This is a genomic window from Nonomuraea insulae (assembly GCF_042656245.1).
Genome location: NZ_JBHSPA010000088.1, coordinates 71,223 through 128,358, shown reverse-complemented (window position 1 = coordinate 128,358; position 57,136 = coordinate 71,223). Strand labels below are relative to the sequence as shown.

The following is a 57,136-nucleotide window of genomic DNA, read 5'->3' as shown; positions in this document are numbered from 1 at the left end:
GAGCACGGCCACCCGCTTGGTGAGGTCTGCCTTGATCTTGGCGGCGGTCGCCTTGCCATCGAGTTTCACTGCGCTCATGGCGTCAATCCTTCCATGCCCGGCTCGCTCCTCCACACCGGACCACTCCGGGGCGCGGCCTTCATCACCGCTGGACGGAAGTTATCCACACGCTCCAGGCAGCAGGCCCCAAGTTATCCACAGCCCAGTGATGACATCGTTGTCATCGGTCGAGATCATTCCCGTTCTGCGGCCTGCTCGGCGGCCTGGGCCTCGCGGCGTTCGATGATGCGGCGGGTGAAGGGGATGACCTCTACGACGCGGCTGCCGAGATAGGCGCCGATGAAGGCGAGGACCAGGAGGACGAAAGGACTGGTGGCCAGGCCGTTCATGGTGACGAATGCGTGCAGGACCGCGTCAAGCGCCATGGGGGAACTCCGGGGGACGGGAGAGTCGGGGAGGAGTTCAGGCTAGCGGGAGTTGATGGGTGGTCGCTGCGAAATGGGATAAAGGGCGACATTAGTGATCATGTCGCCCTTTATGTTCCGTCAGTGGAAGAAGTGGCGGGTGCCGGTGAAGTAGAGGGTGATTCCGGCCTTCTCGGCGGCCTCGATGACCAGGTCGTCCCTGATCGAGCCCCCAGGCTCCACGATCGCCCGCACGCCGGCCTCCGCCAGCACCTCCAGCCCGTCGGGGAACGGGAAGAAGGCGTCCGAGGCCGCCACCGACCCCGCGACCCGCTCCCCCGCCCTGGTGACGGCGAGGCGGCAGGAGTCGACCCGGTTGACCTGGCCCATGCCCACGCCCACCGTCGCCCCGCCACTGGCCAGGAGGATGGCGTTGGACTTCACCGAGCGGCAGGCGCGCCAGGCGAACTCCAGGTCCGCCAGCAGCTCCGCCGAGGCGGGCTCGCCGGTCTTGAGCTCCCACTGCGCGGCGGCGTCGCCGGGCGCGTCCACGCGGTCCACGGTCTGGACGAGGAGGCCGCCGTCGATCTTGCGGAACTCCGTGGGCGAGGAGGGGCCTTCGGCGCAGGACAGCAGGCGCAGGCTCTTCTTGCCGCGCAGCACCTCCAGCGCCTCGGCGTCGTAGGCGGGGGCGATGACCACCTCGGTGAACACGTCGAAGATCTGCCTGGCCAGCTCGGCCGTGACCGTGCGGTTGACGGCGATCACGCCGCCGTAGGCCGACACCGGGTCGCACGCGTGGGCCTTGCGGTGCGCGTCGGCCACGTCGGCGCCGACGGCGATGCCGCACGGGTTCTGGTGCTTGATGATGGCCACGCACGGCTCGGCGAAGTCCCAGGCCGCCCGCCAGGCGGCGTCGGCGTCGAGGTAGTTGTTGTACGACATCTCCTTGCCGTGCAACTGCTCGGCGTTGGCCAGCCCGCCGGGCCCGGCCGTGCCGCCGCCGGTGTAGAGGGCGGCGCGCTGGTGGGGGTTCTCGCCGTAGCGCAGGGTGGCCTTGCGCTGGTAGGCCGACCCGGTGAACTCGGGGAACTCATCCCCGCTCACGTACGTGCCCGCGAACCAGTTCGCCACGGCCACGTCGTAGGAGGCCGTGTGCGCGTACGCGATGCCCGCCAGCCGCCTGCGCTCGGTCAGCGTGAAACCGTCCTCGGACAGCGCGCTGAGCACGTCGCCGTAGAAGGCGGGGTCGACCACGACCGCGCAGGTGTTGTGGTTCTTGGCGGCGCCCCTGATCATGGCCGGGCCGCCGATGTCGACCTGCTCGACGCACTCCTCGTCGGAGGCCCCGGAGGCCACCGTCTCCTGGAACGGATACAGGTTCACCACGACGAGCTGGAACGGGTCGATCTCCAGCTCCTCGAGCTGGGCCACGTGGTGGGGCTTGGTGACGTCGGCCAGCAGCCCGGCGTGCACGCGCGGGTGCAACGTCTTGACCCGCCCGTCGAGGCACTCCGGGAACCCGGTGAGCTGCTCCACCTTCGTCACCGCGATCCCGTAGGACGAGATCGCGGCGGCCGTGCCGCCGGTCGAGACGATCTCCACCCCGGCATCGTCGAGGGCTCTGGCCAGCTCCTCAAGCCCGGACTTGTCGTAAACAGCGATCAACGCGCGCCGGATGGCGATGCGAGTCACGTGGATTCCCCTCTTGTGTCGTTGCCGATGCGGACGCTACGTCCGCTGACCGTCCAGCCTTCGCGAACCATCCGGCCGACGGTCTCGACGAGCAGGCGGCGTTCGACCGTCTTGATGCGCTCGTGCAGAACCTTTTCGTCGTCGCCCGCGAGCACGGGCACCGCCTGCTGGGCCACGATCGGCCCCGAGTCGACGCCCTGGTCGGCCAGTATCACCGTGCAGCCGGTCACCTTGACCCCGTGGGCCAGCGCGTCGCGCACGCCGTGGGCGCCGGGGAAGGACGGCAGCAGCGCCGGATGGGTGTTCAGCAGGGGGAAGGCGTCGAGCGTCGGCGTACCCAAAATTTTCATGAAGCCCGCGGAGACGACAAGATCGGGCTCGTACGCTGCGATCCGGGCCGCGATGGCGGTATCCCAATCAGCTCGCGTCGCATAATCGCCCAATTTTTCAACAAAAGTCGGGATGTCTGCCCTCGTCGCCCGGGAGAGTCCTTCGATGCCAGCCCTGTCGGCGCCGACCGCGACCACGCGAGCGCCGTACGACGGATCGGCGGAAGCGTCCAGCAGGGCCTGTAGGTTGGTTCCAGAGCCGGAGACGAGGACGACGAGCCGCCCAGCCTTAGACACACGCACTCCAAAAGAGGAAACAGGGTGGGGGTCACAGGGTATCTGTTCATCGCCCGGCGACGCAGAGGAGGTCAGGTGTCGACACCGGTGAAGGCACCGGCAGGCCAGCAGCCCGCGGAGTCCGCGGGCCGCCGAGCGATCTGGTTGTCCATCGCAGCGCTGGCCATGACGTTCATGTTGCCGCTGGCCGGCCTGGTCATGGCGCTGTTCGCGCTGATGGCAGGGATCCGGGCGCTGCCCCTGCTGAGGGCCGAGAGCAGGCCCACGGGCGTGGCGGTGGGCGGCATCACGGTCTCCTCGCTCGCGCTCGCCCTCTCCGCCCTGGCCACGGGGATGCAGCTCTACCTCATGGACGAATACTCCGCCTACCAGGAGTGCATGAAGGGCGCCGGCACGGTGTCGTCGCAGGGTGAGTGCTTCACCCAGTTCAGGGACGCGGCAGAACGCAAGCTCCCGGCCGACGTGCTGGAGATGCTCGGCGCCATGCAGCCCTAGTTCCTCTAGTCGCGGTCCCAGGCATACGGGTCGACGTAGATGACGTGGCCGCCGCGGTCGTCCGACTCGTCCACGATGTCCGTGCGGGGCGGCCTGGCGGCGGCCTCCGGGCTCGATTCCGACGTGCGCGGGCGGGCCTGAGCCAGGGTCTCCGCCTCCGCCGACGCGTGCTCGTCCTGCCAGTCGTCCCTGATGACCGGAATCTCCTGGGTGTCGGCCTCCGTGGCGTCCATCCAGTGGCCGGGCAGCGGGCGCGGGTCCGACTCGGCCAGGCCGACCTTGCTCGCCGCCTTGGCGATCGCGGCGCCCGCCTTGCGCACGGGAGCCGCCGCCTTGTCCAGCGGCACCCGGGCGCGCTTGTTGAGCAGCAGCAGGTTGGTCACGCCCGCCGAGATGCCCGCGGCCACGCCCACCTCCAGCGCCACCGACAGCGCCACCTCCCAGGGCGAGGGCCCCACCGTGGCCAGCCGCCCGCCGCCGATGGGCCCACCGGACAACGCCGCCAGCAGCCCGGCGACGAGCCCGGTCGAGACCCCGCTGAGGAACCCCCACAGCGGCGCCGCCTCGTAGGACGGCGACGGCGAGATCCTGGCCACCATCACGCCCGCCACGGCCCCCGCCGCGAACGGCAGCGCGATCACCGCCATCATCCACGCCGGAACAGGACCGCTCTCCGGCAACGCCCCCAGCAGCGGCAGGCTGGGCACACTGCCCAACTGCACGCCCGTGGGCGCGACCAGGGTGTCGGCGCCGATGGCGAAACCGGGGCCGGCGATGTAGGAGAAGGCCCAGACGACCGCGTTCAGCAGATAGAGAAGCTGGAGCAGCGCCAGCAGCACCCCGCCCACGAAGCCGGGCGAGAGCACGTCGGACAGCTCCTTGACCTGCCCGAAGTTCAGCACGATGGCGACCAGCACCAGCGCGAGCCCGGCCACGAGCAGCACCGCCGTGGCCATCGCGGCGCCGACCGTCAGGGCGCGCACGCGCTCGGGCAGCAGCCGCAACATCACCCGCCACGGCCCGATCATGCGCGCCGTGGCCAGCGAGCCCGCCAGGAACGCCAGCACGAAGTGGCTGAGCAGCGCCTCGCCGATGAACGGCTGCGTGACCTCGTTGCGCGTCACGAGCGCGATCAGGCCCGCCAGCAGCGCGTAGGGGGCCGCCAGCGACACCCCGGCCTGCGCCACCAGAACGAGCTGCGCCCGCCGGCGGGCCCCCGCCTGCTCCTTCGGGCTGTTCTTGGGCAGCCGGGCGGGCAGCCGCAGCCGCAGGTCGGCGTCGCGGGCCATCCACCGCCCCGCGCGGTAGAGCAGCATGGCGGGCAGGATCATCAGGCCGAGCGGCAGCAGCCCGACGCGCCCGCCGGGAATCGCGAACCCGGCGTGGTGGGCGGCCAGCCACAACTGCGCCGCCGTACGGAACACCCCGGGCAGCCCCGCTCCCAGCGCGCCGCGTGGCGCGGCGATCCACCCGACCAGAGTGAGCGTCGTGAGAGCGGCCAGACCGACGCCGAGCGTGGCGGCGGCGGCCAGCATTCCCGACACCGGCAGAGGCCGCCTCGTCTCGTCGTCGTCAGTCGACGCCCCGGGGAGCTTGCCGAGCACCGACCGGGGGGCAGTACGCAACTGGTCGAGAATCGCCGTCACCGTGTGATTTTCTCAATCTTTCCCGACCCGCGCTTGGTTGACGCGCCGCCCGGCGCCCACTTTGTGCATCCCATCGCGCCCCAACCCTTTACATTCTTTACACTTCGACGCCCCCGCCCACTCACCGTCACCCCCCACAGCTCCCCGCCCACTCACCGTAACCGGCCACAATTTCCCGCCTTACCCACCGACGTCCGCCACGGCTTCACCTGCCGCCGTCGTCTGTTGCGGCTTTCGCAGACCTACCTCACCCGCCGCTGGCCTCTCCCCCTCCATCCGTTACGGCTTCGCGGCCTTGCCCCACCCGCCGCCGTCGGCCGGCGCCTGTCCAGGGAGACGCTGTCTGACCCGATCAGTGGCGCGCCGCCGTTACGACGCCCTGCCGGCCGGGTTCCGTGGTGACATGTGGACCACCACGTCCAGGCATGCGAAAGCCCCGCGCGGGCGTACCGCACGGGGCTTTCGGGCAGGCGGCTAGCGGGCCTGCATGATTTCGCGCATGAGGCGGGCCGTCTCAGAAGGGGTCTTGCCGACGCGGACGCCGACCTTCTCCAGAGCCTCCTTCTTGGCCTGGGCGGTGCCGGCCGAGCCGGACACGATGGCGCCCGCGTGGCCCATCGTCTTGCCCTCGGGGGCGGTGAAGCCCGCGACGTACGCCACGACCGGCTTGCTGACGTGCTGCTCGATGTAGGCAGCGGCCCGCTCCTCGGCGTCTCCGCCGATCTCACCGATCATCACGATCGCGTCGGTGCCCGGGTCCTCCTGGAACGCCTGGAGGGCGTCGATGTGCGTGGTGCCGATGACCGGGTCACCGCCGATGCCCACGGCGGTCGAGAAGCCGAAGTCGCGCAGCTCGTACATGAGCTGATAGGTCAGCGTGCCGGACTTCGAGACCAGCCCGATGCGGCCGGCGGTGGTGATGTCGGCGGGGATGATGCCGGCGTTGGAGGCGCCGGGCGAGGCGATGCCGGGGCAGTTGGGCCCGATGATGCGGGTCTTGTTGCCCTTGGCCACCGCGTACGCCCAGAAGGTGGTGGAGTCGTGCACCGGCACGCCCTCGGTGATCACCACGACGAGCGGGATCTCGGCGTCGATGGCCTCGATGACCGCGTCCTTGGTGAACGCCGGCGGCACGAACACGACCGACACGTCGGCCCCGGTCTGCGCCATCGCCTCCTTGACCGTCCCGAACACGGGCAGGCCCTCGTGCGTGGTGCCGGCCTTGCGGGCGTTCACGCCGCCCACGACGCGGGCGCCGGAGGCGAGCATGCGGCGGGTGTGCTTGGTGCCCTCACCGCCGGTCATGCCCTGAACGATGATCTTGCTGTTCTCAGTCAACCAGATGGCCATGGGTCACACACCTGCCGCAGCGAGCTCGGCGGCCCGCTTGGCCGCTTCGTCCATCGTGTCTACCAGCTCGACCCGCGGGAGTGCGGCGTCGGCCAGGATCTGCCGCCCGAGCAGGGCGTTGTTGCCGTCGAGGCGGACCACCAGCGGGTGGGTCACGGCCTCGCCACGGCTCTCCAGCAGCTTGAACGCCGAGACGATGCCGTTGGCGACGGCGTCGCAGGCGGTGATGCCGCCGAAGACGTTCACGAAGATCGACTTGACGCTGGGGTCGGAGAGGATGATCTCCAGGCCCGCGGCCATGACCTCGGCAGAGGCGCCGCCGCCGATGTCGAGGAAGTTGGCGGGCGACGGCTTGCCGGGGAAGGCCTCGCCGGCGTAGGCCACGACGTCGAGGGTCGACATGACCAGGCCCGCGCCGTTGCCGATGATGCCGACGTCGCCGTCGAGCTTGACGTAGTTGAGGTCCTTCTCCTTGGCCTTGGCCTCGAGCGGGTCCTCGGCGGCCTTGTCGGCCAGGGCCTCATGGTCGGCCTGGCGGAAGGCGGCGTTCTCGTCGAGGGTGACCTTGCCGTCGAGGGCCTTCACCTGGCCGTCGGCGGACAGGATCATGGGGTTGACCTCGACGAGCGTGGCGTCCTCGTCGACGAAGCAGCACCAGAGCTTCTCGATGAGCTCGGCCGCGCCGTCGAGCGCCTTCTCCGGCAGGCCACCGGCCACCGCGATCTCGCGGCCCTTGGCGCGGTCGATGCCGGTCAGCGGGGAGACGGGCACCTTGGCGACCTTCTCCGGCGAGGTGTGGGCGACCTCTTCGATGTCCATGCCGCCGGCGGCGGAGCAGATGGCGAGGAAGGTACGGTTCGCGCGGTCGAGCAGGAAGGAGAAGTAATATTCCTCCGCGATCGCGCTGGCCTCCTCCACGAGCACCTTGTGGACCGTGTGGCCCTTGATGTCCATGCCCAGGATGGCCTCGGCCTTGGTGACGGCGTCGGCGGCGTCATCGGCCACCTTCACGCCACCGGCCTTGCCTCGGCCGCCGGTCTTGACCTGGGCCTTGACGACAACGCGGCCGGTCAGCTCTGTGGCGGCCGACCGTACCTCCTCCACGGTGTGGGCGACGATGCCGCGTGGCACCGGGATGCCGTAGTCAGCGAAGAGCTCCTTCGCTTGATGTTCGAACAGGTCCACGAGGGTCCGTCCTCTTCCATTGCGACTGTTGTTCGAAGGCCCGGGCAACTGCGCTGATGGTCGCGTCCGCTTCGCCGCTTGTCGACTTCGTTCCTCGCTGTCTCAACGGCGAGCTCCTGCGCTCAGGGGTGCGTGCCGGGCGTTTCCGCCAGTGAAGCCTAGCCCGAAGCTTGACCTGACCAGGTCATCGGGTCGCTGTTCTCCCACTATGTGACGGTGATCTCACTTCTCCAGGACGGCCTCTGCACGAAATTTGCACCGATTTTGGGTCATACAGTCCGGTTGTCGATATCCGCTTGTGATCTCCAATTGGCAGGCTGCTGCTCCCTCTTCTTTGATCAAAGGAAAACCATGAAGCGAATTCTCGCGGGCCTGGCGTTAACCACGGCCGCTGCGCTCGCGATCGGGGCGCCCGCCCAGGCCGCGCCGGTGGATCCGGTGAAGGCGCTGAAGAAGCAGTTCGTCTCGGGGCACGGGGTACGGATCTCCGAGACCTCCCGCACGGTCGCCGACGGCAAGACGCTGGCGAGTTTCAAGACCACCGGGCGCTTCGCGTTCGGCAAGTCGGGGGTCGTGGCCTCCGACATCAGGAACTCCCTTCCTGGCACCAAGTCGCTCACCCCGCCGCGGAGCATCACGATCGGCGGCCACAGCTACGTCCAGGGCGGCGCCTTCAGCGAGGACCTGCCCGAGGGCAAGAAGTGGGTGCGCTACGAGAGTCCGACGACGGGCAGCTCGTTCAACCAGGTCATCGACGTGTTCGAGCCGAAGGTGCTCAAGGCCGTCATCTCGAAGGCCAAGAGCTTCAAGGGCGGCACGTACAAGGGGTCGCTGACCTACAACGAGCTGGCCAAGGCGTACGGGACGAAGCTCGGCGGCAAGTTCGGCAAGATCAAGATCGATTACGCGCTGTCGGTCAACTCCAAGGGCCTGATCAGGGAGCTGAAGACGACCTGGGCTCTGGACTTCGGCATGCTCGGCAAGACCAGCTCGACCACCGAGACCCACTACACCGGGTGGGGCTCCACGGTCACGATCAAGGCGCCGGCCAAGAGCCAGTGGATCGACGTGAGCGACCTCGATGAGGACAGCGGAGTGCCGGAGAAGCTCTCGGAGAGCTCCATCGACTCTTTCGCCAAGTAGCGTTTTGGGCCCCCTTTCGCGTACGGCGGGAGGGGGCTTTCTCAATACCGGCGGGAAAGGCTCGGTTGCTTGCCGTAGTCGGTCAGGCCGATGACGTTGCCCCATGGATCGGGCACCTCGACCGTCCAGCCCGTGAACACCTCGAACGGCTCGATCCCCGATTCGGCGGCCACCGCGCGGGCATCGGGCACCTCCAGCCAGACGCGCATCGAGCCAGGCCGGGTGTCGTGGACCCGGACGAGCAGGCCCGGGGTCTCCTCCCCGATCGCGTACAGCACCCTCCGTCGCGAACCTCTCCGCCAGCCCCACCCCGTAGAACTCCTTCGCCCGCGCGAGATCCTCCACTCCGACCAGGAGGTTGTCGACGCCGAGGATCTTCATGGCGTCAGCCTCGGGTGGTCTGCGGCCCCTACTGCGGGGGCCCTCACCCGCCCAGACCCGCCCAGACCCGCCCAGACCCGTTCAGACCCGTTCAGGCCGGGCGATAGCCGCCAGAGCCCCCTCGCCTGGTCAGGTCAGGCGGGAGTCGCGCAGGCTCGCCCACTCCAGGGAGTGCCTGATGCCCTCGTCGATCGAGTAGCGGGCCCGCCAGTCGAGCAGGCGCTGGGCCAGGTCGCTGCGGGTGTAGGCGCCTGCCACGTCGCCGGGGCGGGCGGGGGCCTCGACGACCTCGATCGGCCGGTCCACGACCCGGTTGAACGCGTCGACCAGCTCGCGGACGGTCGTGCCCGCGCCGGTGCCCAGGTTGATCACGTCCGTGTCGAGCTCGTCGAATCGTTCCAGGGCCGCGACGTGGGCGGTGGCCAGGTCCCAGACGTGCACGTAGTCGCGGATGCCCGTGCCGTCGCTGGTCGGGTAGCCGGTGCCGGTGATCTGGAACGGGACGCGCTCCTCGTACGCCTCGATCATCTTGCCCAGGGCGTGGCTGGGGCGGCGCAGCTGCAGGCCCGTGCGCATCTTGGGGTCGGCGCCGATCGGGTTGAAGTAGCGCAAGGAGAGGATCTCGATCGGCCGGCCCGCGGCGATGTCGGCGAACATGCCCTCGCAGACCGCCTTCGTCCGCGCGTAGGGGCTCTGGGGGTCGAGCGGGGACTCCTCGGTCACCGTGTGGTCGTCGCCCGCGCGGTAGATCGACGCGGAGGAGCTGAAGATCATCCGGGTGCGGCCGTTGCGGATCAGGTGATCCACGAACTCCAGGCTCTTGGCGACGTTCGCACGGTAGTAGCCGATGGGGTCGGCCACGGAGTCGGGGACCACGATGAGCGCCGCGCAGTGAATGACGGCCTCGATATCCGGATTCTCGGCGAATATCTTGTCAATCAGCGGGCCGTCACTGATATCTCCCTCATAGAACACCCGCCCCTCGGCGAACTCCCGCCGGCCTGTCACCAGGCTGTCCAGAATCACGGGGGTTATCCCGGCGTCCAGGCAGGCCGAGGCGATCGTGCTTCCGATATAACCGGCCCCGCCGGTGATCAAAACGCGCATCCCTGCACCCTAACCATGTGCGGGTGGGTGCGTGGCTGAGGTGGCCGGGGCTGTGGATAACTCCTCCTCCTTCGCGACCGCCTGTGCCTGTACGGGGGGCGAGCGTCCGCTTCGTGCTCAGTGCGCGTGCCAGGTTCCTGCGTTGGCCGCGTACCAGGCGCTCGGGGTCGTCCGGCGTACCGGGGTGGGGGCGCGGTGCGTACCTCTCGGGGGCGTACCTCTCGGGGAGGCTCGCCCTGCGTACCGGGGAGGGGTGCGGCACGTACCGACGGAGAGTCCGGGACGTACCGAAGCGGCTTTCCCAGCACGCATCGAAGAGGCGGCCCGGCACGTACCTGGGAGACGGTCCGGCACGCACCCGAGGCAGCGCGACACGCACCCGAGAGACGGCCCGACACGCACCCGAGAGACGGCCCGGCGCGTACCCGAGAGACGGCCCGGCGCGTACCCAAGAGGCGGCCCGGCGCGTACCCAAGAGGCGGTGCGGACAAGAAGACACGGTCCCGTTGGCGATGTGATCCTCTGCTTCGGGCAGAAAGTCTGGTTGTGGGTCGTTGGTGGTCTGGCCTAGTCGGCTTTGGCGTGCGACATTTCCTGATATGGGCAGGGACGTGCCAGTCGTCGTGTTCAGCAGGGACGATCGCCGGAAATATCGGGAAAAGGTGCGTCGATGTCTCGACGTCTTCGCCCAGATGTTGCGTGAATCCCGTTTCGAGTTCGAACGCCCGCTCGCCGGACTGGAGATCGAGCTCAACATCGTGGACGCGCGCGGCGAGGCGGCCATGCGCAACGCCCAGGTGCTGGCCGCGATCGCGCAGCCGGACTGGGCGACGGAGCTGGGCCAGTTCAACGTCGAGATCAACATCGAGCCCCAGGACCTGGCCGGTGACGGAGCCATCCACCTGGAGGACGACGTCAGGGCCCGGCTCAACCACGCCGAGGAGCGCGCCCGCTCCGAGGGCGGCCACCTGGTCCTGATCGGCATCCTGCCCACGCTGCGCGAGCAGGACCTCGGCGAGGGCACGCTCTCCGCGAATCCACGCTACCGGCTGCTCAACGAGCAGATCTTCGCGGCCCGCGGCGAGGACCTGCACCTGGCCATCGACGGTGTCGAACGCCTCGACACGCATGCCGACAGCGTCGCCCCCGAGGGCGCCTGCACCAGCGTGCAACTGCACCTCCAGGTCAGCCCGGAGACGTTCGCCGCCAACTGGAACGCGGCCCAGGCCATCGCGGGTCCGCAGGTCGCGGTGGCGGCCAATTCGCCGTACCTCTTCGGCAGGGAACTGCACAGGGAGACCAGGATCGCGCTGTTCGAGCAGGCCACGGACACGCGTCCGGCGGAGTTGAAGGCTCAGGGCGTACGACCACGGGTGTGGTTCGGGGAGCGGTGGATCACGAGCGTGTTCGACCTTTTCGAGGAGAACGTCAGCTATTACCCGGCTCTGCTGCCCCTCTGCGAGGACGAGGACCCGCGCGCCGAACTCGATCAGGGCCGCATACCCCAGCTGCACGAACTGACCCTGCACAACGGCACGATCTACCGGTGGAACCGGCCGGTGTACGCGGTGGTGAACGGGGTACCGCATCTACGCGTGGAGAACCGGGTGCTGCCCGCTGGGCCCACCGTGGCCGACGTCGCGGCCAACGCCGCCTTCTACTACGGGTTGATGCGGGTGCTGCCGTACGACGAGCGTCCGATCTGGAGCCGGATGTCGTTCCGGGCGGCCCAGGACAACCTCGCCGCCGCGGCCCGGCACGGAATGGACGCGCGCCTCTACTGGCCCGGGATGGGCGAGGTCCCCGCGGCCGAGCTGATCCTGCGGCTGCTGCTGCCCATGGCGCGAGAGGGGCTGGCCAAGTGGGGCGTGAGCGCTCCAGCCGCCGACCGGCTGCTGTCCATCGTCGAGGGCCGCTGCCTGACCGGGCGTACGGGGGCGAACTGGCAGGTGGAGCGGGTACGAGCACAGGGGGGCGATCGGCATGAGGCGTTGCGGGCCATGACTTTGGAGTACATCGAGCGCATGCACACCAACGAACCCGCACACACTTGGGACGTGTAACCGTGACCCGCACACACCTGGGACGCGCAACCGCGACCCGCACACACCTGGAACGCGTGACCATGACCCGCACACACCTGGGACGCGTGATCCGGTGAGCCGTCCCCCGCTCTCCCGCTCCCTCATTCCGTACCCCACCTCTGCCCGCCCCACCTCCGCCACCTCAACCTCTGCCCGCCCCATCTCCGCTACATCGACCTCTGATTGCTCCAGTTCCCCCACCTCCGCCATCTTGATCGCCGCTCTCCTCATCCTGCTGGCCACCGCCTGTGGCATCGCCAGGCCACCATCCATGGACAGTCAGGGCGCCGATTCGTTCGAGGACGACATCCGGGCGGCGCGCACGCTCACGGAGGAGTTCTGGAAACAGCAGTTCCAACGGCTGGGCCAGACTTATCGCCCCGTCACCGACTTCATCCCGTACTCGGGAAACTCCGGCCCGGCCTGCGGAGGCGAGCCCTCCGTACCGAACAACGCCTTCTACTGCCCGCTCGGCCACTTCATCGCCTACGACCAGGGCTGGATGGAGTCGCTGTGGAACGAGATGGGGGACGGCTCCGTCTACGTGATCATCCCGCATGAGTTCGGGCACGCCATCCAGGCCCAGCTCCAGACCGGCTTCGAGCTGAACGTCCAAGCGGAGCTCCAGGCCGACTGCTACGCGGGCGGCACCTTGTCCGCCCTGGTCAGCTCGGGCGCGCTGACGACGGAGGAAGGTGACGAGAACGAACTGTTCGTGAGCCTGGAGGCGGCGGGCGACCCGACGGACGACTGGCTCAACCCGGCAGCCCATGGGACGGCGGAGCAGCGGCAGGCGTCGTTCGTGAGCGGGTACAGGAGCGGGGTGGGAGCCTGCTGAGGGCGTACGCGACGGCCCCCATAGAACCCAGGGATGTATCTACAGGTCAACCCAGAGAATGATGTGGTCGATCATGACCACGCTCTACCTTTATCCCATGCCTTTGCGGGAGATCAGCTGGCTGCGCCGGGGCGCGTGCAGATCCAGCGACCCTGACCTCTTCTTCCCCCTCGCGCCCACACCCTTGCAGGAGGCCCGAGCCAAGGCGATCTGCGCCACCTGCCAGGTCATGCAGGAGTGCCGCTCCTACGCCTTAAGAGCCGGCGAGTCGGAGGGCATCTGGGGCGGCCTCACCCCACAGGAACGCCGCCGCACCCGCTTCCCCGAAGGCTGGCGCCGCCCAGCCGCCTCCTGACCCCGATCGAAGCACGCCCACCCGAGGCTCACCGACGCTCGACCAACAAGCCACCACAGGCACGGACGCACGACTGACAAGCCGAGACGAGCGCGAGCGCACGACCAACGAGCTGGCACGGGCGCGAGCGCACGACCGACGAGCTGGCACGGGCGCGAGCGCAGACAGTCGGATTGAGGCCAACGGTGGACGTCGGCCAGGACGGCGCGAGCATGGGCACACAACCGACAAGCCGAGGCGGGCACGGACGCACGACCAACGAGCTGCGGCGGGCACGGACGCACGACCGACACCGACAAGCTGGCGCGGGCGCAGGCAGTCGTGCTGCGGCCAACAGTGGACGTCGGCCAGGGCGGGTGGCCGAAGCGCGGGTGGCCGAAGCGCGGGTGGCCGAAGCGCGGGTGGCCGAAGCGCGGGTGGGGGAACGCGGGTGGGAGGGGTCGGACGTAGGCTGCGAGGGTGTTGCTCCGCTCGATCGCCGTCCTCGCCGCCGCCAACATTCTGAACAACAAGGTCGCTCCTCGGTTGGGGCCGCTGACCTCGACCGTTGCGACGGCTGCTCTGGTCGTGATGGCGCGCAGGTCTGGGCTGTCGTGGCAGGAGATCGGTTTCGAGCACGGTCGTCGTGGGGCCGTGGCGGGCGGTGCCTTGGCGGGCGCGGTGGCCGCCGTTTACGCGGTCGGAATCGCCTCACCCCGTACGAGGCCGCTCTTCCGTGACGAGCGTGCCCTGTCGCTCTCGCGCGCCCGCGTCGTCGAAGAGGCGCTGCTTCAGGTGCCCCTGGGCACGGTCCTGCTGGAGGAGGTGGGGTTTCGGGGGGCTCTGTACGCCATGGTGCGCCGTCGCCGGGGTACGGTCGCCGCCACGGCGGTGTCCTCCTCGTTGTTCGGGCTCTGGCACATCCTTCCGGCCATCGACATGGCGCGGGCCAACCCTGCCCTCGGGGGGTTGACGGCGGGGGAGTCGCCTGCTCACCTGGACACCGCTCGGGTGGTGGCGGGCAGTGTCGTGTCCACGGCGGCGGCCGGGGTGCTCTTCTGCGAGCTACGTCGCCACCGTGGCCTCCTGACCCCGGCCATGCTGCACCTGGCCACCAACTCCCTCGGCTACCTCTTCGCCCGGATCGCGGCCAAGCGGTTCACCACCTCGGCGCCCTCCGCCACTTCGGCGCCCTCCACCACCCAGCCCTCGAACGCCCCATCCCCCACACCCTCCGGCGCTCCATCACCGCCCACGCCCTGACCTCCCAGCTCCGCCCCCCGTTCCGGCCTTCTGCCCCGACCTTCCCAACCCCGCCCTCGCTCGGGCCTTCCGCCCCACGCCCTGACCCCCAGCTCCGCCGCACGCCCGCCCAACGGCGGTCCCGGAAGGGGCGGCTCACCCCGACCGACAGCGGTCCCGGAAGAGGTGGCTCACCCGCCCACCCCACCCGACGGCGGTCCCGGAAGGGGCGGCCCACCCCGACCGACGGCGGTGCCGGAAGAGGTGGCTTATTCCGGTCGATGGCGGTCCTCTAAGTGGTGGGTTGCTCCCGTCGGGGCTTCGGATCCCCCGTGTCTGGGATGGGTTGTTCGCACCGGCCCGGACCGAAATGAGGCCACGGAAAGTGAGCGGGGAGAGGGTCAGGGGTGGATCATCCGCTTGCGCAGGATGAAGGTTTTCGCCCGCCGGCAGGGTTTTCTCCCCCGCCCACCCGCTTCCCCCGCACCCCGCGCCTGTCCAGGCCTTAACGTCTGCGAGACGCCACATCTCGAAGGCCGCGTCTACTTGAGATGTGCGCGCCTATCCAAGATCACGAAATCACTTAAAGCCGGAGGTACGGAGGTGGCGTTGCATGCGTACAGTAATCGACATCGACAAGGAGCTCTTGGAAGCGGCCCAGCAGAAGCTAGGTACGCCGACCATGAGAGAAACGGTCCACGCCGCGCTGCGAGCAGTCGTCGACAGGGACGCGGAAAGGCTGGGTGCGATCAGGGCGTTCGAGTTCTGGCGCACGGAGGGGAGCAGGGACCTACTGGATCCCGAGGTCACGAAGCACACGTGGCGACGACAGGACTGATGTATCTCCTCGACAAGAGCGCGCTGGCCCGCATCCGGGTCAGTGACGTGGTCGCCAAGGCCATCCAGCCGCTCTACGCGGCGCGGGCGGTGGCGACCTGCAGTGTCATCGATCTGGAGGTGCTCTACAGCGCCCGGGACCTCCCCCACTACCAGCGCATCCTGCACGCGCAGCGTCAGTGCGTGCTGCTCCCCGTGGACCAGGAGGTGCAGACGCGGGCGTTGGTCGTACAGCGGCAGCTCGTCGAGATCTCCCAGCACCGTGGAATCGGCCCGAACGAGCTGCTGATCGCCGCCTGTGCCGAGGTGCACGGGGCGACGATCCTGCACTACGGGCACGCCTTCGACATCATTTCGGAGGTGACCGGGCAACCGTCATTGTGGGTGGTGCCGCCTGGTTCGGTCCCTTAAGCCGGTGGCGTCCACCTGGGAGCCGGTGCCGCCTGGTTCGGTCCCCTAAGCCGGTGGTGACCACCTGGGAGCCGGTGCCACCTAGTCGGCCCCCTAAGCCGGTGGTGACCACACGGGAGCCGGTGCCACCTGGTTCGGTCCCCTAAGCCGTGGTGACCACCTGGAAGCCTTCCGCGTAGCGGTCCTCGCCGAAGCCGGCCTGCTTGGCCCAGGAGGCGAAGCGGCTCTTGACGAAGTCGGCGAATCCCTCCACGTGTGCAACCTGGCTCACATGCGACTGCAAGGCCGCGAGCTTGCGGTCCATGGCCTCGGTGATGTCCACCCAGTGGTTGGGAGTGGAGCCGCCGTTCAGCCACACCTCACGGACGGTCCACGCCTCCAGCCCCTCCTCCTTGATCAGCTCCGGGAACGCGTACGGATTGCGCGCGTCCGGATAGACCGCGTCCAGGGCGGCGCCGCCCACGGCGCGGTGGTCGGGATGGCTGGGGGCGATGAACTGGTAGTTGCGGTCCGGATGGTGGGTGATGACCAGGTCCGGCCTGACCTGCCGGATCACTCTGGCGATGGCGCGCCTGAGCTCCAGCGAGGGCACCACCTGGCCGTCGGAGTAGCCGAGGAAGCGCACGTCCGTAACCCCGACGGCCTTGGCGGCGGCGAGTTGCTCGGTTCTGCGCAGCTCCGCCATGCCGGAATTGTCCAAGGTACGCTCGTTGCCCCCCGCGTCACCATCGGTGGCCAGCAGGTAGGTGACCTCCACGCCCCTGTCCACGAACAGTGCCACGCTTCCCGCCGAGCCGAAGTCGGCGTCGTCTGGGTGGGCGGTCACGACGAGCACCCTGTTGATCTCGTTCTCCGGCAGCATGACTCCCCTTTTCTGGACCTTCCATGGAGGACAACCGGGACCCCGGCGATGGCATTCCGGGCGCCGATTGTCGGTGGCGCGCCTTAACCTGGGTACGTGCCGACCCAAGCCTCTGTTGACCAGCCCTTGCTCGACGGCCTCAACCCGCAACAGCGCGAGGCCGTGATCCATCACGGCAGTCCGCTGCTCATCGTGGCCGGGGCGGGGTCCGGAAAGACGCGGGTGCTCACGCACCGCATCGCCTATCTGCTGGCCGAGCGTGACGTGCATCCGGGCGAGATCCTGGCGATCACGTTCACCAACAAGGCCGCCAAGGAGATGAAGGAGCGGATCGACAAGCTGGTCGGTCCGCGCGCCAGGGCGATGTGGGTGATGACGTTCCACAGCGCCTGCATGCGGATCCTGCGGCGCGAGGCCAAGCGGCTGGGCTTCCCCTCCAGTTTCTCGATCTACGACCAGGCCGACTCGCAGCGGCTGATGGCCATGGTCTGCAGGGAGATGGAGCTCGACCCGAAGCGTTACCCGCCGCGTTCGTTCTCGGCGCAGGTCAGCAACTTCAAGAATGAGCTGGTCGACTACGAGACGGCGCTGGATCGGGCGGGCTCGCACCTGGAGAAGACGCTCGCGCAGGCGTACAAGGCCTATCAGCTCAAGCTGACCGAGGCCGGGGCGATGGACTTCGACGACATCATCATGAACACGGTGACGTTGTTCCAGCTCTTCCCCGACGTGGCCGAGCACTACCGGATGCGGTTCAGGCACGTGCTGGTCGACGAATACCAGGACACCAACCACGCCCAATACATCCTGATCAGGGAGCTGGTGGGGCATCCCGAGCTGCGCACGACCGACGGGGATCTCGTGCGCTCGGGCGCCGACATGTCGGAGTTGTGCGTGGTGGGCGACGCCGACCAGTCCATCTACGCCTTCCGGGGCGCGACGATCCGCAACATCCTGGAGTTCGAGCGCGACTACCCCGACGCCCGGACGATCCTGCTGGAGCAGAACTACCGCTCGACACAGAACATTTTGGCCGCCGCCAACGCCGTGATCTCGCGCAACGAGTCGCGCAAGCCCAAGAACCTCTGGTCCGACCAGGGCGACGGGGCCCAGATCGTGGGTTATGTGGCCGACAACGAGCACGACGAGGCCATGTTCGTGGCCCAGGAGGTCGACCGGCTCAGCGACGAGGAGGACGTGAGGCCGGGCGACGTCGCGGTCTTCTACCGGACCAACGCGGCCTCCCGGGTGTTCGAGGAGATCTTCATTCGCACCGGGCTGCCGTACAAGGTGGTCGGGGGTGTGCGCTTCTACGAGCGCAAGGAGGTCAAGGACCTGCTGGCCTACCTGCGGGTGCTGGCCAACCCGGCCGACGTGGTGTCCCTGCGGCGCATTCTCAACGTGCCCAAGCGCGGCATCGGCGACCGGGCCGAGGCCATGATCGAGGCGCTGTCCACGCGCGAGCGCATCTCGTTCTGGGACGCGCTGCACCGGGCCGACGAGGCGTACGGCATGGCCACGCGCTCACTCAACGCCGTACGCGAGTTCGTCGCGCTGATCGACGAGCTGATCGCCAAGGGTGAGGGCATGCCGCCGTCGGCGCTGGCCGAGGAGATCCTGGTCTCCACCGGCTACCGCGCCGAGCTGGAAGCCTCGGAGGACCCGCAGGACGAGTCCCGCCTGGAAAACCTCAACGAGCTGATCTCCGTGGCCTCCGAGTTCGAGGACGCCAACCCGGAGGGCACGCTGGTGGAGTTCCTGGAGCAGGTGTCGCTGGTGGCCGACGCCGACCAGATCCCCGACGCCGACGGCGGGCAGGGGGTGGTCACGTTGATGACCCTGCACACCGCCAAGGGGCTGGAGTTCCCGGTCGTGTTCCTGACCGCCATGGAGGACGGCGTGTTCCCGCACGTGCGGTCACTGGGCGAGCCCAAGGAGCTGGAGGAGGAGCGGCGGCTGGCCTACGTGGGCATCACCCGGGCGCAGCAGCGGCTCTACATCACCCGGGCGGCCGTGCGCAGCTCCTGGGGTGCGCCGGCGTTCAATCCGGCCTCGCGCTTCGTCAACGAGGTGCCGGGTAAGCTGATGGACTGGCGTACCGACCCGGAGAAGTCCGCCTGGAGCGCCGCCACCCGCCGCGAGCCGGCGCGCCCGGCTGCCCCGGCCAAGAGCGGCGGGCGGAAGGTGCCTTCGCTGACGCCCGGCGATCGGGTGTCGCATGACGCGTTCGGGCTGGGCACGGTGGTGTCCGTGGACGGGGTGGCGGAGAAGACCAAGGTCAAGATCGACTTCGGGAGCAGCGGGGAGAAGACGCTGCTGCTGGCGTACGCGCCGCTGGAGAAGCTGTAACACCCCCGAAGCACGTGGACGGGTAGCAAGTGGACGGGGCCGCCCCCTGCTGGGAGCGGCCCCGGCTCTGGGAGGGGCCGGTAACGGCCCCTGTTCGGGAAGGGAAGGTCAGCTCTTCAGGGCGCTGCCCTTCTTCCACTGGGTCCAGTTGAGCTGCCAGTAGCTCCAGCCGTTGTTCCACTGGAGCTTGCGCTTGGTCCCGGTGATCTTGACGACGTCACCGCGCTGGGCGATGGTGTAGAACCACTTGGCCCCGGCCGGAGTGGCGCGGACACAGCCGTGGCTCTGGTTGGAGCGGCCGAGGTACTGGTAGTAGCCGGCGCTCTGGTGCACGTACTCGCCGCTGTCGGAGATGCGCACCGCCCACGGGATCTCCTCCTTGTAGTAGCGAGGGTCCTTGGGGTCCGTCACGCCCATCCAGGAGGAGGTCATGGTCTCGACGGCCTTCTTGCCCATGGTGAGGTGCGTGCCGCTGGTGGTGAGGTAGACGTCCACGCCGTTCTGGGGCAGCCCGCCCCGGCCGGCGCTGATCGGGATCTTCTTGGCCAGCTTGCCGTTGCGGTAGACCTTCATCACGTGCTTGCGCGTGTCGACCACGGAGATGTTCTGCGCGCCGACGGCGAACCGGCGGGAGGTGTCCTTGGCCTCGCTGTTGCCGGGCAGTTCGGACAGCCGCGCGGTGAAGAGCACCTTCTGGTTCGGCTTCCAGTACGTCTTCGTCCGGTAGATGACCTTGCGCGGGGACACCCAGCGCCACGCCCCATCGACCGGTTTGTCGGCCTCGACGTCCAGCAGCGCTTCGACGGCCGCCTTGTCTTTGACGTCGCGGTCGAAGGTGACGATGATCGGGAACCCGACGCCGACCTTCTCGCTCTTCTCGCTCATGGGCGTGATGTCGGCGATGTCGAGCTTGACCTTCTTCGCCGGAGCGGTGGCGGCGGTCGCGGTCGCGGAGAACGCGCAGCTCGTCGCGACGACGAGGGCGACCAATGCCGGAAGCATCCGGGTGACGCGCTTCAAAGGGGTTACTCCTGGGCTTAGTGCTTTGACTACCTCCTTGTGAGACAAATGAGACGGGCATTTGGTCTACAAATGCCGATAACTATCCCGTAACGGTCAAAATCGACCAGGAAACCGGGCAAGGTGGGCTCGCGTAGCGGCGGGCCACCGGTGAAGGGTCAGAGGGCGTTTCCTGGAAGGCCGTCAGCCGGAGTGCGGCGGGTGGGTGGCCACGGCAGCGCGTGAAGGATGGAAAGATCTTCAAACGAGCCGGCGAGCGGTCGCCCAGCGGGAGAGCTCGTGGCGGTTGGAGAGCTGGAGCTTGCGCAGCACAGAAGAGACATGCGTCTCGACGGTCTTGACCGAGATGAACAGCTCTTTGGCGATCTCCTTGTACGCGTACCCCCGCGCGATCAACCGCAGCACCTCCCGCTCCCGCTGCGTCAGCGAGTCGAGCTCCGGATCGATCGACGGCGCCTCGGAGTTGGCGAACGCGTCCAGCACGAACCCCGCCAGCCGTGGCGAGAACACCGCGTCCCCGTCGGCCACCCGGCGGATGGCGTCGGTCAGTTCCTTGCCGCTGATGTTCTTGGTCACGTAGCCGCGGGCCCCGCCCCTGATCACGCCGATGACGTCCTCGGCCGCGTCGGACACCGACAGCGCCAGGAAGCGGACCTGGGAGCCGGCGCCCAGGACCCGGCGCAGCACCTCCTGCCCGCCGCCTCCGGGCATGTGCACGTCCAGCAGCACCACGTCGGGCTGGTGCTCGGCGATCGCCTTGACCGCCGTGTCGACGTCCTCGGCCTCGCCGACCACCTCGATGGAGTCGCCCAGTTCGGCGCGCACACCCGATCGGAACAAGCGATGATCATCGACGATCAGTACGCGCGTCATGCCTTCTCCACCTTCATCGTCAGCATCACTTCGGTGCCCTCACCCGGCTCGGTACGTATGCGGGCCGTGCCTCCGTGACGTTCCATTCTGCCGATGATGGACTCCCTGATGCCCATCCGGTCGAGCGGTATCGCCTCAAGGTCGAACCCCTTGCCCCGATCCTTCACGAAAATCGTGACCTCTTCACCCTCTACTTCCGCGTAGACGGAAATAGAAGGACTCTCAGAGTATTTGGCCGAGTTGACCATCGCCTGCCGGGACGCCTTCAACATGGCCGCGAGCTTGCCGGCCGAGTCGAAGGGGATGTCGCCGACGCAGACGACTTCGATGGGCACGCCGTGCGCGTCCTCCTCCTCCGCCGCGATCCTGCGCACGCCCGCCGCCACGGTCGCGTCGGCGTCCTGGGCGGGCTGGTAGAGCCAGTTGCGCAGCTCGCGCTCCTGCGAACGGGCCAGGCGGGAGACCTCGCGCTGGTCGTGGGCGACGCGCTGGATCAGCGTGAGCGTGTGCAGCACCGAGTCGTGCACCATGGCAGCCACCTCGGCCCGCTCCTCCTGCCTGATGCGCTCGCGCCGCTCCAGTTGCAGCTCTTTCCACAGGCCGGCCAGCCAGGGCGTGGCGATGACCGCCAGGCCGCCGACCACCACGACGGTGAACAGCAGGCTGTCCCTGACCTGGGGCAGCTCGCCCTCCGCGGCCAGGAAGCCGGCCCCGCCGATCACGACCAGGGCGATGCCGACCAGCGTGCGTACCCGGTTCTTCCTGATGCTGAGCGCCGCGCCGCTCACCCAGCCCTTGCGGCGTTCCGGATCGGCCTGTTGCCAGAGGATCAGCGCGCCGATTCCGCCCACAGCGAACGGCAGCATGCCGATGCCTCCTTGCGAGGCACCCGTCAGCCAGCCGAACGCCAGCAAAGCCACCCCGATCGCGCTGAACGCGGCGAGCTGGCTCCAGTCCCGCTGCGGCTGGGCCCCCTGGTACGGCTGCCGCGGGGTGACCATCCACAACACCGCGTACGCCACCGCGCCGACCCCCTGCACAACGGTGAGCAGCACGAACATGAGCCTGACCACCACCGGGTCAAGCTTGAGCTGCGCCGCGAGCCCCTGGGCGACGCCGCCGAGCAGGCGGCCCTCCATGGGGCGCAACATCCGGCGGTAGGGCGTGTCGCCGCTCTGCTCGGCGAGAGTCTTCTGGTCAGCCATAACATGGCCATAGTCACATGTCGGGGGCCAAACCGGCATCAGGGAACAACCCCCGGGTCGGGTCAGGGGTGTCCCGGATGCGGGCACACCGCCCTTAGGTCCACGATGGTAGGCATGACAGAAGCTCCGCCCAGGCACCCCGCCGCCCACCGAGAGCTGCGACGCAGCGGCGAGGGGCGCTTCCTCATGGGCGTGTGCGCGGGCCTCGGGCGGCACACCGGCATCGACCCGGTGGTGTTCCGCGCGGGCTTCGCGGTGCTCCTGCTCGGCTCCGGCATCGGGCTGTTTCTCTACCTCGCGGCGTTCCTGCTGATGAAGGAGCCGAACGGCAAGCCGGGGATCATCGAGCAGTGGACGCGGCGCGACTTCGACGCCGAGGCCGTGATGGCGCTGCTGACGGCGGTGCTGGCGTTCGGTTTCGCGCTCAACCTGGCGACCGTGTGGCTCGACACGGGCACGCTGGTGGTGGCGGTGTTCCTGGCTGTGGCGCTGCTGGCCGCGCACTCCAGCGGGGTGGATCTCCTGGGGCTGGCGCGGTCGATGCCGGAGCGGCTGAGCAGGCGCAGGGGCGCGGCGCCCGCGGCGGCCTCCTATCGCAGCACGGAACAGGCCCCTCCGGTCCGAGCCCCCGAGCCCGCCCCGCCGACCACCGCGGTGCCACGCCCCCAAGAGCCCGCCGTGGCTCCGGCGCGCGAAGAGTCACGCGAAGAGTCGCGCGAAGCGTCACCGGTGAGCGGCAAGACCCCGTACGAGACGCCGGTGAGCGAAACGACCTCGTACGCGACGCCGGCGGACGAAAAACCCTCGTACCAGACGCCAGTGGGCGAAAAAGCCGAGACGCCGGAAGAGCCCCAGGTCAGGGATCTGCGCGAGGCCGCGGAGAGCGTACGTGACGCGGCCATCCGCTCCCGTCAGGCCCAGCAGCAGGATGAGGAGCAGCGGCAGATGTCGGCGGAGGCGGTGACCGCGCAGCACGCGGTGCCGCCGTACCAGAAGCCCTCCTACCGCCCCAGCCCCCCGACCGCGGTCGACTACGCCAGCTACGGCGAGCCCTACGCCCCGAACGGCCCCTACCAGCCCCTCGACCCGGCCAAACGGCCCGGCGGCTACTCGCCGTACGACCCCGTCCTGTACGGCGCCCCGGTGCCCAAGCGGGAACGCCGGCCGAGATCGTTCATCGGCGCCATCACCATCTTGCTGGCAATCATCATTGGAGGGATCGTCGTGGCCGTCCAAGCCAGGTCGGCCGCCGGAGTGAGCCCGACCATCGTCGGCGGCGCCATGCTCATCACCCTCGGCGCCGGCCTGCTGGTCGCCGCCTGGTGGGGTCGCGGCGCGGGCCTGGTGGCCGCGGGCACCGCGGTGGCGCTGATCGTGGGCGTGGGGCTGATGCTCGGCGGTATGCCCAGGAACATCGGCCCGTCGGAATGGGCCCCGACCAGTGTGGCGGAGGCCGCCCGGCTCTACGACGTGGGGGTGGGCGACGGCCGGCTGGACCTGTCGGAGTTGAAGCTGCCGCCGGGCACGGAGGTGACGTTCAACGCCGCGGTCTCGGCGGGCGAACTCGTCGTGATCGTGCCATCGACGGCCAGGGTGGAGGTGCACGCCACCAACAAGATCGGCGACATCGTGCTCGACCAGACGCTCAAGGGCGGCCTGGACGTGCGCCTGGACAAGGTGCTGCAGCCCGAGGTCAAGCCGGAGGGCAAGCTCTCCACCATCGTGCTGAACCTGAAGGGTGGCGTCGGCGACATGGAGGTGCGGCGTGCCGCGTGACGTCGAGCGCCGTAGGCGCCTGCACAGGACCGACTGGATGGCCCTGCTGAGCGGCGCGCTCTTCGTCGTTCTGGGCATTTTGGTAGTGACACGCGCGATCACGGACCCGCTGGTCCTGGTCGGGGTCATGGTGCTGGGATTGGCCTTCGCAGGGCTGGTGGCGATCGTCGCGCGGGTGGTCCGGGGCAAGTGAGTCCGTAAATCAACCCTTGACCGGGAAAAACACCGGCGTAGGTTCGGAGTGTCCGCCTTTCCCCCTGCTCCTGAGGGAGGACGTATGCCCCGAATCACCGTCACTGTCGACGGGATCAAGTATGAGGAGGACGTCGAGCCGCGACTCCTGCTCGTTCACCTGCTACGAGAACGACTGGGCAAGACCGGCACGCCGATCGGCTGCGACACCAGCAACTGCGGCGCGTGCACGGTCATGCTCGACGGCAAGACCGCCAAGAGCTGCTCGGTGCTCGCGGTCCAGGCCGATGGTTGCGACGTGGTCACCATCGAGGGCCTGGGCGCCAACGGCTCGATGCACCCGATGCAGCGGGCCTTCCACGAAGAGCACGCCCTGCAGTGCGGCTACTGCACGCCCGGCATGGTCATGGCCGCGATAGACCTGCTCAGGGAGGACCCCGAGCCGTCGGAGGAGACGATCCGCGAGGGCCTGGAGGGCAACCTCTGCCGCTGCACCGGATACTGCAACATCGTGAGCGCCGTACGCAGGGGCGCCCAGGAGATGGGTCAGGCGGTGAGCACGCCATGACCGTCCAGGAAGTAGGGCGACCGCGTAAGCGCAAGGAGGATGCCCGGCTGCTGACGGGGCGCACCCAGTGGACGGACAACCTCACGCGCCCGGGCATGCTGCACGTGACGTTCCTGCGCAGCCCGATGGCGCACGCCAGGATCACCCGGGTCGACGTGTCGGGGGCACGCGGGATGCCGGGGGTGGTGGCGGCCTTCAGCGGCTCGGATCTCGCCGCGGAGCAGGGCAGCCTGCCGTGCGCGTGGCCGGTCACCGAGGACATCGTCATCCCGGATCACCCGCCGATGGCGCACTCCGAGGTGCGCTACGTCGGCGAGGCCGTGGCCTGTGTGATCGCGACCGACCGCTACCGCGCGGCCGACGCGCTGGAGGCGATCGAGGTCGACTACGAGCCGTTGCCGGCCGTGGTCGACATGACGCGGGCGCTCGAAGCGGACAGCCCGAAGGTGCACGAGGCGGGCAACAAGGCGTACGAGATGCAGGTCAACTTCGGTGACATCGAGGCCGCGTTCAGGGACGCGCCCGTCGTCATCGACCGGACCTTCGTCCAGCAGCGGCTCATCCCGAGCGCGATGGAGCCGCGGGCGATCCTGGCCGACACCGACGGCGAGTCGTTCACCCTGTGGACCTCCACGCAGATCCCGCACGTGTTGCGGGTCATGCTGGCCGTGGTCACCGGCATTCCGGAGCACCGGATCCGCGTGATCGCGCCCGACGTGGGCGGCGGGTTCGGCTCGAAGTTGCAGGTCACCGCGGAGGAGGTGCTCTGCCTGCTGCTGGCCCGCAGGCTGGGCAAGCCGGTCAAGTGGACCGAGTCCCGCTCCGAGGGCAACCTGACCGTGCACCACGGCCGGGACCAGCTCCAGCACGTCCGGGTGGCCGCCGACGCCGACGGGCGGCTGCGGGGGCTGCAGGTGCGCCTGCTGGCCGACATGGGCGCGTACCTGATGTTGCTCACGCCGGGCGTCCCGCTGCTGGGCGCGACCATGTGCAACGCGATCTACAAGATGGACGCGTACGAGTTCTCCTGCGCGGGCGTGTTCACCACCAAGATGCCCACGGACGCCTACCGGGGCGCGGGGCGTCCCGAGGCCACGTTCCTCATCGAGCGGATGATGGACGAGCTGGCGGCGGCGGTGCGGATGGACCCGCTGGAGGTGCGCAAGCGCAACTGGATCAGGCACGAGGAGTTCCCGTTCACCACGATCTCGGGCCTGACCTACGACTCGGGCAACTACGAGGCGGCCACGGACCGGGCGATGTCGATGTTCGGCTACGACAAGCTCCGGGCCGAGCAGGCCGACCGGCGTGACAGGGGCGACCCTGTGCAGCTCGGGATCGGCGTCAGCACGTACACGGAGATGTGCGGCCTGGCCCCCTCCCGGCTGCTCGCGGCGGCGAACTTCGGCGCCGGCGGCTGGGAGCACGGCTCGGTGCGCATGCTGGCCACCGGCAAGGTCGAGGTCATCACCGGCAGCTCGCCGCACGGGCAGGGCCATGTGACGTCGTGGAGCCAGATCGTGGCCGACGCGCTCGGCGTGCCGTTCGAGGACGTCGCGGTGCTGCATGGAGACACGGCGATCGCCCCCAAGGGCATGGACACCTACGGCTCGCGCTCCCTGGTCATCGGCGGTGTGGCGGTGCTCAAGGCGGCCGAGAAGGTCAGGGAGAAGGCTCGCAAGCTGGCCGCGTACATGCTGGAGTGCTCGCCCGACGACCTGGAGTTCGAGGACGGGGCGTTCAAGGTGCGGGGCACCGAGTCGAGCAAGACCATCCAGGAGCTGGCGTACGCGGCGTTCACCGCGCACGACCTGCCGGAAGGGGTGGAGGCGAGGCTCGACTCCGATGCCACGTTCGACCCGGAGAACTACTCCTTCCCGCACGGCACCCACCTGTGCGCGGTGGAGGTGGACACCGAGACGGGCAAGGCGCACATCCGCTCGTACGTGGCGGTGGACGACATCGGCAAGGTCGTCAACCCCATGATCGTCAACGGCCAGTTGCACGGCGGCATCGCGCAGGGCATCGCGCAGGCGCTGTTCGAGGAGGGCGTGTACGACTCCGAGGGCAACCTGGTGACCACCACCATGGCCGACTACCTGCTGCCGTCGGCCTCCGACCTGCCGAACTTCACCCTCGACAGGACCGAGTCCCCGGCGACCAGCAACCCGCTGGGCGCCAAGGGCGTCGGCGAGGCGGGCACGATCGCCTCGACCCCGGCCGTGGTGAACGCGATCGTGGACGCCCTGCGCCCGCGCGGCGTCCAGGACGTGCGGATGCCGTGCACGCCGGAACGCGTCTGGCGGGCCATCCAGTCCGCGGAAGGAGGGGGGCGATGATCCCCGCGCAGTTCGACTACGTACGCCCGGACTCGCTCGCGCAGGCGTGCCGGGAGCTCGAATCCGACGAGGACGCCAAGGTCCTGGCCGGCGGACAGTCGTTGCTGCCGCTGCTCCGGCTGCGGCTGGCCTACCCGTCGAAGCTGGTGGACGTCGGCCGGCTGGACGGGCTGAAGGGCGTGTCCGACCGCGGCGACCATGTCTTCATCGGCGCCATGACCACGCACGACGAGGTCATGCGCTCCCCCGTGGTGGACGCGGGCTGCCCCCTGCTGGCGCTGGCCACGGCCCAGGTGGCCGATCCGGCGATCAGGCACCGGGGCACGTTCGGCGGTTCGCTGGCCCACGCGGACCCGGCCGGTGACCTGCCGGCCGTGGTGCTGGCGCTGGAGGGGGTGTTCGTGGCCGCCTCGGCCCAGGGTGAGCGGGAGATCCCGGCCGCCGAGTTCTTCGTCGACTACCTGGAGTCGTCGCTGCGGCAGGGCGAGATCCTGGCCGGGGTGAAGATCCCGAAGCTGGGCGCGGGGTGGGGCTTCCACTACGAGAAGTTCCACACGACCGCGCAGGCGTGGGCGGTGGTCGGCGTGGCCGCGGCCGTCAGGCGCTCCAACGGTTCGATCGCCGAGGCCAGGATCGGGCTGACCTGCATGGGGCCGACGCCCCTGCGCGCCCGCGCCACCGAGGCGGCCCTGCAGGGCGCCGAGCTGGGAGACCAGGTACGCCAGGCTTGCCAGGAGGCGGCGGCCGGCACCTCCCCGCAGGCCGATCTGCATGCTCAGGCGGACTACCGCCGGCATCTGGCCAGGGTCCTGACCCATCGCGCGGTACGGGTGGCGGCCGGATCGCCCTGACTCTGTGACGGGGGCACCTCTTCCGAGGGGCCCCCGTCGCGGCATATGGTCACAGGCATCGGACAAGGAGCGAATCGATGGCGATGCGGTTCGAGCACGAGTTCACTGTTCCCGTAGCGATCGAGCAGGCCTGGGCCGTGCTGCTCGACGTCGAACGGGTCGCGCCGTGTCTACCCGGGGCGACGCTGGACATCTTCGAGGGCGATGAGTTCACCGGCAGGATGAAGGTCAAGGTCGGCCCGATCACGGTCACCTACCGGGGCTCTGCCAGGTTCGAGGACGTGGACAAGGACTCCTACTCGCTCAGCATCCAGGCGACGGGCAAGGAGGCCAGGGGTTCCGGCACGGCCGCCGCCACGGTCAAGGCGCGCATGCAGGAGCGTGACGAGGCCACGCTGGTGACCGTGGAGACGACGTTCAACGTGACGGGACGGCCCGCCCAGTTCGGGCGGGGGGTCATGGCCGAGGTCGGCGGCAAGCTGATCGAGAGGTTCGCCACCAACCTGGCCGCGTTGCTCTCCGAGTCCACGGTCGAGCCCACCCCCGTGCAGGGGCAGGGGCAGGAGGAGGAGCGGCATCTGAGCGCGGTGCCGGTGCCCGAGCAGCAGGACGCGCGCCCGGCGGGCACGCTGCGCACCTCGCGCACGCCCGACGAGGAGGCGCTCGACCTGCTGGAGATCGCCGGGCAACCGCTGCTGAAGCGGCTGGCGCCGATCGCGGGCATACTCGTGGGGCTGCTGATTCTCGCCTGGGTAATCCGTCGTCTTATGCGCTGATTTTCGGCAAATACTCCCTCAAGTCCGGACACTTCCCCCCTCGTGGGGGAAGTGCCATTCCCGCAGGCAGGACTATCTGGGGGGACGTGGGATGCCGGACTGCACCGTGGTCGTCATCACCTACAACGACGCGGACCGCCTGCCCAGGGCCGTGCGTTCCGTGCTCCGGCAGTCGTTGCGCGACCTCGAAGTGATCATCGCCGACGACGCGAGCACGGACGGCACGCCTCGGGTGGCACGACGGCTCGCGCAGGCCGATCCCCGGGTGCGCTATCTGCGCAGGCCGGTCAACAGCGGCGGATGCGGGGCGCCGCGCAACGACGGGATCGACGCGGCGACCTCCCCGTACGTCATGTTCCTCGACAGCGACGACGAGTTGCCCAGGCACGCGTGCAAGAGCCTGCTCGGCGAGATCGAGCGGACCGGGGCCGACTTCGTGGCGGGGCAGATCTCGCGGCTGCACGAGTCGAGCGGGCGGCTGCGGCCGTACTATCCGTCGTTGTTCGCCCGGCGGCGGGTGGTCGAGGACATCCGGGAGGAGCCCGAGCTGTTTCTCGACTCCTTCAGCACCAACAAGCTCTACGACGTCAGCCGGCTACGGGACAACAACCTGCGCTTCCCCGAGGACATCCACTACGAGGACCACGTCTTCGCGGCCGAGCTCTACGCGGTGGCGCGCAGGTTCGCGATCGTGCCCTGGGTGGTCTACCACTGGCACCGGGCGGAAGCGAACGACTCGATCTCGCTGCGCATCGACGACCTGGACAACGTGCGGCAGCGGGTGATCGCGGCGCGGCTGAGCGACGACCTGCTGCGCGAGCGCGGGGCCGCCGATCTGGTGCCGCACAGGCAGCACCGGTTCCTGCGCCAGGACCTGCGGGTCTACCTCAACCCGCTGCCCGAGCGGGACCTGGTGTGGGTCAAGGAGTTCGCCTCGGTGGTGCGGCCGTACCTGGAGGAGATCCCCGACGAGGTGTTCGAGCGCCTCGATCCGCTGGAACGGGTCTGCTGCCGGTTCATCCTGGACGACCGGATCGAGGACCTGCGGATGGCGGCCGGCTCGCTCACCGGGCAGCGGGCCGCGCCGCGGGCGGCCGTGCAGCTCGGCGGGCGGACCTACTGGGGCACGTCGGCCTCCCCCGACCTCGACATCACCAGGCTGCGCCTGGCGGAGCTGCCCTTCTCGGACTCCCGGCTGCGGCACGAGGTGGCGGCCCTGTCCACCGACGGCGGGCGGGTGCGGATGACCGTGCGCACCTACGACCCGTTCGGCGTGCTGCCGCCCGACTGGACGGCGTTCCTGAAACTCGGCAAGAAGCGGATCCCGATCGAGCCGGAGCCGTCGGACGAGGGCGGGTACGTCAGCCGGGTCACCTTCACGCCCTCGGGCAAGTGCGACCCGCGCATCGGGTTCACCAGGACCTCCGACGGACACACCACGACCGACCGGATCATCGCCGATCCGCGCACCGAGCCGATCGAGCTGCCCGGGGGCACGATCAGGACCGAGGGGTACGCCGCCTACCTGTGCGTGCGGTCCGGCTCCGCCGCCAAGTCGCGGTGGCGGCGGATGGTGAAGCGGCTCAGCACGCAGAAGACCAAGTTGCGGGCGTACAAGGTGCTGATCAGAGTGCTGCCGCGCCGGAGAAACCTGGCGCTGTTCGAGTCGGACGTCGGCAAGGGCTACAGCGGCAGCCCGCGGGCCATCTACGAGGAGCTGCGGCGGCGTGGGCTGCCGATCGAGGTGGTCTGGTCGGTGGCCAAGGGGCGCAAGAACTTCCCCTCCGGCGTACGCCTCGTGCGCAGGGGGAGCTGGCGTTACGTCTACACGATGGCCAGGGCCGGGATCTGGGTGGACAGCCACGGGTTCCCGCTGGACTATCCCAAGCCCCGGGGCACCCGCTACCTGCAGACGTGGCACGGGCAGGGGATCAAGTCGATCGGCTTCGACGCGCCCGACCTGCGTGGCGACTTCGACGAACCGAGGGCGCGGTGGCGGGCGGCCGTCGCGCGGTGGGACGCGCTGGTGTCGCCGAGCGCGGAGTTCTCGCGGGTGTTCCTGCCGTCGAACGGGTACTCGGGCAAGGTGTACCGGTGCGGGACGCCCCGGTGCGACGCGCTCGTCCGGGCTGAGCCGTCTCGTGAGGTGTTGCGGCGGCTGGAGGTGCCACCCGGGCGACAGGTCCTGCTTTATGCGCCTACTTATCGGGATAGCGCGAAGAAGAGCGGCAGGTCCATCCGGGTGGATCTGGAGCTCCTGGCCGAGGAGCTGGCCGACGACTGGGTGGTGCTGCTGCGTACGCATCCGGTCGAGCGCTACACCCCGCCCGAGCACCTCAGGCACTTCGTCCGAGCCGCCGGGTCGTACCCGGAGATCAACGACCTGATGCTGGCCTCCGATGCGCTGCTGACCGACTACTCCTCCGTCATGTGCGACTACGCGCTGACCGGCAAGCCGATGATCTTCTTCATCGACGACTGGGACGACTACCGGCTCTCCGAGCGCGGCGTCTACCACGACCTGCCGGCCATCGCCCCCGGGCCGTGCGTCACGACGACCGAGGACCTGGTGACCGTCCTGCGTGACCTGCCCGCCCTGCACGAGTCCCACGCCCAGCGGTACGCGGCCTTCCACGACCTGTGGTGCGCCGACGAACACGGCGACGCCTCAGCCATGATCGTGACGGACTTCTTCGAGGAGGCCCGATGAGCGTCGTCTTCACCTGCCTGGACGCCGACACGCTCGGAGGCATCCAGCAGGTCACCCACACCCTCGCCCAGGGACTGGCCGGGCGCGGGCACGAGGTGCACGTGATCGGCCTGCGCCGCTCCCCCGCGCCGTTCCGGTACGTGCAGCGGCCCCTCTACCACCAGCACGTGATCGGCCGCCCGGCGGAGAACGCCCTGGCCCGCAGGCTCGCCAACGGGCGGCTGAAGCGGCTGTTCGCCGACGTCAGGCCCGGCTACGCGATCATGACGTCGCCGTCCGTGGTGGCCCGCGTGTCGGCGCTGCTGCCGGCCGCGTTCCGGCCGATCGGGCAGTACCACGGCTCCTACGACCACGCCCGCGGCTGCTGGCACCTGGCCTCGATCCGGCGCCACTACCCCGCGCTGGACCAGGCGATCTTCCTCAGCGAGGACGACGCCTGGCAGTTCTCCGAGCACGCGCTGCTGCCCAACGCCCGCGCGCTACCGAACCCGCTGGCGGAGTGGCCCGCGGAGATGTCGGTGCTGGAGACGCCGCGGGTGCTCGGGGTGGGCCGGTTGGAAGGGGTCAAGCGGTTCGACCGGCTGATCAGCGCGTTCGCCCGCTCGGACGCGCCGCCCCCGTGGGAACTGCACCTCATCGGGGACGGCGCCGAACTGGACCGGCTCCGCGCGCACGCCTCGCATGAAGGCGTGGCCGACCGCGTGGTGTTCAGGGGGCTGGTGCCGGCCGCGGCGATGCCCGCCGAATACCTCGCCGCCTCGATCCTGGGCCTGACCAGCGAACACGAGGGCCTGCCCGTCGTGCTGCTGGAGTCGGGGGCGCACGGGGTGCCGTCGGTGGCCTTCGACGTGTCGGGCGGCGTGCGCTCGACGGGTCCTGTGCTGGTGCCGCCCGGCGACGTGGACGCCTTCGCCGCCGAACTGGGGCGGCTGATGGGCGACGAGGAGGAGCGCCGCCGCCTCGGCGCGGACGCCCGCGCCCGCACCGAGGCCTTCCGTCTGGATCACGTCCTGGACCGCTGGGAGCAGATGTTCGCCCACCTGGACCGCTGAGCCCTTCCCCAGAGGGTTCAGACGGGCTCGGTGAGTTCCTTGCGCTGTTGCGGCACCCCAGCGAGGGAGCGCTGGCGGGTGGTGAGCAGGGCGCCCACCGGACTGGGCTCGCGCAGCCGGTTGAGGCGGTCGCGCATGCTCTTGCGCATGCGGCTGGCCTTACGCTTCTGCATCGTCTTCTGGCAGGCGATGACGTGCTCCTTGGTCGGCTTGGGAGCGCCCGTCAGCTCGTACCCCATGGACTCCAGCCGATCGCCGAGCATGTGCTCGCACAGCGCGATCTCCCAGTCGTCCAGCCGGTTCGCCCAGCTCCCGACGCGGCTGCGGGTGACCTCGCGGTGGGTGTTGCTGTGCCAGACCTTGTGCTGCGGCACCGCCATGCTGGCCGCCTCGCGCGGCGAGATCATGGACGGCGAGAACTCCTCGTCCAGGAAGTGGCAGAGCTTCTTCAGCTCGGTCATCGGATCGTCGGTGAGGTCCTCGTAACGCAGTTCGAAGTACGTCTCCGCGTCCAGCGTGCGCTTGAGCCGCCCGCCCGCGTCAATGGCCTCGGCCCAGGTGGAGACCGCGTGGAAGGAGTCCAGGGTGTACCAGGGCATCTCCTTCAGCGAGGCCACGCAGTCGCGGCCGTCCCTGATGAGGTGGACGAACTGGGCGTCGGGAAAGAGCCGCAGCAGCAGGTCCACCTGCTTGACGTAGCTGGGCCGCTTGTCGCCCCAGCGGGCCTTGTCGAAGCGGTCGGCGTACATGCGGAAGGCCGTCCCGATCACCGAGCCCAGCGAGCCGGGCCCCTCGACGGCCTGCCGGACGAACTCGTCCTTGTCGATCTTGAGCTCGCGGAACTTCGTGCTGCGGTCGGTCGCGATCCACTGCGCCAGAGCGTGGCGGCGCTGGTCGATCCGCAGGTCGCCCCACGTGCGACGGCGGTAATAAGCGGGAACGAGGAAGCGCGTCTCCGGAGGCACCGCCATGTGGGGGTGCGAGTGGAGCATGAGCTGGAGCATCGTGGTGCCGGACCGCGGGCATCCGATGACGAAGACTGGTCGGTCTGACATGTCGTACTAACCCCCGAAAACTTAGACGAGAACGTGCTCTCGGCTCTCCTGAGAGGAGCCCACGCCGTGCCTGCGTGTGAAGAGCCACATCCGGTAGACCAGGAAGACCTCGTTGAGGAGCAGCAGAGCTCCCGACGACACGGCGAGCGGGATCAGCGCCCATGCCCCCGCAAGGGGCGCGATCACGAACACCGCCGCGTGGAACTCGATACCGCTCACCAGGTGCGAGCGCACCCGGCGGCGGGCCAGGAACCTGTTGAGCCGCCTGAAGAAGCGGAAGACGCGTGACCGGGGCGCCCGCCCCAGCGACTCCGGCTCCAGCGGGCCCGCCAGCAGCGGGTCCACCTCCTCCGGCTCCGGGTCCTGCCGCTCCTCCCTGACGGCGTCGCGCACACGCTTCATCTGCGGGGCGTTGACGTACCTGAACAGGTCCAGGACGGCGACCGCCGCGCCGAGCACGATGTAGCGCACATCGCCGGTCAGCGTGTACTGCCCGTACGCCAGTCCCCCGGCGCACAGGACCACCCTGATCCGGTCCCCCACGTAGTCGAGCCAGAGGCCGAAGGGCGTGCCTGTGCCCTTGAGCCTGGCTATTTTGCCGTCCACGCAGTCGATCATGAAGCTCAGATAGAAGAAGCCGGCGCCCGCTATGAGCTGGTTCAGTCCGAAACAGACGGCCGACACCAGGCCGAGGACCAGCGAGAACACGGTGAGCCCATTGGGCGTCAGCCGGGTGTGGTTGGCGACGGGAAGGGCGACCCGGCAGGCGACCGGGTCCACGAAATACACGGTCCACCAGGAGTCTCTCCGCTTGCGTGTCTCGTGGACGTCATCGAGCGAATAGGTCCTCATGGATCCCAGCATGACCACGCGCCGCGCCCGAACGATTACTGTCTGGAACTACTGGGTGATGTCCATGCCGCTTCTTGACCAACGCTCCACCGAAAACCGCCACGCGCCGTTGGCGTCCCCGTCCCGGCACCAGCCCTTGAACACCAGGCCGCGCAGCTCGGCCCGGATCCCGAGCCGCCAGGGCCCTTCTCCGTCGAGGAGGGCGGGGTCGATGGTCGCCACCACGCCGTGCCTGCCCTTGCGCCGCGTCTCCAGGGGGATGCGGCGGCGGCCGTCGCTGAGCCAGAGGCCGACCTTGGGGACCTTGCGGTCGACGCGGTGGATGGCCACGTGCGCGCGCAGGCGGTACGCGGCGCCGGTCCACTCGCACTCGTCCACCTTGGCGATCAGTTTGAGCTCGTCGCGGGCGTCGAACACCTCGTCGGGGATGCGCAGGCGTCGGTCGCGGAAGAAGGGGTAGTCGCCGTACCAGTTGGTGGTACGCCAGCCGCGCGGCACCACGCGGGTCACGTCCTCGCGGCCGCGCCGGAACTCGCGCACGCTCCGCAGCTCCTCGGTCAGGCCGCGCCTGAGCAGGTGCACCTCCAGGCGGCGCAGTGACGACGCGGCGGCCAGCACGTGCGGCCCCAGCTCGGCCAGCCAGGAGCGGCCCAGCTCCAGCAGCGGCTCCCGCTCATCGGCGCGCTCCTCCGCGCAGCGCTCCAGCGCCTGGAACAGGAACAGGGTGTCCTTCTCCAGCACGAGGGCGTCGAACCCGTCGAGCAACTCCGGCGCCCGCTCGTCGAGGAACCCGCGCACCGCCCGGATGGCCGCCAGCCGTTCCCGCAGGTTGGGCAGCTCGGAGCGGCGCTGCGTGATCGAGGTCTCCCCCTCCTCGCGCTTGCGCCAGTGGTAGACCACCTCGCCCAGCATGTCCACGCCGGTGGCCAGCACGTGGGCCTGCATGGCGACGGGCACGTCCTCGTAGATGCCGGCGGGGAAGCGCAGCCCCGCGCGCTCCCAGAAGTCGCGCCGGTAGACCTTGTTCCACACGGTGCGGTCCCTGATCAGCACCTGCTTGTCGGTGATGTGGGTGCACAACTGCGGCCGCCTGAACACCTTCTCGTGCAGGATCGACTCCTCCAGCTCGCCGTCCACCAGCCGCCGTACCGCGCCGCACGCGAGCTCGGAGCCGGTCTCGGCGAGCTTGCCGACGAGCAGCTCGTACGCCTCAGGCGGCACCACGTCATCGCTGTCCGCGAAGGCCAGGTAGGTGCCGCGGGCCTGCCTGATCCCCTGGTTGCGGGCGGGCCCCGGCCCCAGGTTGCGCTGGCCGATCAGCACGAAACGGCCGTCCCTGGCGGCGAAGTCCTCGGCGACGCGCCGGCTGCCGTCCACGGAGCCGTCGTCCACCAGGATCACCTCGATGTCCTCCAGCGTCTGGGCGGCCAGCGATTTCAGGCACTCGGTGATGTACGGCTCCACGTTGTAGAACGGGACGACGACGCTGAGCAGGGGGATCATGCCGGTTTCGCTCCTTGGCTAGGTACGGGCTTCGAGGGCAGCATGCCTGGGCCGCCAGATGGATTCCCCGTCCGATGGCTGTCCCTGATGAGCTCTTTACCGGACGCGTAATCCGCTACGTTGTGAAATGGATCGCGCACGCATAGTAGGGAGAGCCGGTGCTCAGAGACGTCCGCGACGATGATCTGCCCGTTATGCGCCAGTGGCGCAACCACCCGCGCGTGCGCGGCGTCAGCTTCACCACGCACGAGATCGGGGCCGACGAGCACGCCCGCTGGTGGGCGGCCACCAGCGCCGACGCGAGCAGGCGGGTGCTGATCTACGACCACGACGGGACCGCCGCCGGGGTGGTGACCTACGCCGACCTGTCGCCGGAGAGCGCCCTCTGGGGCTACTACCTCGACCTGGACGGCCTGGAACGGTCGGGGACGCTGCTGCGGGCCTGGGCCGGGCTGGAGCGGGCGGCCATCGAGCACGCCTTCGGGCCGCTCGGGCTGTCGGTCCTGCGCGGTGAGCTGCTGGCCGCCAACGTCCCGGTCATGCTGCTGCACCGGCGCTTCGGGTTCGTGGAGGTGGGGGTGCACCGGCGCGACGTGGACGGGATGCCGCGCGACGTCGTGACCATCGAGCTGAGGAGGGAACACACGTGATCATCATCGGGGGGCGGGCGATCGGGCCCGGCCATCCGCCGTTCGTCGTCGCCGAGTTGTCCGGCAACCACAACGGCAGCCTGGAGCGGGCGCTGGCCATCGTGGACGCGGTGGCCGAGGCCGGGGCGCACGCGCTCAAACTGCAGACCTACACGCCCGACACGCTGACCGTCGACTGCGACGGGCCCGGGTTCCGGCTGGGCGACGAGCACGAGTTGTGGGGCGGGGAGACCCTCTACCGGCTCTTCCAGCGTGCCCACACGCCGTGGGAGTGGCACGAGCCGATCTTCGAGCGGGCCCGCGAGCGGGGGCTGGTCGCCTTCTCGGCGCCGTTCGACCCGACGGCGGTGGAGTTGCTGGAGAAGCTGGGCGTGCCCGCGTACAAGATCGCCTCTTCGGAGATCGTGGACCTGCCCCTGATCCGGCTCGCCGCCGCCACCGGCAAGCCGGTGATCATCTCCACCGGCATGGCCACGATCTCGGAGATCGAGGCCGCCGTGTCGGCCGCCCGCGAGGCCGGGTGCACGCAGCTCGCCGTGTTGTCCTGCACGGCCTCCTATCCCGCCGACCCCTCGGAGAGCAACCTGCGTTCGCTGCCGCTGCTGGCCGCGCTCACGGGCGAGGTCGTGGGCCTGTCCGACCACACGCCGGGGCTCGGGGCCGCGCTGGCGTCCGTGGCGCTGGGGGCCTGCCTGATCGAGAAGCACGTCACCCTGTCCCGCGCCGACGGCGGCGTCGACGCGGCCTTCTCGCTGGAGCCCGCCGAGCTGGCGGCGCTGGTGGTGGAGAGCGAGCGGGCCTGGCGCTCGCTGGGCAATGTGGCGATCGGGCCGCGGCCGTCGGAGCAGGAGGGGCTGCGCTTCCGTCGCTCCCTCTACGTGGTGCGCGAGGTGAAGGCGGGCGACCCGGTCACGCCGGGCAACGTCCGCTCGATCCGCCCTTCGGGTGGCCTGTCCCCCGACGCCGCCGGTGAGGTGATGGGGCGGCGCTTCGCCAAGGACGTGCCCTTCGGCACCCCGCTCACCTGGGACCTGATCTAGCGGAGCAGGGCGTCGGCGACCCGTTCCCTGCCCTTGCCGTCCACCAGCCCGCCGCCCCGCCTCCCGTGCTCCTCGCGGGCGGCGGGGTCGGCGAGCAGCCTGGCCAGCACGCCGACCGCCTCCTCGTCGGCCGCCCGCCCGAGCCCGGCCGCCACCCCCCGCCCCACCAGCTCCTCGTACCCGATGAGCTGGTTGTCCGCCACCCAGCTCAACGCCGTCGGCACACCGAGGTAGAGAAGTTCCCAGATCGCCGAACCGGCCGCGGTGACCACCAGATCGGCCCGCGCCATCAACTCGGGCAGCCGATCCGTCGGCGGGATCACCGTGATCGACCCACCGGCCTCGAACCGCGCCGGACTGACGACCGTGCCCCGGAAGGGCCGCCCGGTGGCGCTGAGCGCTCGCGCCCAGGCGGGGGCGACGCCGGCGCTGTCCGTACCGCCGAAGAAGCACAACACGTGCGGCACCGCACCCCCGCGCGGGGCCCGCCGGCGATCGCGCACGCTGTCGCGCAGCAGCACGTAGCGGGCGCCCGCCAGCCACCGCGGCCCCCTGCCCCGCGCGCCGAGGTTCTGGTCGAGGTAGAGGTTGGCCTCCTGGCCCAGCGGGTCGCCGTCCACGATCGCCAGCACCCTCAGCCCGGCCTCCCTGAGCACCGCCCCGGTCTCCGGCGGCAGCTCGTAGGAGTCCAGCACCACGGCGTCCAGCCGCAGCTCACCCGCCAGCGCCGCCAGCCGGCCCGGCGCCACGGGCGCGGGCACCAGCCGGAACCCGCGCTCGCGAAGCTGCGCCCGCGCCCACGGCGAGCCGCGCACCTCACCGAGGAAGACCACCTCGACGCCCCGCGCGCACAACTCCTCCGCCAGGGCCACGCATCGCACCAGATGCCCGACCCCGCTCTTCGCCCCGGCATCGCAACGCAAGCCCACCCTGCCGGTCACGCGTCCTGGAGGGCCTTCTGCCGCACGTGGGCGTTGAGCCCGCAGACCTCGGGCCGCTCACGCAGCCAGCCCACCAGCGTCGCGAACGGCAGGCACCGGTCGCCCAGGGAGCCGACGACGGCGGAGAGCAGCCGCCAGTCGTCCTCGGTGTCGAGCGTGACCCGCAGGTCGTCGGCCGCGGGCCGGTAGGCCAGCCCGAGCAGCCGCGCGTCACCCGGGTGCTCATAGACGTAGGAGGTCACGTGGGTGCGGTGGAACCCGGTCGCCTCCTCGTCGGCCCGGACGAGCGCGGCCCGCCCGGCGATCTCCACGTCGAGCCCGCGCGGCAGCGTACGCGCCAGGCTCGTGCTCAGGTAGCCGAGCCCGGGCACGGCGCGGAAGACCAGCGCCGCCTCCCTGATCACGGCCGGGTCCAGCAGCGGGCAGTCGGCCGTGAACCGCATGACCGCGTCCCACCGCCGCCCCGCCAGCGCCTGCGTGAACCGGGTCAGCACGTCGTCCACCGGCCCCCGGTGCCAGGCCACGCCGAGCCGGCGGCATTCGTCCACCACCGCGTCGTCGATCCGCTCGGCCGTGGTGGCCACGATGAGGTCGTCGAGCGCCCCCGCCTCCCGCGCGGCACGCACCACCCACCCCAGCACGGAGCGCCCGCCCAGCTCTCTCAGCACCTTTCCCGGCAGACGCGTTGAGCCCATGCGAGCCTGAACAATTCCGACAATACGCACCGAAGCCCCATTCCCCCGTGTGACTCTGAGTCGTCGTGCGATCGCGCTATGCTACAGCCTGCCACGACGACTACAGCGCGTAAGCGCGATTCAGGGGGCCACGTGAGCATTCTCAGTGGATCGTCGATTCTGATCACCGGAGGAACGGGGTCCTTCGGCAAGGCGTTCATCCGCCACGCGCTCGACTCGCTCGGGGTCCGCCGCCTGGTGGTCTTCTCCCGCGACGAGCTCAAGCAGTACGAGACGAGGCAGCTCTTCAACGACGACGAGCGGCTGCGCTGGTTCATCGGCGACGTACGCGACCGCGACCGCCTGACCCGCGCCATGCACGCCATCGACTACGTGGTCCACGCGGCGGCGCTCAAGCAGGTCGACACCGCCGAGTACAACCCGTTCGAGTACGTCCGCACCAACGTCGCCGGCTCCCAGAACGTCGTGGAGGCCGCCATCGACTGCGGCGTGCGCAAGGTCGTCGCGCTCTCCACGGACAAGGCGTCGAGCCCGATCAACCTGTACGGCGCCACGAAACTGGTCGCCGACAAGCTGTTCGTCTCGGCCAACCACTACGCCGCCGCCCACGAGACCCGCTTCTCCGTCGTCCGCTACGGCAACGTCGTCGGCAGCAGGGGCTCGGTCATCCCGCTGTTCCAGCGCCTGGCCGAGCAGGGCGGCAGCCTGCCGATCACCGACAAGCGCATGACCAGGTTCTGGATCACGCTGGAGCAGGCGGTCAGGTTCGTGGTGGACTCCTTCGACCTGATGCAGGGCGGCGAGCTCTACGTGCCGCGCATCCCCAGCATGCGCATCACCGACCTGGCCGAGGCCCTGGCCCCGGACAGCTCGATCTACGAGATCGGCGTCCGGCCGGGCGAGAAGCTGCACGAGGAGATGATCGGCCCCGACGACGGCCGCAGGGCGCTGCGCCTCGAAGACCGCTACGTGGTCCAGCCGACGATCGCGACCTGGGGCTACGCGCCGCCGGGCACCGGCGAGCAACTGCCCGAGGGCTTCTCCTACCGCTCCGACACCAACGACAAGTGGCTCTCGGTCGACGACCTGCGCGCCATGGTGACCAGCTGATGCTCCCCTACGGGCGTCAGTCGATCGAGGAGTCCGACGTCGAGGCGGTCGCCGACGTGCTGCGCGGCGACTGGCTGACGACCGGGCCCGCGGTCGGCCTGTTCGAGGCCGAGCTGGCCAGGTGGACGGGCGGCGTGCCCTGCGTGTCGGTCACGTCGGGCACCGCCGCGCTGCACGTCGCCTACGTGGCGGCCGAGATCGGGGCGGGCGACGAGGTGATCACCTCGCCGCTCACGTTCGTGGCCACGGCCGCCACGGCGGTGCTGCTCGGCGCGCGGGTGGTCTTCGCCGACGTGCAGCCCGACACCGGCAACCTCGACCCCGACGCCGCCGCCGCGCTGGTCAACGGCAGGACGCGGGCGGTCACGGCGGTGGACTACGCGGGCCATCCGGCCGACTACGACGAACTGCGCGAGGTCGCGGAGCGGGCCGGGGCGGTGCTGGTGGCCGACGCGGCGCACTCGATCGGGGCGGCGTACAAGGACCGGCCGGTGGGGGCGCTGGCCGACCTGACCACGTTCTCGTTCTTCCCGACCAAGACCGTGACGACGGCGGAGGGCGGCGCGGTGGCGGCGGCCGACCCCGAGCGGTTCAGGCGGGCCGCCCGCTTCATGAACCACGGCCTGGTCAGGAACCCCGCCGAGCAGCGCAGCCCGTTCGAGGGCGGCTGGCACCAGGAGGTGCACGAGTTCGGGCTCAACTACCGGCTGCCCGACGTGTTGTGCGCGCTCGGCGTCAGCCAGCTCCGGCGGCTCGGGGGCTTCCGCGAGCGGCGCGCCGAGCTGGTGGCCCGCTACCACACGCTGCTGCGCGACGTGCCGGGGCTGACGCTGCCGGCCCAGCGCGCCTACGTGCGGCCGAGCTGGCACCTCTACCCCGTCAGGGTCCACGACGGGCGCCGGCGCGAGGTCTACGAACGCATGCGGGCGGCCGGCATCGGCGTGCAGGTCAACTACCTGCCCGCCTACTGGCACCCGGCGTTCGAGGACCTCGGCTACCGGCGTGGCCTCTGCCCCAGGGCAGAGGCCTACTACGCCGAGGAGTTGTCGCTGCCGTTGTTCCCCGGCCTGACCGACAGGCAGCAGGAGCAGGTCGTGGAGACGCTGACAGGGATCATGGGCTGAGGCCCCTCAGCGCTCCGCGAGCAGCAGGCAGCCGTCCTCACCCCGGTCGATGAGGAAGCGCCGCTCGGCCACGGTCGCGACCTCCCGCTGCCTCGTGCGTACCAAGGGGCGGATGGCCGTGCCCTGGTCGATGACCACCTCCCACCACGACTCGTGGCCGACGCACTCGTCGATGTCGGCCAGCGGCACGCGCACACGGAAGTCCTGGCCGGCCAGCTCCACCGGGAAGTACATCTCCTCGCCGTCGTTCCTGCGGCGCAGCCTGAGCACCGGCTCGCCGTCGCCGACGTCGTCGATCTCCCCCGAGAACACCAGGTCGCCGCCGTCCACGCGGTACTCGCCGATGATCGCCTGGGCCGTGCGTACGCGCAGGCCCCAGGCGCCCTTCGAGCTGCGTACCGGCACCAGCCACACTCCTGACCTGCGGCGCGGCGCCGGGATCAGCGGCGGCAACCAGCGCGGCCCCGCGACCCTGCCGTCCAGCCGCAGCCCGTGGCCGCGCAACCGCACGCACAGGTCCCAGTGGCCGTGCCTGGCCAGCCGCGCCCGCGACAGAGCGCCGGGGTCGAACGCGAACCTGAACGGGAACGCGTGCTCAGGCAGCCGCCCGCCGTCCTCCTGCTCGACGCTCTCCCACGTCGGCGTGCTCTCCTCCTCCGACAGGTGCACGGTCTCGCCGGTCCCGCGCTCCTCCAGCCAGATCCGCACGCGCACGCGCCGCAGCTCACCCACGTCGAACGTGCCCACGCCCACCCGCCCCGAGCCGTGCAACACGCCGTCGCGCCAGTCGAGGCTCACCAGCCGCGCCTGCAGGGTCAGCTCGCCGGAGACCTCCGACAGGTGGCCGGGCAGCGACGGGTGCCGGCCGTACCAACGCTTGCGCAGCAGCCCGGCGGAGCCCACCTTGGGGCGCAGGTGCCCCTCCCTGGCCTGGGCGAAGACGCCCGCCAGCTCCTCCAGCCTGCGCTGGTGCAGCAGGTGGACCAGGACGCGGTGCTCGAACGGGATGCTCTGCCAGGCCTCGCGCGACACGCCGTCGAGGTAGCGCACGGCCAGATCCACCAGGCTCGGGTCCGCCGCGGGACCCATGGCGGACATGGCCTCGACGGCGACGCCCATGTCGATGTCGAGGGTGTCGCGGTCGAAGTCGGGCTTGAGCTTCGGAGCGCCGCGGGCGAGCAGGTCGGCGGTCTGGAGCACCGACAGCAGGCGGTCGCGCAGGTTGCCCGGCTCCAGGCGGCGCTGGGTGATCGACTCGCCCGGCTCGTCGCGCTGCCGCCAGTGGTAGACCACCCTGGCCAGCACGTCCACAGAACCCGCGTCCACGTGGGCGGCCATGGCGACGGGCTGGTCCTCGTACATGCGCTCGGGGAAACTCAGGCCGAGGTCGTCCCAGAAGGAACGGCGGTAGACCTTGTTCCACAACATGCGGTCGCGGATCAGCAGCGGGTGCCTGGTGATGTGGGTACGTTTGGCCGGCCTGGCGAACGCCTCCCGGTGCGCCCACGAAGGGATGAGCAGGTTGCGGTAGAGCCGCATGACGTTTCCGCAGGCCAGGTCGGAGCCGGTGGCCTCCAGCGAGGTCACCAGCCGCTTGAACGCGTCGGGCGGCACCGTGTCGTCGCCGTCCACGAAGGCCAGGTAGTCGCCGCCCGCGAGACCCACTCCGACGTTGCGGGCGTGGCCCACCCCGTGATTGTCCTGCCTGACGAGGGTGATGCGCGGGTCTCCCCTCGACTCCACGACGGCGGCGCCCTCGTCGCCGCTGCCGTCGTCCACGCAGATCACCTCCAGGTCCGCCAGCGACTGGGCGGAGATGGAGTCAAGGCAGGGTCCGATGTACTTCTCGACGTTGTGGAACGGGACGATCACCGAAAGAACCGGCACGTGCACTCCTCATCGTTTCGTCAGCCGGACAGCAGACGTATGACGCGGCGGGCCACCTTGCGGGGGCGGGCCAACCGGCGGGAGAGGCGATATCCGAGCGTCCTGCGGTAGGCGGTGGCCTTGCGCTGCGTCCTGCGCAACTTCGCCTTGGCCCGCACCAGCTCGCGCTCGCGGTAGGACAACTTGGTCTCCAGGCGGGAGATCCTGGCCAGCGCCGCCGTGAGCTGGTCGGCCAGCCGGTCGCGGGCCCCCAGCAGGTCGCGGTACGTCGGGGCGTGCTCCGCCAGCTCGGCGGGCTGGCCCAGCTCGGCGTCGAGCTTGCGGGCCCGGTCGAGGTCGCCAGGGTCGCACGCCCGCCCGGCCATGCCGCACAGGGTCAGCGTGAGCTGGTCGGCCTCCAGCGGCCACGGCCACGGGTGATGATGGCCGGCCGCCAGCAGCCTGACCGCGAAACGCCACAGGATCCGGCAGAGCACGACATGGGGCTCGGGTTGCGTGGCCGGGCCCCATGGAGGGTTGACCGCGGCGAACCGCTCACCGTCGAAGACCAGGCTGTCGGTCGCGGCCGACACATCCCCGCCCGTCTCCAGCCAGTCGGCCAGGTCGGAGAGCAGATCGCGGACCGTCATGACGTCCTCGCGGGCGCACGCCTCGACGAGGATCTCCTCCACCACCCGGCCCGCCGGGATCGGGTGTTCCTCGCCTCCCGGCAGGCGCCTGGTGCCCGCGGGGGTGAGCTCGTACAGGGCCGGGCCCTCCTCGATGAGGCCCAGCGGCAGCTCCACCGCGGGTACGGAGTCCGTCGCGCGCGGCGCGCGGGTCGCCACCGCCAGCCACATCGGGGCCAGCTCCTCGCCCAGGCGGTGCCGGAACACCAGCCGGGTCAGCCGCAGCGGGTCGGCCACCAGCATCCGGTCGCCGCCCTTCGCGCTCAGCGGGAACGTCAGCGCCTCCGGCAGGTCGAACGTCAGCGCCTCCCTGGACAACAACGACCGCGGCGCCTGCCTGTCGGGGTAGGCCGCGTAGCAACGCTGCACGCTCAGCCCCGCCGACTCCAGCCCGAGGTCGAGCGCCTCCGGGCCGCCGGGGTAGCTCGGGTCGAAGCCGTGCGGGGCCCACTGGTCGTCGGCGCATTCCCGGTCCGCGGGCCTGGCCTCGATGAACCGGTCCACGCCCAGGTCGTTGCGTACGCCGAGGACCAGCCGGCCACCGGGCGCGACCAGGTCGCCCAGCGCTCCCAGCGACTCGCTCCAGGCCGCCGCAGGGGCCTCAGCGGAGTGTGTGCGCAGCAGCCCGTCGAGCGCCAGCACCAGGTCGTACGGCTCGTCCGCGTCGAGCATCTCCAGCCGCCCGCAGAACACCGCGAGCCCCGGATGCCGCTCCCCCAGCGCGCAGGCGTCAGGGTAGGAGCGCAGCAGCACGGCGGCCGACGGGGCCCGCATGACCACCTCGTCCACCAGCACCCGCGGATGCGGCCCGACCAGCAGCACCCTGCCGCTCTCCGGGATCATCCTCCTGACCAGCTCCAGCGCCGCCCCGCGCCAGTCCGTGACGCCGCCCATGCCGGACGCGTCGGACCACAACAACATCTCCCCGCCGATCAACCGAACGTTCTCGGGCGCCTCATCACTCACGCGCATGTTCATGGCCTCACTTCGCGAGGCTGGCTCGGTCGCCATATGCCGCCGCCTTCCCCCGCTCTGGTCGCTTCGCTCCCGCCGCTCCTCCAGGCGACGGCACTCCCTCACGCACCCGCTTCCATCCGAACATTCGCCGTAGCTCCTCCGGTGTCGCCTGATAGTCGAATCCCAGCTCACGATGCGCCGCCTCGGCCGCCAGGTCGGGATCCACGCGCGTGCCGTGCAGCTCGGGCCAGAGCCGCAGGCGGCGTGCCGTGCCGCCGTACTCGGGGCGTTCGTCCTCGTACTGCATCGGGTCCCCGTAGACCGCCAGCTCGCACCCCACCGAGGCGCCGTAGAACAGCGCGCTGCCGAGCCTGTTGGAGGCCACCCTGCGGTGGCGCCGCAACTCGACCAGCTGCTTGCGCAGGAAGTCGCGGCCCTTGCCCTCCCAGCGGGATCCGCGATCGCCATGACAGATGACCCGGAATCCCCTCGATTCATACGCTTGCCGAATGTCCGGATTTGCGAATTCCAGCCAATAAAGGCAGACCGTGACCGGACCAGTCTCGACATTTCGGATTTCGTCGGCGAGTCGGGCGTGGTCGCCACTGACGGAGAACTTTTCCCAGCCATGAAAGGGATACCAGATCGTACCCTCGCGATCCGGTCTGACGCCCAGCTCAGGCTCAAGGTAAAGAAGGTAGATCCACGGGGCGCCGACCAGGTAATGACCCCTGCGGCCCATCGACCAACCCCGGCGGCGCAGCACGTCCGACCAGACGAAACGGGGGTAACCGGGGCTGCACCAGTGGTCGTTCGGGGGAAATCCGTGGAGATAGTTCCATCCGTGCTGGAGGAAACCTTGAATGCGCTTTGGCGCCTCGTCAGGAAGGCCGCAGTATCGGCCGAGTATGCGGGAGTGCCCGTACCAGTGATTGGATTCGTCCATCATTCCCCCCGTACGGTTGGCGTGTCCCATCCGACATTCCCAGCCCCCCACACGGGTCACGCCTCGTTATACGCTTCCATTACTCAGGACGGGGCCTTGATTTCTCCTGCCGCGCGATTGCCGCTACACTTCGTCATGGCTTGAGGACAGAGAGTGAGTGATCATGAGTCATCTCGATCGCCTGCGGGCCGTCTTCCGCATGGCGCTCAACCTGCCGCCCGACGCCGATGTCGACGGTCTCGAATACCGTGCCATCCCGCAGTGGGACTCCCTGGCCCACATGGCGCTGATCGCGGCGATGGAGGACGAGTTCTCCGTCATGATCGACACCGACGAAATGATCGACATGAGCTCGTTCGCCAAGGCGGCCGCGCTGCTGGAGAAGCATGGCATCGGCGCTGCCGCCATCTGACCGCGAAGATCCCGCCGCCGACGACCTGGCCTGCCTCCCCGAGCCCAGGGTCGCGCTGGTCACCGGCTCGACCAGGGGCATCGGCCGGGCCGTGGCCGGCACGCTGGCCGCGCCCGGCCCACATGGCGGCTACGTCGCCGTGCTGCACGGCCGCGACGAGGAGCGGGCCGCGAAGGCGGCGGCCGAGGTCGCGGCCGAGACCGGCGGCACGACCGACTCGGTCCACGGCGACGTGAGCGACCACGGGCAGGTCTCGGCCATGATGCGGCGGATCTACCAGCGGCACGGCCGGCTCGACGCGCTCGTGGTCAACGCCGGCATCCACGAGGCCGGCCTGCTCGGCATGACGAGCCTCGACACGATCAAGCGCCTGTTCGGCGTCAACGCCATCGGCGCCGTCTACACCCTGCAGGCCGCGCTCAGGCTGCTGCGCCGGGGCGCCTGCCCGTCGGTGGTGCTGGTCTCCTCGGTGATGGGCCGCACGGGCGCGCCCGGTCAGACGGTCTACTCCGCGACCAAGGCCGCGATCCTGGGCCTCACGCGGGCCACGTCCAAGGAGCTCGGTCCCACCGGGATCAGGGTCAACGCCGTGGCGCCCGGCTACATCCAGACCGACCTGCTCGCCACGCTCGACGAGCGCGCCCTCACGGCCACGGTCGAGGCGACCCCGCTCGGCCGCCTCGGCACGCCCGGCGACGTCGCCGCCGCCGTGGCGTTCCTGCTGTCGCCCGACTCCGGCTTCATCACCGGACAGGTGCTCGGCGTGGACGGCGGGCTGATCCGGTGAAGTCCCCGCACCTGGAGGCCGTGATCGCAGGCGACGTGAAAGGCGGGCTGGTCCGGTGATGTTTCCGCATCCGGAGGCCCGGCTCGTCACCGCGGGCGACATGGAAGGGGTCCGCGGCGACGAGCTGGCCGCGTGCGTCAAGCGCGCGGCGGACAACCTCGGCAAGCTGCGGCCAGGGCCGCTGTTCTGCGCGATGCGCAACACGCTCGCCTCGGTGTTCTGCTACCTCGGCGCCTGGCACGCGGGCCGGCCGATCGCGCTGCTCGACCCCGAGTTGCCCGCCGCCACACTGGCCGACCTGGCGGAGCGGTTCAGGCCGGCCGCGCTGCTCGGGTTCGCACACACGCTCGACGGCCCGCCGCCGCCCCGCGGCGACGTCCCCGATCCCCATCCCGACCTGGGTCTGCTCCTGGCCACCTCGGGCTCGACGGGCAACCCGAAGCTCGTGCGCCTCTCGCGCCAGGCCGTGCTGGCCAACGCCACCGCCATCGCGAGCACCCTGTCACTCGGGCCCGGCGAGATCGCGCCCACGAGCCTGCCGCTGCACTACAGCTACGGCCTGTCGGTGCTCAACAGCCATCTGATGGCGGGTGGCACCGTGGTGCTGACCGAGGCGGGGCTGCTGGAGCGCTCGTTCTGGGCGGACCTGCACGCCTACGGCTGCACGTCCCTGGCCGCAGTCCCCTACCAGTACACGATGTTGCGCCGCATGCGCTTCGACCACTCGAAGTTCCCCGCGCTCACCACGCTCACCCAGGCCGGCGGGCGGCTCGCCCCCGAGCTGGTCGAGGAGTTCTCCGGGAAGGCCGAGCGCTTCTACGTGATGTACGGCCAGACCGAGGCCACGGCCCGCATCGCCGTCCTGCCGCACGACAGGCTCGCCGACAAGCCCGGCTCGGTCGGGGTCGCCGTTCCCGGGGGGCGGCTGGAGATCGACGACGAAGGAGAGGTCCTCTACCACGGGCCCAACGTCATGATGGGCTACGCGGACAGCGCCGCCGACCTGGCCAGGGGCGACGACCTGGGCGGGGTGCTGCGCACGGGCGACCTGGGGCGGCTCGACCCCGACGGGTTCCTGCACGTCACCGGGCGGCTCAAGCGCATCGCCAAGGTCTTCGGCACCCGCGTCAACCTCGACGACGTCGAGCGCATGTCGCGCGGCTCCGGCCCGGTGGCGGCGACCAGCGGCGACGACCGGGTGACGATCTGGACCGAGACGCTCGACGCCACGTCGCGGGTGCGGCTCGCCCGGCGGCTGGCGAGCGAGCTGCGGCTGCACTGGAGCGGGTTCGACGTGCGCGGCATCGACCACCTGCCACTCCTGGCGACGGGCAAGGTGGACTACCGAGCTCTGGAGTCCCTCACATGACCGGCCGACGCGATGCCGTTGACGCGGGCCTCTCCGGCGCCCTTGCCCCACCGGCGGGGCGTCCGGCGCGATGAGCGTGTTCACCCTCAGCGGGCCCGAGCGGGAAGCCGTGCTGCTGCCTGAGCTGGCGGCCCTGACCGAGCGGCACCGCGCGGCGTGCGTCCCGTACCGCAGGATTCTCGACGCCATCGGCGCGGCGCCGCCCTACGAGCGGGTGTGCGACCTGCCGTGGCTGCCGGTGCGGCTGTTCAAGACGCATGAGCTGCGCAGCGTGCCGGAGGAGCAGGTGTTCAGGGTGCTGACCTCCAGCGGGACGACCGGGCAGTCGCCGAGCCGGGTCTATCTCGACCGGGAGGCGGCGGCGGCGCAGCCGCGCATGCTGGCCGCCACGCTCAGGGAGGTCCTGGGCGAGCGGCGGCTGCCGATGCTGATCGCCGACACCCGCTCCGTCGTACGCGACCCGACCCTGAGCGCCCGCGGCGCCGGCGTGCTCGGCATGATGAACTTCGGCAGGGACCACACCTTCGTGCTCGACGAGCAAGGACAGGTGGACGCGGAGGCGGTCAAGGGGTTCCTGGCGCGACACGGGGGCGAGCGGTTCCTGGTCTTCGGGTTCACGTACATGATCTGGCTGCATCTGCGCGGCCTGGGCGCGGACCTGTCGAACGCGGTGCTGATCCACTCCGGCGGGTGGAAGCGGCTGGCCGAGCAGGCGGTGGACAACGCCGAGTTCCGGCGGCGGCTGGCGGAGGAGTGCGGGCTGAGCCGGGTGCACAACTTCTACGGCATGGTCGAGCAGATCGGGACGATCTTCCTGGAGGGGCCGGACGGGGACGGGCTCTACTGTCCCGACTTCGCCGACGTCGTGATCCGCGATCCGGAGACCTGGCAGGAGGCGCCGACCGGGGTGCCGGGGCTGATCGAGGTGGTCAGCACGCTGCCCACGTCCTATCCGGGCCACGTGCTGCTGACCGAGGACCTGGGGGTGGTGCGCGGCGTGGACGACGGGAGCCTGCCGGGCAAACGGTTCGAGGTCCTCGGCAGGCTGCCGCGGGCCGAGGCGCGGGGCTGTAGCGACACCTATGGGCAGGGCTGATGCTGGACGACCGCACCACTCTCGACGCGCCCGCCGCGGACGCCACCGCATCTGACGCGCCCGCCACGAACGCCACCGCACCCGACACGCCCGCCACGGACGCCACGGACGCCACGCCCGCCACGGACGCCACCGCACCCGATGCTGACGGAACCGCGCCCGGCGCGCCTGTCGTGGACGTCAGGTTCCCCGCCGCCGCGTCCGTGCCGGTCGAGGCGTTGCTCGGACAGTTCGGCCGGTTCGGCGGCGCGCTGCAGGTCGGTGACGAGCGGGTCAGGGAGTTCCTGGCGGCCTTCGGCAAGCGGCTGCTGCGGCCCGCGCTGGCGCGCCACCATCCCGAGTTGGGCTCGCTCGGCTTCTTCCTGCGGCCCAGCGAGCTGGCCCGCACGGTCGAAGGGCTCGGGCACGAGCACGTACGCGTCCCGCGCGGCCTGGTCTTCCACATCCCGCCCGCGAACGTCGACACGGTCTTCGTCTACTCCTGGGCCCTGTCGGCCCTGATGGGCAACCGTAACGTCGTACGCCTCTCGCCCAGATCGGGCCCGGTCGCCGAGACCATCGTGGAGACCCTGCACGAGGCGCTGAGCGGCGCCGACCCCGTCATCGCGGCCACGCAGCGCATCGTCTCCTACGACCGCTCCGACGCGATCACCGCCGCCCTCTCGGCCGCCTGCGACCTGCGGGTGGTGTGGGGCGGCGACCACACCGTACGCGAGATCCGCCGCCACCCCCTGGCCCCGCACGCCCGCGACCTGACCTTCCCCGACCGCTCCTCGTTCGCCGTGGTGCGGGCGGCGGCGTGGTTGTGCGCGCCGCGCGCCGCGCGGGTCACCGTCGCCGAGGGCTTCGTCAACGACACCTACTGGTTCGACCAGGCCGCCTGCTCATCCCCGAGAACCGTGTTCTGGGTCGGGGACGAGAAGGACTGCGACGCGGCGCGGGCCGACTTCACCGACCACGTCTCGCGGGTGGTGACCGTGCGCGGGTGGGGGGTCGACGCGGCGATGGCCGTGGAGAAGCGGGTGTCCGCCTACGGCCTGGCCGCCGACGGGCTGGCGGAGAGCGTGGAGTTCCGGGGCAACGCGCTGACCTGCGTACACCTGTCGGCCGCCGCCGCGGCGCCGAGGCGGTGGCTGGGAGCGGGGACGTTCGCGCACGCCAGGCTGGAGTCGTTGCCCGAGCTGGTGGGGCTGGTCGAGCGGCGGGACCAGACGATGACCCACTTCGGGTTCGGCCAGGCGGAGCTGGAGGAGCTGGCCAGAGGGCTGGCGGGGCGCGGGGTGGATCGCATGGTCCCGGTGGGCAGCGCGCTGAGCTTCCATCGTGTGTGGGACGGGGTGGACCTGCCGGCCGAGTTCACGCGACTGGTGACCGTGATCAAATGACGCTGGCCCCGCCCGAGAGCACACTCGTCCGCCTGTCGATGTCTCCCGGGTTGCGGCTCGGCGGGGTGCCGGCCGCTCTCGTGTGCGCCGGGGCCGCAGGCGTCTTCCTGTGGTGCGGGGTCTCCGGGCGCGATCTGGCCGTCTTCGCCGCCTATCTCGGGATCGGCGTGCTGCTCCCCGGCCTGTTGTTGTGGCGGGCGCTGACCGGGGGCGGGCGGTCACTGGCCGAGGATCTCGCGGCCGGGCTGACCTTCGGCTATGCGGTCGAGGTGCTGGCCTACATCCCCGCCAGGGCCGCCGGGTTTCCGCTGCTCGCGCTGGTCCCGCCCGCCGCCGTGTTGTGCGCGTTCGCGGGGGTGCCGGGGTTGCGGCGGCACTGGCGGGGGCCGGAGCTCAGGGAGCGCATGCCGGTGTGGTGTGCGTGGGCGCTCGCGGGGATCGTGGCGTACCTGATCGTGTGGAGCACGATGTTCCTGTACCGGGTGCCACTGGCCGCCGCGTACGTGGACATGCCCTACCACCTGGCCATGGTCGGCGAGGCCAGGCACCACTTCCCGCTCGCCCTGCCGTTCGTGCTGGGAGAGGGACTGTCCTACCACTGGTTCGTCTACGCCGAGATGGCCGCGACGAGCTGGGTCACCGGGATCGAGCCCGTGACGCTGCTCTACCGGCTGTCCACGCTGCCGATGGCGGCGGCCACGGTCGTGCTGGTGGCGGTGATCGGGCGGCGGCTGGGCGGGCGGTGGGGAGCCGGGGTCGCGGCGGCCGGGGTGACGTATTTCCTGTTCGGGCCCGTGCTGGTGGACGGGGTGGTGTTCACCTCGCGGTCGATGTTCACCGTCTGGGCCAGTCCGACGCAGACGTTCGGGGCGTTGTTGTTCGCCCCCGTGGTGCTGCTGCTCATCGGGCCTCGGGTGCGGTGGGTGGCGCTGGGGGTGTTGCTGCTGGCGCTCACCGGGGCGAAGGCCACGTACCTGCCCCTGCTGCTGGCGGGGTTGCTGCTCGTCATCGTGGTGCGGCGGGTGCGGGGAGCATGGCTGGGGGCGGCGGCGCTCACGCTGGGGTGTCTGGTGTTCGCGCAGGTGGTGGTGTTCGGGCAGGGGGCCCAGGGGACGGAGTTCTCGCCGTTCGCGACCATGCGTGCCCTGTGGGGGACCGTGGCGGGGATCGAGATGCCGGAGCTGGCCTCCGTGCCGCTGCTGCCGCTGGTGGTGCTGACCTGCGTGCACCTGTTCTGCCTGGCCTGCGTGTGGGGCGGGGCGGCGGGGCTGGGGCGGCGAGCGCTGGAGGCGCCCATGCTGCTGTTGCTCGGGATCGGGGCGGCGGGGATCGGCGCGGTCGTGTTGCTGGGGCATCCGTCGCATTCGCAGCTCTACTTCCTCGAAGCGGCCAGGCCGTACCTGTCGATCGCCGCCGTGTGCGGGGTGCTGGCGGCGCCGCGGGTGCCGAAGGCGCTGGTCGCGGGCCTGGTGACGGTGGGGGCGGTGGCGGCGCTGGTCGTGCTGGCGCCGGGGTGGTCCGACGATCCGCTGCGGCGGATCGCGCTGCCGTACCTGGTGGCGGCGGCCGGGGCGCTGCTGTTGTGGCGGCGCGGGTACGCGCTGGCCGTGGTGGCGCTGCTCACCGGGTACGCCGTGCCGTGGTCCGTACGGGAGGTGGCCGTGCACGTCATGCCCGACGAGCCGCCGGAACTGCTGATCCCCGGCGGGGCGCGGGAGGCGGGGCGGTGGTTGCGCGAGCACTCCTCGCCCGATGACGTGGTGGCCACCGATCTGCACTGCCGCTCCTGGCTGGGGCCGGTGTGCGACAGCAGGCACTTCTGGGTGTCGGGGTTCAGCGAGCGGCGGGTGCTGGTCGAGGGGTGGGCGTACGCCGAGAGCACGTTGTCGCGGGCCCGGCCGTTCGTGACGTCGTATCTGGAGGTCCCGTTCGCGGATCAGGCGCGGCTGGCGGCGAACGACGCGGTGTTCCGGGCGCCGACGGCGGAGAATGTCCGGCACCTCGCCCAGCAATATGGCGTCAAATGGCTTTTCACCGGGATAAATCCGAAATTGGGGAAATTTGCCCGGCTGCGATTTCAGAACACGACCTCTTCGATCTACAAGCTCTCCTGAAGGTAAAGATATAGCCGTCTCAAGGAATGGCGAGGAGAAATCGCCCGCGGCCCTCTGGACGTCTCCAGCACCATTTCGGTGGACCCACGGCCACGAGCAAGATCAGGGGAGTCTATGGACACGCGTGCCGCCATGGAGCCGAGCCCCCGCCTCCTCGACCCGGCGACCCGGCTCGCGAGCGTCGACATCGTCATCCCCGTGCTCAACGAGGAACGCGCCCTGCCCGGCTGCGTACGCACACTGACGAAATTCCTCGACGACGGATTCCCGCTGCCGTGGCGCATCACGATCGTGGACAACGGCAGCACCGACGCCACCTGGCCGCTCGCCGCCGCACTGGCCGGGGAGTTCGAGCACGTGCACGCGCTGCGGCTGGACATCAGGGGCCGGGGCGCGGCGCTGCGGCAGGCCTGGCAGGCCAGCCCCGCCGACATCGTGGCGTACATGGACGTCGATCTGTCCACCGACCTCGACGCCCTGTTCCCGCTGGTCGCCTCGGTCGCCAGCGGCCACTCCGAGATCGCGATCGGCACCCGGCTGGCGCACGGCGCGCGCACCCGCCGCTCGCTGCGCCGCGAGGTGGTGTCGCGGGGGTACAACGCCCTGCTCAGGTACGGTTTCGGGGTCCGGTTCAGCGACGCCCAGTGCGGTTTCAAGGCGGCCAGGACCGACGTGGTCAGGCCGCTGATGGGCAAGGTCGAGGACGACTCCTGGTTCTTCGACACCGAGTTGCTGCTGCTGGCCGAGCACAACGGGCTGCGGGTGCACGAGGTGCCGGTCGACTGGATCGAGGACGCCGACTCCCGCGTACGCGTGGTCAGGACGGCCATCGACGACCTCAAGGGGCTGACCAGGGTCGCCTGGTCGATGTCGACGGGCCGGGCGGACGTCGAGGTGGCCAGGGCCGAGCCGACGCCCACCCACCCGGACGCGGTGCTCGCCAGGCCGCGGGCGGTGACGGTGGCGAAGTTCGCCTCGTTCGCCGCCATAGGGATCGTGTCCGGCATTCTTTATGCGCTGATTTATCTCCCACTTCGTGAATTCTGGTCACCGGCGATGACGAATCTTGCCGCGCTCGTACTGACCGGAATCGTCAATATCGCGGCCAATCGGCGGTGGACGTTCGGGCGGCGCACCACGGCGCTCTTTCGCGCGGCGGTGCTCTTCGTGGCCAACTACGTCCTCACCACCGCGGCCGTGCTCTCCGTGCCCGCCGGGGCCGGGCGGATGGCGGAGGTGGGTGCGGTCGTGGCCACGTACGGCCTGCTCACTCTCGTCCGGTTCGCCGCCCTGGACCGCTGGGTCTTCTCCCGTACAAGGAAATGATCGATGGAAACCTCTGAGATCCGCCGGCTGATCGCGCTGGAGGACACCCACTGGTGGTACCGCGAGCGCCGGGCCATCCTGCGCAGGGAACTGCGCGGGCTGGGCCGTCCAGGGCGGGCGCTGGACATCGGCGCCGCGGGCGGCGGGAACACCCGGGTGCTGGTCGAGGCCGGCTGGGACGCGACCGCGACGGACTCCTGCGAGTCGGCGGTGGAGACGGCCAGGCGGCGCGGGCTCAAGGCGGTCCACGCGGACGCGCGGGCGCTGCCGTTCGAGCAGGGCAGCGTGGACCTGGTGACCGCGTTCGACGTGCTGGAGCACATCCGCGAGGACGACCTGGTCACCACGGAGATCGCCAGGGTGCTGGCGCCGGGCGGGCGCGCGCTGATCGCGGTGCCGTGCGACATGGCGCTGTGGTCGGAGCACGACGACGCCGTCGGCCACATACGCCGCTACGGCCGCGACTCGCTCACGGTCGTCGTCGAGCAGGCCGGGCTGAGCGTCGATCGGCTCTGGAGCTGGAACGTGCTCCTGCGGCCCCTCGTGGCCCGGCACCGGCGCAGCTCCAAGGGCAGCGACCTGCGCAGGACGCCCTTCCTCGTCAACGCGGGCCTGTCGGTGGTCGTCCGCGCCGAGCGGTATCTGCCGGTCAGGTCGCTCAAGGGTGTGAGCCTGTTCCTGTGGGCGCGGCTTGGACGGTGACGGTGCCCAGAACGAGACCTCGGCCGTAACATGGCCGGGGTTCATTGGCTCTAGGCTGTTCTCTGTGGTGATTCACGCCCTCCTCGCGGCTTCTCTAGCTCTTACCTCCATGCCTGCCCAGGCCGCCGCCGTCGACTGCGCCCGGGTCAAATGCCTGGCGCTGACCTTCGACGACGGGCCAGGGGTCCACACGCCCGAGCTGCTCAAGACGTTGTCCAAGGCAGGCGCCAAGGCCACGTTCTTCCTGGTCGGCAAGCGGGTGGAGGATCGGCCGCAGATCGCGAAGCAGATCGCCGCGCACGGGCACGCGATCGGCAACCACACCTACTCGCACGCCTCGCTCCCCGCGCACAACGACAACGAGATCCTCAACGAGCTCAAGGTCACCCAGGAGATCCTCGAGAAGGTCACGGGACGGCGGCCGACGATGTACCGCCCGCCGTACGGGCAGACCGACGAGCGCGTGCTCGGGCTCGCGGCCCAGACGGAGCTCGCGGAGATCCTGTGGACGGACACCACGCTCGACTGGAGTCTCGTCGACAGCAAGAAGATCAAGGCGGCCGTGCTCAAGCTGGCCAAGCGCAACGGCGTCATCCTGATGCACGACGTGGTGCCGGAGACCGTGAAGGTCATGCCGGAAATTCTCACTGAGCTCAAGAAGCGCGGCTACCACTTCGTCACCGTGCCGACGCTGCTGCATGGCAAGGGGCCGACCCCAGGGGTGAGCTACTTCTAGCACTTCCCCTGCTCGGGATTGGGAATCATGGGGAGTGACACCAGGCCCAGGCCGTGGGTCGCGCTGGCGACCTTCCTCGTCGCCCAGGCGGTGCTCGGCTGCTGGTGGGCGGCGCTCTACCCTGGCCTGTTCAGCCGCGACTCGGTCCTCTACCTCAGCCACACCGTCGTCGGCCCCTGGGTGAGCGATCACTCGGTGCTCTACGACTCACTGGTGTGGCTGAGCTTCACCAAGACAGGTGATCTGGGGGCCGTCACGTTCGCGCAGACGACGGCCATGGCCGGGGCGCTGACCTACCTGGCGCAGTCGCTACACAGACTGGGCGCGCCGCGCCTGCTCACCACCGTGGTGGCGATGCTGCTGCCGGTGGCGCCGCCGGTGGGCGCGTTCACGGTGACGTTGTGGAAGGACGTGCCGTTCACGATCTGCGCGCTGGCGATCGCGGGAGTCTGCGCGCGGATCGCCGCCAGGCGTGCCCTCACCTGGCCGGCGCTGGCCGGGCTCGCGGTGTTGTGCACTCTGCTCGGGCTCTTCAGGGCGAACGGCTTCCTCGTCGTGGGCGTGGCCGTCCTGGCGCTGGTGGTGATCGTCAGGACCATGCGCGTACGGCTGCTGCTCACCGGCACCCTCGCCGCGGCCCTCCCGCTACTGCTCACCAACCTGCTCTTCCCGCAGTTCGGCATCGTGGCCCCGTCCAAGACGTACGTCTACCACACGGCCTTCGGCGACATCGCGGTCGCCTACCGGGAGCGGCCCGAGCTGTTCACCTCCCAGGACATCAGCCTCATGACGACGGTGGCGCCGCTGAAGCGGTGGTGGGAGGGCGGCACCTGCTACACGATCAACCCGCTCATCTGGCGGCGCGACTTCAGCTGGTGGCAGGCGGACGCGCACGCCACCGAACTGCTGGAGCTGTGGCGGCACCTGCTGGTCACCGAGCCGCGGATGGTGATCGACACGCGGCTGTGCAGGGGGGCGATCGCGTGGCGGCCGGTGCAGGATTCGACGACGGCCGGGGGGATGACGTACCGGCTCTCGCGGCGGCCGTACGCCGACACCTACGTGGGGCCGTACGAGGTGGCGGACTTCCCCGGGCGGTGGGTGTTCTCGTTGCGGCCGCTGTCCATGGAGCTGAACCGGGTGGCCGACCCGTGGCTGACCGGGTCGCTGGCGCCCGAGTACGACTGGGTGTTGTGGCGGGGGGCGTCGTGGGCGTACCTGTCGTACGTGGCCGTGGGGCTGGCGGCGTGGGCGCTGCGCAACCGCTATGTCCTGGGCGTGGCGGCGATCGTGGCCGCGTTGCAGCTCACCGTCCTGGCCAACATCTCGGCGCAGGACTTCCGGTACATGGCGGCGCCCATCATCGTCGGGGCACTGCTGGTGCCGCTGCTGCTGGGCAGCCTGTGGCGGCTGGCATGGTCCTGGCGGAC

The 57,136-nt window shown here is 70.1% G+C and carries 52 protein-coding genes (1 of these 52 running past the window's edge); 31 read left to right on the top strand and 21 right to left on the bottom strand.

The window, feature by feature from the left end; genetic code table 11:
• The 4 genes from ACFPZ3_RS55325 to purN form a co-directional block, all read right to left on the bottom strand.
• Positions 1-78: the start of a bifunctional methylenetetrahydrofolate dehydrogenase/methenyltetrahydrofolate cyclohydrolase gene (locus ACFPZ3_RS55325; RefSeq protein WP_379522505.1), read on the bottom strand. 774 nt of this gene lie to the left of the window's left edge; 78 of the gene's 852 nt are visible here — the first part of the coding sequence; the start codon lies at positions 76-78; the stop codon falls past the left edge of the window.
• Between the two features lie 155 nt (positions 79-233).
• Positions 234-425 (bottom strand): hypothetical protein, encoded by a 192-nt coding sequence (locus ACFPZ3_RS55320; RefSeq protein ID WP_379522504.1) that lies wholly within the window; start codon positions 423-425, stop codon positions 234-236.
• Positions 426-545: 120 nt separating this feature from the next.
• A complete protein-coding gene (purH, locus tag ACFPZ3_RS55315; RefSeq protein WP_379522503.1) occupies positions 546-2,099 on the bottom strand; it encodes a bifunctional phosphoribosylaminoimidazolecarboxamide formyltransferase/IMP cyclohydrolase in 1,554 nt (517 codons plus the stop codon).
• Positions 2,096-2,725, bottom strand: a complete 630-nt coding sequence (gene purN / locus ACFPZ3_RS55310) for a phosphoribosylglycinamide formyltransferase (protein WP_379522502.1) — start codon at positions 2,723-2,725, stop codon at positions 2,096-2,098. The genes purH and purN overlap by 4 nt, the downstream gene beginning before the upstream one ends.
• Positions 2,726-2,800: 75 nt before the next feature.
• Here purN and ACFPZ3_RS55305 point away from each other — a divergent pair, with 75 nt between their 5' ends.
• Positions 2,801-3,220, top strand: a complete 420-nt coding sequence (locus tag ACFPZ3_RS55305) for a hypothetical protein (protein WP_379522501.1) — start codon at positions 2,801-2,803, stop codon at positions 3,218-3,220.
• A 5-nt stretch (positions 3,221-3,225) separates the two neighbouring features.
• On the opposite strand, the gene ACFPZ3_RS55300 is transcribed toward ACFPZ3_RS55305, so the two are convergent.
• The 3 genes from ACFPZ3_RS55300 to sucC form a co-directional block, all read right to left on the bottom strand.
• Entirely contained in the window at positions 3,226-4,866 is a 1,641-nt protein-coding gene (locus tag ACFPZ3_RS55300; protein WP_379522500.1) for a cell division protein PerM, read from the bottom strand.
• A 474-nt stretch (positions 4,867-5,340) separates the two neighbouring features.
• Complete coding sequence (gene sucD / locus ACFPZ3_RS55295) at positions 5,341-6,216, bottom strand: succinate--CoA ligase subunit alpha (RefSeq protein ID WP_379522499.1); 876 nt, start codon at positions 6,214-6,216, stop codon at positions 5,341-5,343.
• 3 nt (positions 6,217-6,219) lie between these two features.
• Positions 6,220-7,401 (bottom strand): ADP-forming succinate--CoA ligase subunit beta, encoded by a 1,182-nt coding sequence (gene sucC, locus ACFPZ3_RS55290; protein ID WP_379522498.1) that lies wholly within the window; start codon positions 7,399-7,401, stop codon positions 6,220-6,222.
• Positions 7,402-7,752: 351 nt separating this feature from the next.
• Here sucC and ACFPZ3_RS55285 point away from each other — a divergent pair, with 351 nt between their 5' ends.
• Positions 7,753-8,544, top strand: a complete 792-nt coding sequence (locus ACFPZ3_RS55285; protein WP_379522497.1) for a hypothetical protein — start codon at positions 7,753-7,755, stop codon at positions 8,542-8,544.
• A gap of 41 nt (positions 8,545-8,585) precedes the next feature.
• On the opposite strand, the gene ACFPZ3_RS55280 is transcribed toward ACFPZ3_RS55285, so the two are convergent.
• Both ACFPZ3_RS55280 and galE read right to left on the bottom strand, forming a co-directional pair.
• Positions 8,586-8,822, bottom strand: a complete 237-nt coding sequence (locus tag ACFPZ3_RS55280; RefSeq protein WP_379522496.1) for a VOC family protein — start codon at positions 8,820-8,822, stop codon at positions 8,586-8,588.
• Positions 8,823-9,054: 232 nt separating this feature from the next.
• Positions 9,055-10,032: a UDP-glucose 4-epimerase GalE gene (gene galE / locus ACFPZ3_RS55275; protein ID WP_379522495.1), complete on the bottom strand. Its 978-nt coding sequence runs from the start codon at positions 10,030-10,032 to the stop codon at positions 9,055-9,057.
• A 611-nt stretch (positions 10,033-10,643) separates the two neighbouring features.
• Here galE and ACFPZ3_RS55270 point away from each other — a divergent pair.
• The 6 genes from ACFPZ3_RS55270 (at position 10,644) to ACFPZ3_RS55245 (ending at position 15,778) form a co-directional block, all read left to right on the top strand.
• A complete protein-coding gene (locus ACFPZ3_RS55270) occupies positions 10,644-12,095 on the top strand; it encodes a glutamate-cysteine ligase family protein (RefSeq protein WP_379522494.1) in 1,452 nt (483 codons plus the stop codon).
• Between the two features lie 232 nt (positions 12,096-12,327).
• Entirely contained in the window at positions 12,328-12,954 is a 627-nt protein-coding gene (locus ACFPZ3_RS55265; RefSeq protein WP_379522493.1) for a neutral zinc metallopeptidase, read from the top strand.
• A gap of 73 nt (positions 12,955-13,027) precedes the next feature.
• Complete coding sequence (locus ACFPZ3_RS55260) at positions 13,028-13,309, top strand: WhiB family transcriptional regulator (protein WP_379522492.1); 282 nt, start codon at positions 13,028-13,030, stop codon at positions 13,307-13,309.
• 459 nt (positions 13,310-13,768) lie between these two features.
• Positions 13,769-14,551, top strand: a complete 783-nt coding sequence (locus ACFPZ3_RS55255; protein ID WP_379522491.1) for a CPBP family intramembrane glutamic endopeptidase — start codon at positions 13,769-13,771, stop codon at positions 14,549-14,551.
• A gap of 592 nt (positions 14,552-15,143) precedes the next feature.
• Complete coding sequence (locus ACFPZ3_RS55250; RefSeq protein ID WP_379522490.1) at positions 15,144-15,368, top strand: type II toxin-antitoxin system VapB family antitoxin; 225 nt, start codon at positions 15,144-15,146, stop codon at positions 15,366-15,368.
• A complete protein-coding gene (locus tag ACFPZ3_RS55245) occupies positions 15,350-15,778 on the top strand; it encodes a PIN domain-containing protein (RefSeq protein WP_379522489.1) in 429 nt (142 codons plus the stop codon). Before ACFPZ3_RS55250 ends, ACFPZ3_RS55245 begins: the two co-directional genes overlap by 19 nt.
• Positions 15,779-15,920: 142 nt before the next feature.
• Here the strand turns inward: ACFPZ3_RS55245 and ACFPZ3_RS55240 are convergent, their stop codons facing one another.
• Positions 15,921-16,640 carry a PIG-L deacetylase family protein gene (locus ACFPZ3_RS55240; RefSeq protein ID WP_379522488.1) on the bottom strand — a complete coding sequence of 240 codons (720 nt, stop codon included), beginning with the start codon at positions 16,638-16,640 and terminating at the stop codon, positions 15,921-15,923.
• A 96-nt stretch (positions 16,641-16,736) separates the two neighbouring features.
• On the opposite strand from ACFPZ3_RS55240, the gene pcrA reads away from it, so the two are divergent.
• Positions 16,737-18,989: a DNA helicase PcrA gene (pcrA, locus tag ACFPZ3_RS55235; RefSeq protein WP_465263595.1), complete on the top strand. Its 2,253-nt coding sequence runs from the start codon at positions 16,737-16,739 to the stop codon at positions 18,987-18,989.
• A gap of 108 nt (positions 18,990-19,097) precedes the next feature.
• On the opposite strand, the gene ACFPZ3_RS55230 is transcribed toward pcrA, so the two are convergent.
• The 3 genes from ACFPZ3_RS55230 to ACFPZ3_RS55220 all read right to left on the bottom strand — a co-directional run bounded on the left by ACFPZ3_RS55230 (position 19,098) and on the right by ACFPZ3_RS55220 (position 22,087).
• Positions 19,098-20,009, bottom strand: a complete 912-nt coding sequence (locus tag ACFPZ3_RS55230) for a L,D-transpeptidase (protein ID WP_379522487.1) — start codon at positions 20,007-20,009, stop codon at positions 19,098-19,100.
• A 240-nt stretch (positions 20,010-20,249) separates the two neighbouring features.
• The gene (locus tag ACFPZ3_RS55225) at positions 20,250-20,882 is read right to left on the bottom strand and encodes a response regulator (RefSeq protein ID WP_379522486.1); all 633 of its coding nucleotides are present in this window, start codon (positions 20,880-20,882) and stop codon (positions 20,250-20,252) included.
• Positions 20,879-22,087 carry an ATP-binding protein gene (locus tag ACFPZ3_RS55220; RefSeq protein WP_379522485.1) on the bottom strand — a complete coding sequence of 403 codons (1,209 nt, stop codon included), beginning with the start codon at positions 22,085-22,087 and terminating at the stop codon, positions 20,879-20,881. The genes ACFPZ3_RS55225 and ACFPZ3_RS55220 overlap by 4 nt, the downstream gene beginning before the upstream one ends.
• Positions 22,088-22,201: 114 nt before the next feature.
• Between ACFPZ3_RS55220 and ACFPZ3_RS55215 the strand changes: the two genes are divergently transcribed.
• From ACFPZ3_RS55215 to ACFPZ3_RS55180, 8 genes are all read left to right on the top strand, one after another.
• Positions 22,202-23,863, top strand: a complete 1,662-nt coding sequence (locus ACFPZ3_RS55215; RefSeq protein WP_379522484.1) for a PspC domain-containing protein — start codon at positions 22,202-22,204, stop codon at positions 23,861-23,863.
• On the top strand, positions 23,853-24,056 hold the full coding sequence (locus ACFPZ3_RS55210; RefSeq protein WP_379522483.1) for a hypothetical protein: 204 nt from the start codon (positions 23,853-23,855) through the stop codon (positions 24,054-24,056). Before ACFPZ3_RS55215 ends, ACFPZ3_RS55210 begins: the two co-directional genes overlap by 11 nt.
• An 84-nt stretch (positions 24,057-24,140) precedes the next feature.
• Entirely contained in the window at positions 24,141-24,623 is a 483-nt protein-coding gene (locus ACFPZ3_RS55205) for a (2Fe-2S)-binding protein (protein ID WP_379522482.1), read from the top strand.
• Positions 24,620-26,962 (top strand): xanthine dehydrogenase family protein molybdopterin-binding subunit, encoded by a 2,343-nt coding sequence (locus ACFPZ3_RS55200; RefSeq protein ID WP_379522481.1) that lies wholly within the window; start codon positions 24,620-24,622, stop codon positions 26,960-26,962. Before ACFPZ3_RS55205 ends, ACFPZ3_RS55200 begins: the two co-directional genes overlap by 4 nt.
• Complete coding sequence (locus tag ACFPZ3_RS55195) at positions 26,959-27,813, top strand: FAD binding domain-containing protein (RefSeq protein ID WP_379522480.1); 855 nt, start codon at positions 26,959-26,961, stop codon at positions 27,811-27,813. The genes ACFPZ3_RS55200 and ACFPZ3_RS55195 overlap by 4 nt, the downstream gene beginning before the upstream one ends.
• A gap of 77 nt (positions 27,814-27,890) precedes the next feature.
• Positions 27,891-28,589 (top strand): SRPBCC family protein, encoded by a 699-nt coding sequence (locus ACFPZ3_RS55190; RefSeq protein ID WP_379522479.1) that lies wholly within the window; start codon positions 27,891-27,893, stop codon positions 28,587-28,589.
• A 91-nt stretch (positions 28,590-28,680) separates the two neighbouring features.
• Positions 28,681-31,299 (top strand): bifunctional glycosyltransferase/CDP-glycerol:glycerophosphate glycerophosphotransferase, encoded by a 2,619-nt coding sequence (locus tag ACFPZ3_RS55185; RefSeq protein WP_379522478.1) that lies wholly within the window; start codon positions 28,681-28,683, stop codon positions 31,297-31,299.
• A complete protein-coding gene (locus tag ACFPZ3_RS55180) occupies positions 31,296-32,351 on the top strand; it encodes a glycosyltransferase (RefSeq protein ID WP_379522477.1) in 1,056 nt (351 codons plus the stop codon). Before ACFPZ3_RS55185 ends, ACFPZ3_RS55180 begins: the two co-directional genes overlap by 4 nt.
• 17 nt (positions 32,352-32,368) lie before the next feature.
• Here the strand turns inward: ACFPZ3_RS55180 and ACFPZ3_RS55175 are convergent, their stop codons facing one another.
• From ACFPZ3_RS55175 to ACFPZ3_RS55165, 3 genes are read right to left on the bottom strand one after another with little or no spacing between them, the layout of a single operon-like run.
• Positions 32,369-33,406 (bottom strand): sulfotransferase family protein, encoded by a 1,038-nt coding sequence (locus tag ACFPZ3_RS55175; RefSeq protein WP_379522476.1) that lies wholly within the window; start codon positions 33,404-33,406, stop codon positions 32,369-32,371.
• Positions 33,407-33,427: 21 nt separating this feature from the next.
• Positions 33,428-34,258, bottom strand: a complete 831-nt coding sequence (locus ACFPZ3_RS55170; protein WP_379522475.1) for a CDP-alcohol phosphatidyltransferase family protein — start codon at positions 34,256-34,258, stop codon at positions 33,428-33,430.
• A 48-nt stretch (positions 34,259-34,306) separates the two neighbouring features.
• Complete coding sequence (locus ACFPZ3_RS55165; protein WP_379522474.1) at positions 34,307-35,761, bottom strand: glycosyltransferase family 2 protein; 1,455 nt, start codon at positions 35,759-35,761, stop codon at positions 34,307-34,309.
• A 158-nt stretch (positions 35,762-35,919) separates the two neighbouring features.
• Here ACFPZ3_RS55165 and ACFPZ3_RS55160 point away from each other — a divergent pair, with 158 nt between their 5' ends.
• The gene (locus tag ACFPZ3_RS55160) at positions 35,920-36,411 is read left to right on the top strand and encodes a GNAT family N-acetyltransferase (RefSeq protein ID WP_379522473.1); all 492 of its coding nucleotides are present in this window, start codon (positions 35,920-35,922) and stop codon (positions 36,409-36,411) included.
• Positions 36,408-37,451: a pseudaminic acid synthase gene (gene pseI, locus ACFPZ3_RS55155; protein ID WP_379522472.1), complete on the top strand. Its 1,044-nt coding sequence runs from the start codon at positions 36,408-36,410 to the stop codon at positions 37,449-37,451. Before ACFPZ3_RS55160 ends, pseI begins: the two co-directional genes overlap by 4 nt.
• Here the strand turns inward: pseI and ACFPZ3_RS55150 are convergent.
• Both ACFPZ3_RS55150 and ACFPZ3_RS55145 read right to left on the bottom strand, forming a co-directional pair.
• Positions 37,448-38,392 carry a PseG/SpsG family protein gene (locus ACFPZ3_RS55150; RefSeq protein ID WP_379522471.1) on the bottom strand — a complete coding sequence of 315 codons (945 nt, stop codon included), beginning with the start codon at positions 38,390-38,392 and terminating at the stop codon, positions 37,448-37,450. The two genes, pseI and ACFPZ3_RS55150, sit on opposite strands and share 4 nt — an antisense overlap.
• Positions 38,389-39,117: a cytidylyltransferase domain-containing protein gene (locus ACFPZ3_RS55145; RefSeq protein ID WP_379522470.1), complete on the bottom strand. Its 729-nt coding sequence runs from the start codon at positions 39,115-39,117 to the stop codon at positions 38,389-38,391. Before ACFPZ3_RS55145 ends, ACFPZ3_RS55150 begins: the two co-directional genes overlap by 4 nt.
• 102 nt (positions 39,118-39,219) lie before the next feature.
• Between ACFPZ3_RS55145 and pseB the strand changes: the two genes are divergently transcribed.
• Together pseB and ACFPZ3_RS55135 are read left to right on the top strand one after the other, a co-directional pair.
• A complete protein-coding gene (gene pseB / locus ACFPZ3_RS55140) occupies positions 39,220-40,197 on the top strand; it encodes a UDP-N-acetylglucosamine 4,6-dehydratase (inverting) (RefSeq protein ID WP_379522469.1) in 978 nt (325 codons plus the stop codon).
• On the top strand, positions 40,197-41,321 hold the full coding sequence (locus tag ACFPZ3_RS55135) for a DegT/DnrJ/EryC1/StrS family aminotransferase (RefSeq protein WP_379522468.1): 1,125 nt from the start codon (positions 40,197-40,199) through the stop codon (positions 41,319-41,321). Before pseB ends, ACFPZ3_RS55135 begins: the two co-directional genes overlap by 1 nt.
• A gap of 6 nt (positions 41,322-41,327) precedes the next feature.
• On the opposite strand, the gene ACFPZ3_RS55130 is transcribed toward ACFPZ3_RS55135, so the two are convergent.
• The 3 genes from ACFPZ3_RS55130 to ACFPZ3_RS55120 are packed head-to-tail and all read right to left on the bottom strand — an operon-like array spanning position 41,328 to position 45,779.
• Complete coding sequence (locus ACFPZ3_RS55130; protein ID WP_379522467.1) at positions 41,328-43,208, bottom strand: glycosyltransferase; 1,881 nt, start codon at positions 43,206-43,208, stop codon at positions 41,328-41,330.
• Between the two features lie 20 nt (positions 43,209-43,228).
• Positions 43,229-44,842 carry a class I SAM-dependent methyltransferase gene (locus tag ACFPZ3_RS55125; RefSeq protein ID WP_379522466.1) on the bottom strand — a complete coding sequence of 538 codons (1,614 nt, stop codon included), beginning with the start codon at positions 44,840-44,842 and terminating at the stop codon, positions 43,229-43,231.
• Between the two features lie 16 nt (positions 44,843-44,858).
• A complete protein-coding gene (locus tag ACFPZ3_RS55120; protein WP_379522465.1) occupies positions 44,859-45,779 on the bottom strand; it encodes a hypothetical protein in 921 nt (306 codons plus the stop codon).
• Positions 45,780-45,942: 163 nt separating this feature from the next.
• On the opposite strand from ACFPZ3_RS55120, the gene ACFPZ3_RS55115 reads away from it, so the two are divergent.
• The 10 genes from ACFPZ3_RS55115 to ACFPZ3_RS55070 all read left to right on the top strand — a co-directional run.
• Complete coding sequence (locus ACFPZ3_RS55115; protein ID WP_379522464.1) at positions 45,943-46,191, top strand: acyl carrier protein; 249 nt, start codon at positions 45,943-45,945, stop codon at positions 46,189-46,191.
• Positions 46,166-46,978, top strand: coding sequence for an SDR family NAD(P)-dependent oxidoreductase (locus ACFPZ3_RS55110; protein WP_379522463.1), 813 nt, complete (start codon positions 46,166-46,168; stop codon positions 46,976-46,978). Before ACFPZ3_RS55115 ends, ACFPZ3_RS55110 begins: the two co-directional genes overlap by 26 nt.
• A 58-nt stretch (positions 46,979-47,036) precedes the next feature.
• A complete protein-coding gene (locus ACFPZ3_RS55105) occupies positions 47,037-48,347 on the top strand; it encodes an AMP-binding protein (RefSeq protein ID WP_379522549.1) in 1,311 nt (436 codons plus the stop codon).
• Positions 48,348-48,417: 70 nt separating this feature from the next.
• A complete protein-coding gene (locus ACFPZ3_RS55100; protein ID WP_379522462.1) occupies positions 48,418-49,443 on the top strand; it encodes a LuxE/PaaK family acyltransferase in 1,026 nt (341 codons plus the stop codon).
• Positions 49,443-50,828 (top strand): acyl-CoA reductase, encoded by a 1,386-nt coding sequence (locus tag ACFPZ3_RS55095; protein ID WP_379522461.1) that lies wholly within the window; start codon positions 49,443-49,445, stop codon positions 50,826-50,828. Before ACFPZ3_RS55100 ends, ACFPZ3_RS55095 begins: the two co-directional genes overlap by 1 nt.
• Positions 50,825-52,942, top strand: a complete 2,118-nt coding sequence (locus tag ACFPZ3_RS55090; protein WP_379522460.1) for a hypothetical protein — start codon at positions 50,825-50,827, stop codon at positions 52,940-52,942. Before ACFPZ3_RS55095 ends, ACFPZ3_RS55090 begins: the two co-directional genes overlap by 4 nt.
• 114 nt (positions 52,943-53,056) lie before the next feature.
• A complete protein-coding gene (locus ACFPZ3_RS55085; protein WP_379522459.1) occupies positions 53,057-54,268 on the top strand; it encodes a glycosyltransferase in 1,212 nt (403 codons plus the stop codon).
• Between the two features lie 3 nt (positions 54,269-54,271).
• Complete coding sequence (locus ACFPZ3_RS55080; protein ID WP_379522458.1) at positions 54,272-54,970, top strand: class I SAM-dependent methyltransferase; 699 nt, start codon at positions 54,272-54,274, stop codon at positions 54,968-54,970.
• Positions 54,971-55,079: 109 nt separating this feature from the next.
• Positions 55,080-55,706 carry a polysaccharide deacetylase family protein gene (locus tag ACFPZ3_RS55075; protein ID WP_379522457.1) on the top strand — a complete coding sequence of 209 codons (627 nt, stop codon included), beginning with the start codon at positions 55,080-55,082 and terminating at the stop codon, positions 55,704-55,706.
• Positions 55,707-55,733: 27 nt separating this feature from the next.
• The coding region (locus tag ACFPZ3_RS55070) for a hypothetical protein (protein WP_379522456.1) at positions 55,734-57,136 on the top strand (1,403 nt) is incomplete at its 3' end.

Excerpts from the sequence above, each read along its gene's own strand:
- ACFPZ3_RS55135 (WP_379522468.1), top strand. The coding sequence starts at position 40,197 with ATGCTCCCCTACGGGCGTCAGTCGATCGAGGAGTCCGACGTCGAGGCG.
- ACFPZ3_RS55215 (WP_379522484.1), top strand. The coding sequence starts at position 22,202 with ATGACAGAAGCTCCGCCCAGGCACCCCGCCGCCCACCGAGAGCTGCGA.
- ACFPZ3_RS55170 (WP_379522475.1), bottom strand. The coding sequence starts at position 34,258 with ATGAGGACCTATTCGCTCGATGACGTCCACGAGACACGCAAGCGGAGA.
- ACFPZ3_RS55115 (WP_379522464.1), top strand. The coding sequence starts at position 45,943 with ATGAGTCATCTCGATCGCCTGCGGGCCGTCTTCCGCATGGCGCTCAAC.
- ACFPZ3_RS55080 (WP_379522458.1), top strand. The coding sequence starts at position 54,272 with ATGGAAACCTCTGAGATCCGCCGGCTGATCGCGCTGGAGGACACCCAC.
- ACFPZ3_RS55200 (WP_379522481.1), top strand. The coding sequence starts at position 24,620 with ATGACCGTCCAGGAAGTAGGGCGACCGCGTAAGCGCAAGGAGGATGCC.
- ACFPZ3_RS55190 (WP_379522479.1), top strand. The coding sequence starts at position 27,891 with ATGGCGATGCGGTTCGAGCACGAGTTCACTGTTCCCGTAGCGATCGAG.
- ACFPZ3_RS55285 (WP_379522497.1), top strand. The coding sequence starts at position 7,753 with ATGAAGCGAATTCTCGCGGGCCTGGCGTTAACCACGGCCGCTGCGCTC.
- ACFPZ3_RS55225 (WP_379522486.1), bottom strand. The coding sequence starts at position 20,882 with ATGACGCGCGTACTGATCGTCGATGATCATCGCTTGTTCCGATCGGGT.
- ACFPZ3_RS55240 (WP_379522488.1), bottom strand. The coding sequence starts at position 16,640 with ATGCTGCCGGAGAACGAGATCAACAGGGTGCTCGTCGTGACCGCCCAC.
- galE (WP_379522495.1), bottom strand. The coding sequence starts at position 10,032 with ATGCGCGTTTTGATCACCGGCGGGGCCGGTTATATCGGAAGCACGATC.
- ACFPZ3_RS55175 (WP_379522476.1), bottom strand. The coding sequence starts at position 33,406 with ATGTCAGACCGACCAGTCTTCGTCATCGGATGCCCGCGGTCCGGCACC.
- ACFPZ3_RS55260 (WP_379522492.1), top strand. The coding sequence starts at position 13,028 with ATGACCACGCTCTACCTTTATCCCATGCCTTTGCGGGAGATCAGCTGG.
- ACFPZ3_RS55195 (WP_379522480.1), top strand. The coding sequence starts at position 26,959 with ATGATCCCCGCGCAGTTCGACTACGTACGCCCGGACTCGCTCGCGCAG.
- ACFPZ3_RS55120 (WP_379522465.1), bottom strand. The coding sequence starts at position 45,779 with ATGGACGAATCCAATCACTGGTACGGGCACTCCCGCATACTCGGCCGA.
- ACFPZ3_RS55205 (WP_379522482.1), top strand. The coding sequence starts at position 24,141 with ATGCCCCGAATCACCGTCACTGTCGACGGGATCAAGTATGAGGAGGAC.
- ACFPZ3_RS55095 (WP_379522461.1), top strand. The coding sequence starts at position 49,443 with ATGCTGGACGACCGCACCACTCTCGACGCGCCCGCCGCGGACGCCACC.
- ACFPZ3_RS55105 (WP_379522549.1), top strand. The coding sequence starts at position 47,037 with ATGTTTCCGCATCCGGAGGCCCGGCTCGTCACCGCGGGCGACATGGAA.
- ACFPZ3_RS55220 (WP_379522485.1), bottom strand. The coding sequence starts at position 22,087 with ATGGCTGACCAGAAGACTCTCGCCGAGCAGAGCGGCGACACGCCCTAC.
- ACFPZ3_RS55090 (WP_379522460.1), top strand. The coding sequence starts at position 50,825 with ATGACGCTGGCCCCGCCCGAGAGCACACTCGTCCGCCTGTCGATGTCT.
- ACFPZ3_RS55180 (WP_379522477.1), top strand. The coding sequence starts at position 31,296 with ATGAGCGTCGTCTTCACCTGCCTGGACGCCGACACGCTCGGAGGCATC.
- ACFPZ3_RS55110 (WP_379522463.1), top strand. The coding sequence starts at position 46,166 with ATGGCATCGGCGCTGCCGCCATCTGACCGCGAAGATCCCGCCGCCGAC.
- ACFPZ3_RS55085 (WP_379522459.1), top strand. The coding sequence starts at position 53,057 with ATGGACACGCGTGCCGCCATGGAGCCGAGCCCCCGCCTCCTCGACCCG.
- ACFPZ3_RS55100 (WP_379522462.1), top strand. The coding sequence starts at position 48,418 with ATGAGCGTGTTCACCCTCAGCGGGCCCGAGCGGGAAGCCGTGCTGCTG.
- ACFPZ3_RS55165 (WP_379522474.1), bottom strand. The coding sequence starts at position 35,761 with ATGATCCCCCTGCTCAGCGTCGTCGTCCCGTTCTACAACGTGGAGCCG.
- sucD (WP_379522499.1), bottom strand. The coding sequence starts at position 6,216 with ATGGCCATCTGGTTGACTGAGAACAGCAAGATCATCGTTCAGGGCATG.
- ACFPZ3_RS55250 (WP_379522490.1), top strand. The coding sequence starts at position 15,144 with ATGCGTACAGTAATCGACATCGACAAGGAGCTCTTGGAAGCGGCCCAG.
- ACFPZ3_RS55075 (WP_379522457.1), top strand. The coding sequence starts at position 55,080 with ATGCCTGCCCAGGCCGCCGCCGTCGACTGCGCCCGGGTCAAATGCCTG.
- ACFPZ3_RS55320 (WP_379522504.1), bottom strand. The coding sequence starts at position 425 with ATGGCGCTTGACGCGGTCCTGCACGCATTCGTCACCATGAACGGCCTG.
- ACFPZ3_RS55185 (WP_379522478.1), top strand. The coding sequence starts at position 28,681 with ATGCCGGACTGCACCGTGGTCGTCATCACCTACAACGACGCGGACCGC.